This is a genomic window from Pseudomonas sp. MH9.2 (assembly GCF_034353875.1).
GTDB lineage: Bacteria > Pseudomonadota > Gammaproteobacteria > Pseudomonadales > Pseudomonadaceae > Aquipseudomonas.
In genome coordinates, this window is sequence record NZ_CP133784.1 from 1,034,181 (window position 1) to 1,090,198 (window position 56,018).

The 56,018-nt window shown below is 57.3% G+C and carries 56 protein-coding genes and 3 pseudogenes (1 of these 59 only partly in view); 28 read left to right on the top strand and 31 right to left on the bottom strand.

The window, feature by feature from the left end:
• Positions 1-233: 233 nt before the first annotated feature.
• The 7 genes and pseudogenes from RHM55_RS04710 to RHM55_RS04740 form a co-directional block, all read right to left on the bottom strand.
• Entirely contained in the window at positions 234-470 is a 237-nt protein-coding gene (locus RHM55_RS04710; RefSeq protein WP_322179779.1) for a hypothetical protein, read from the bottom strand.
• A gap of 139 nt (positions 471-609) precedes the next feature.
• On the bottom strand, positions 610-2,697 hold the full coding sequence (locus RHM55_RS04715) for an LTA synthase family protein (protein ID WP_322179781.1): 2,088 nt from the start codon (positions 2,695-2,697) through the stop codon (positions 610-612).
• Positions 2,698-3,067: 370 nt separating this feature from the next.
• Positions 3,068-3,928 (bottom strand): polyamine aminopropyltransferase, encoded by an 861-nt coding sequence (gene speE, locus RHM55_RS04720; RefSeq protein ID WP_322179783.1) that lies wholly within the window; start codon positions 3,926-3,928, stop codon positions 3,068-3,070.
• Between the two features lie 211 nt (positions 3,929-4,139).
• Positions 4,140-4,331 (bottom strand): annotated as a pseudogene (locus tag RHM55_RS04725) (PLDc N-terminal domain-containing protein).
• Positions 4,332-4,441: 110 nt separating this feature from the next.
• The gene (locus RHM55_RS04730) at positions 4,442-4,972 is read right to left on the bottom strand and encodes a hypothetical protein (RefSeq protein WP_322179785.1); all 531 of its coding nucleotides are present in this window, start codon (positions 4,970-4,972) and stop codon (positions 4,442-4,444) included.
• A gap of 146 nt (positions 4,973-5,118) precedes the next feature.
• Complete coding sequence (locus tag RHM55_RS04735; RefSeq protein WP_322179787.1) at positions 5,119-5,655, bottom strand: ankyrin repeat domain-containing protein; 537 nt, start codon at positions 5,653-5,655, stop codon at positions 5,119-5,121.
• Positions 5,656-5,755: 100 nt separating this feature from the next.
• A complete protein-coding gene (locus tag RHM55_RS04740) occupies positions 5,756-7,588 on the bottom strand; it encodes a long-chain-acyl-CoA synthetase (RefSeq protein ID WP_322179789.1) in 1,833 nt (610 codons plus the stop codon).
• 434 nt (positions 7,589-8,022) lie between these two features.
• Between RHM55_RS04740 and RHM55_RS04745 the strand changes: the two genes are divergently transcribed.
• Both RHM55_RS04745 and RHM55_RS04750 read left to right on the top strand, forming a co-directional pair.
• The gene (locus RHM55_RS04745) at positions 8,023-8,301 is read left to right on the top strand and encodes a DUF3509 domain-containing protein (RefSeq protein WP_322179791.1); all 279 of its coding nucleotides are present in this window, start codon (positions 8,023-8,025) and stop codon (positions 8,299-8,301) included.
• 384 nt (positions 8,302-8,685) lie between these two features.
• Positions 8,686-9,618: a hypothetical protein gene (locus RHM55_RS04750; RefSeq protein ID WP_322179793.1), complete on the top strand. Its 933-nt coding sequence runs from the start codon at positions 8,686-8,688 to the stop codon at positions 9,616-9,618.
• A 1-nt stretch (position 9,619) separates the two neighbouring features.
• Here RHM55_RS04750 and RHM55_RS04755 read toward each other — a convergent pair whose 3' ends face one another.
• The 6 genes from RHM55_RS04755 to aroC form a co-directional block, all read right to left on the bottom strand.
• Positions 9,620-10,342 carry a helix-turn-helix transcriptional regulator gene (locus RHM55_RS04755; protein WP_322179795.1) on the bottom strand — a complete coding sequence of 241 codons (723 nt, stop codon included), beginning with the start codon at positions 10,340-10,342 and terminating at the stop codon, positions 9,620-9,622.
• A gap of 275 nt (positions 10,343-10,617) precedes the next feature.
• Complete coding sequence (mtnC, locus tag RHM55_RS04760; RefSeq protein WP_322179797.1) at positions 10,618-11,301, bottom strand: acireductone synthase; 684 nt, start codon at positions 11,299-11,301, stop codon at positions 10,618-10,620.
• A gap of 15 nt (positions 11,302-11,316) precedes the next feature.
• Positions 11,317-11,862 carry an acireductone dioxygenase gene (locus RHM55_RS04765; RefSeq protein WP_322179799.1) on the bottom strand — a complete coding sequence of 182 codons (546 nt, stop codon included), beginning with the start codon at positions 11,860-11,862 and terminating at the stop codon, positions 11,317-11,319.
• Positions 11,863-11,874: 12 nt separating this feature from the next.
• Complete coding sequence (locus tag RHM55_RS04770) at positions 11,875-12,489, bottom strand: methylthioribulose 1-phosphate dehydratase (RefSeq protein WP_322179801.1); 615 nt, start codon at positions 12,487-12,489, stop codon at positions 11,875-11,877.
• Entirely contained in the window at positions 12,486-13,625 is a 1,140-nt protein-coding gene (locus tag RHM55_RS04775; protein ID WP_322182742.1) for an MFS transporter, read from the bottom strand. Before RHM55_RS04775 ends, RHM55_RS04770 begins: the two co-directional genes overlap by 4 nt.
• 61 nt (positions 13,626-13,686) lie before the next feature.
• Positions 13,687-14,778, bottom strand: coding sequence for a chorismate synthase (gene aroC, locus RHM55_RS04780; protein WP_322179803.1), 1,092 nt, complete (start codon positions 14,776-14,778; stop codon positions 13,687-13,689).
• Between the two features lie 174 nt (positions 14,779-14,952).
• Between aroC and RHM55_RS04785 the strand changes: the two genes are divergently transcribed.
• The 4 genes from RHM55_RS04785 to RHM55_RS04800 all read left to right on the top strand — a co-directional run bounded on the left by RHM55_RS04785 (position 14,953) and on the right by RHM55_RS04800 (position 17,874).
• On the top strand, positions 14,953-15,930 hold the full coding sequence (locus tag RHM55_RS04785) for an alpha/beta hydrolase (RefSeq protein ID WP_416152002.1): 978 nt from the start codon (positions 14,953-14,955) through the stop codon (positions 15,928-15,930).
• A 116-nt stretch (positions 15,931-16,046) separates the two neighbouring features.
• Positions 16,047-16,850: a hypothetical protein gene (locus tag RHM55_RS04790; RefSeq protein WP_322179805.1), complete on the top strand. Its 804-nt coding sequence runs from the start codon at positions 16,047-16,049 to the stop codon at positions 16,848-16,850.
• A gap of 402 nt (positions 16,851-17,252) precedes the next feature.
• Entirely contained in the window at positions 17,253-17,594 is a 342-nt protein-coding gene (locus RHM55_RS04795) for a hypothetical protein (protein ID WP_322179807.1), read from the top strand.
• A gap of 157 nt (positions 17,595-17,751) precedes the next feature.
• On the top strand, positions 17,752-17,874 hold the full coding sequence (locus RHM55_RS04800) for a hypothetical protein (RefSeq protein ID WP_322179809.1): 123 nt from the start codon (positions 17,752-17,754) through the stop codon (positions 17,872-17,874).
• Between the two features lie 40 nt (positions 17,875-17,914).
• Here RHM55_RS04800 and RHM55_RS04805 read toward each other — a convergent pair whose 3' ends face one another.
• A complete protein-coding gene (locus RHM55_RS04805) occupies positions 17,915-18,526 on the bottom strand; it encodes a hypothetical protein (protein WP_322179811.1) in 612 nt (203 codons plus the stop codon).
• 1,030 nt (positions 18,527-19,556) lie between these two features.
• Positions 19,557-20,465: a 50S ribosomal protein L3 N(5)-glutamine methyltransferase gene (gene prmB, locus RHM55_RS04810; RefSeq protein ID WP_322179813.1), complete on the bottom strand. Its 909-nt coding sequence runs from the start codon at positions 20,463-20,465 to the stop codon at positions 19,557-19,559.
• 261 nt (positions 20,466-20,726) lie between these two features.
• Between prmB and RHM55_RS04815 the strand changes: the two genes are divergently transcribed.
• The 3 genes from RHM55_RS04815 (at position 20,727) to RHM55_RS04825 (ending at position 22,518) form a co-directional block, all read left to right on the top strand.
• Positions 20,727-21,317, top strand: a complete 591-nt coding sequence (locus tag RHM55_RS04815) for a cysteine hydrolase family protein (protein WP_322179815.1) — start codon at positions 20,727-20,729, stop codon at positions 21,315-21,317.
• Between the two features lie 203 nt (positions 21,318-21,520).
• Positions 21,521-21,841: a hypothetical protein gene (locus tag RHM55_RS04820; protein ID WP_322179817.1), complete on the top strand. Its 321-nt coding sequence runs from the start codon at positions 21,521-21,523 to the stop codon at positions 21,839-21,841.
• Positions 21,842-21,960: 119 nt separating this feature from the next.
• Positions 21,961-22,518 carry a Smr/MutS family protein gene (locus tag RHM55_RS04825; protein ID WP_322179819.1) on the top strand — a complete coding sequence of 186 codons (558 nt, stop codon included), beginning with the start codon at positions 21,961-21,963 and terminating at the stop codon, positions 22,516-22,518.
• Between the two features lie 327 nt (positions 22,519-22,845).
• Here RHM55_RS04825 and RHM55_RS04830 read toward each other — a convergent pair whose 3' ends face one another.
• Together RHM55_RS04830 and RHM55_RS04835 are read right to left on the bottom strand one after the other, a co-directional pair.
• The gene (locus RHM55_RS04830; RefSeq protein ID WP_322179821.1) at positions 22,846-23,079 is read right to left on the bottom strand and encodes a hypothetical protein; all 234 of its coding nucleotides are present in this window, start codon (positions 23,077-23,079) and stop codon (positions 22,846-22,848) included.
• A gap of 64 nt (positions 23,080-23,143) precedes the next feature.
• A complete protein-coding gene (locus tag RHM55_RS04835) occupies positions 23,144-23,791 on the bottom strand; it encodes a BON domain-containing protein (protein WP_322179823.1) in 648 nt (215 codons plus the stop codon).
• A gap of 248 nt (positions 23,792-24,039) precedes the next feature.
• Between RHM55_RS04835 and RHM55_RS04840 the strand changes: the two genes are divergently transcribed.
• The 4 genes and pseudogenes from RHM55_RS04840 (at position 24,040) to RHM55_RS04855 (ending at position 25,793) form a co-directional block, all read left to right on the top strand.
• Positions 24,040-24,426: a hypothetical protein gene (locus RHM55_RS04840; protein ID WP_322179825.1), complete on the top strand. Its 387-nt coding sequence runs from the start codon at positions 24,040-24,042 to the stop codon at positions 24,424-24,426.
• A gap of 112 nt (positions 24,427-24,538) precedes the next feature.
• Positions 24,539-24,764: pseudogene (locus RHM55_RS04845) on the top strand (site-specific integrase); the annotation flags it as partial.
• Between the two features lie 23 nt (positions 24,765-24,787).
• Positions 24,788-25,333 carry a GTP cyclohydrolase I FolE gene (folE, locus tag RHM55_RS04850; RefSeq protein WP_322179827.1) on the top strand — a complete coding sequence of 182 codons (546 nt, stop codon included), beginning with the start codon at positions 24,788-24,790 and terminating at the stop codon, positions 25,331-25,333.
• An 88-nt stretch (positions 25,334-25,421) separates the two neighbouring features.
• Entirely contained in the window at positions 25,422-25,793 is a 372-nt protein-coding gene (locus RHM55_RS04855) for a glutathione S-transferase N-terminal domain-containing protein (protein ID WP_322179829.1), read from the top strand.
• A gap of 33 nt (positions 25,794-25,826) precedes the next feature.
• On the opposite strand, the gene RHM55_RS04860 is transcribed toward RHM55_RS04855, so the two are convergent.
• Together RHM55_RS04860 and RHM55_RS04865 are read right to left on the bottom strand one after the other, a co-directional pair.
• On the bottom strand, positions 25,827-26,216 hold the full coding sequence (locus RHM55_RS04860) for a lysozyme inhibitor LprI family protein (protein WP_322179831.1): 390 nt from the start codon (positions 26,214-26,216) through the stop codon (positions 25,827-25,829).
• A 153-nt stretch (positions 26,217-26,369) separates the two neighbouring features.
• Complete coding sequence (locus RHM55_RS04865) at positions 26,370-27,557, bottom strand: MFS transporter (protein WP_322179833.1); 1,188 nt, start codon at positions 27,555-27,557, stop codon at positions 26,370-26,372.
• A 73-nt stretch (positions 27,558-27,630) separates the two neighbouring features.
• Between RHM55_RS04865 and RHM55_RS04870 the strand changes: the two genes are divergently transcribed.
• Entirely contained in the window at positions 27,631-28,206 is a 576-nt protein-coding gene (locus RHM55_RS04870; RefSeq protein WP_322179835.1) for a CGNR zinc finger domain-containing protein, read from the top strand.
• 174 nt (positions 28,207-28,380) lie between these two features.
• On the opposite strand, the gene RHM55_RS04875 is transcribed toward RHM55_RS04870, so the two are convergent.
• Both RHM55_RS04875 and RHM55_RS04880 read right to left on the bottom strand, forming a co-directional pair.
• Positions 28,381-28,983, bottom strand: a complete 603-nt coding sequence (locus RHM55_RS04875) for a glutathione S-transferase family protein (RefSeq protein ID WP_322179836.1) — start codon at positions 28,981-28,983, stop codon at positions 28,381-28,383.
• Positions 28,984-29,017: 34 nt separating this feature from the next.
• Positions 29,018-30,184, bottom strand: coding sequence for a PLP-dependent aminotransferase family protein (locus tag RHM55_RS04880; RefSeq protein ID WP_322179838.1), 1,167 nt, complete (start codon positions 30,182-30,184; stop codon positions 29,018-29,020).
• A gap of 82 nt (positions 30,185-30,266) precedes the next feature.
• On the opposite strand from RHM55_RS04880, the gene RHM55_RS04885 reads away from it, so the two are divergent.
• Together RHM55_RS04885 and RHM55_RS04890 are read left to right on the top strand one after the other, a co-directional pair.
• Positions 30,267-30,743 (top strand): MarR family winged helix-turn-helix transcriptional regulator, encoded by a 477-nt coding sequence (locus RHM55_RS04885; protein ID WP_322179841.1) that lies wholly within the window; start codon positions 30,267-30,269, stop codon positions 30,741-30,743.
• A 129-nt stretch (positions 30,744-30,872) separates the two neighbouring features.
• Positions 30,873-32,066: a benzoate/H(+) symporter BenE family transporter gene (locus RHM55_RS04890; RefSeq protein ID WP_322179843.1), complete on the top strand. Its 1,194-nt coding sequence runs from the start codon at positions 30,873-30,875 to the stop codon at positions 32,064-32,066.
• A 40-nt stretch (positions 32,067-32,106) separates the two neighbouring features.
• Here the strand turns inward: RHM55_RS04890 and RHM55_RS25840 are convergent, their stop codons facing one another.
• The 3 genes and pseudogenes from RHM55_RS25840 to RHM55_RS04900 form a co-directional block, all read right to left on the bottom strand.
• A complete protein-coding gene (locus RHM55_RS25840; protein ID WP_416152012.1) occupies positions 32,107-32,988 on the bottom strand; it encodes a methyl-accepting chemotaxis protein in 882 nt (293 codons plus the stop codon).
• A 27-nt stretch (positions 32,989-33,015) separates the two neighbouring features.
• Positions 33,016-34,077 (bottom strand): annotated as a pseudogene (locus RHM55_RS25845) (HAMP domain-containing protein); the annotation flags it as partial.
• A gap of 250 nt (positions 34,078-34,327) precedes the next feature.
• Positions 34,328-35,278 (bottom strand): LD-carboxypeptidase, encoded by a 951-nt coding sequence (locus RHM55_RS04900; protein ID WP_322179847.1) that lies wholly within the window; start codon positions 35,276-35,278, stop codon positions 34,328-34,330.
• 181 nt (positions 35,279-35,459) lie between these two features.
• On the opposite strand from RHM55_RS04900, the gene RHM55_RS04905 reads away from it, so the two are divergent.
• Positions 35,460-36,674, top strand: a complete 1,215-nt coding sequence (locus tag RHM55_RS04905) for an alanine--glyoxylate aminotransferase family protein (protein WP_322179849.1) — start codon at positions 35,460-35,462, stop codon at positions 36,672-36,674.
• Positions 36,675-36,759: 85 nt separating this feature from the next.
• Here the strand turns inward: RHM55_RS04905 and RHM55_RS04910 are convergent, their stop codons facing one another.
• Both RHM55_RS04910 and RHM55_RS04915 read right to left on the bottom strand, forming a co-directional pair.
• Complete coding sequence (locus RHM55_RS04910; protein WP_322179851.1) at positions 36,760-38,235, bottom strand: mechanosensitive ion channel family protein; 1,476 nt, start codon at positions 38,233-38,235, stop codon at positions 36,760-36,762.
• 92 nt (positions 38,236-38,327) lie between these two features.
• Entirely contained in the window at positions 38,328-39,089 is a 762-nt protein-coding gene (locus tag RHM55_RS04915) for an SDR family oxidoreductase (RefSeq protein ID WP_322179853.1), read from the bottom strand.
• A 237-nt stretch (positions 39,090-39,326) separates the two neighbouring features.
• Here RHM55_RS04915 and RHM55_RS04920 point away from each other — a divergent pair, with 237 nt between their 5' ends.
• The gene (locus RHM55_RS04920) at positions 39,327-40,331 is read left to right on the top strand and encodes an NADP-dependent oxidoreductase (RefSeq protein ID WP_322179854.1); all 1,005 of its coding nucleotides are present in this window, start codon (positions 39,327-39,329) and stop codon (positions 40,329-40,331) included.
• A gap of 36 nt (positions 40,332-40,367) precedes the next feature.
• Here RHM55_RS04920 and pyrF read toward each other — a convergent pair whose 3' ends face one another.
• Entirely contained in the window at positions 40,368-41,066 is a 699-nt protein-coding gene (gene pyrF / locus RHM55_RS04925) for an orotidine-5'-phosphate decarboxylase (RefSeq protein WP_322179855.1), read from the bottom strand.
• A gap of 205 nt (positions 41,067-41,271) precedes the next feature.
• On the opposite strand from pyrF, the gene RHM55_RS04930 reads away from it, so the two are divergent.
• The gene (locus RHM55_RS04930; RefSeq protein ID WP_219060556.1) at positions 41,272-41,439 is read left to right on the top strand and encodes a DUF2897 family protein; all 168 of its coding nucleotides are present in this window, start codon (positions 41,272-41,274) and stop codon (positions 41,437-41,439) included.
• A 63-nt stretch (positions 41,440-41,502) separates the two neighbouring features.
• Here the strand turns inward: RHM55_RS04930 and RHM55_RS04935 are convergent, their stop codons facing one another.
• Together RHM55_RS04935 and RHM55_RS04940 are read right to left on the bottom strand one after the other, a co-directional pair.
• The gene (locus RHM55_RS04935) at positions 41,503-42,324 is read right to left on the bottom strand and encodes a substrate-binding periplasmic protein (RefSeq protein ID WP_322179856.1); all 822 of its coding nucleotides are present in this window, start codon (positions 42,322-42,324) and stop codon (positions 41,503-41,505) included.
• Positions 42,325-42,430: 106 nt separating this feature from the next.
• The gene (locus tag RHM55_RS04940) at positions 42,431-43,048 is read right to left on the bottom strand and encodes a TetR/AcrR family transcriptional regulator (protein ID WP_322179857.1); all 618 of its coding nucleotides are present in this window, start codon (positions 43,046-43,048) and stop codon (positions 42,431-42,433) included.
• A gap of 171 nt (positions 43,049-43,219) precedes the next feature.
• Between RHM55_RS04940 and RHM55_RS04945 the strand changes: the two genes are divergently transcribed.
• From RHM55_RS04945 to RHM55_RS04980, 8 genes are all read left to right on the top strand, one after another.
• On the top strand, positions 43,220-45,025 hold the full coding sequence (locus tag RHM55_RS04945) for an acyclic terpene utilization AtuA family protein (RefSeq protein WP_322179859.1): 1,806 nt from the start codon (positions 43,220-43,222) through the stop codon (positions 45,023-45,025).
• 34 nt (positions 45,026-45,059) lie between these two features.
• Positions 45,060-45,929: an SDR family oxidoreductase gene (locus RHM55_RS04950; protein ID WP_322179860.1), complete on the top strand. Its 870-nt coding sequence runs from the start codon at positions 45,060-45,062 to the stop codon at positions 45,927-45,929.
• Positions 45,930-45,932: 3 nt separating this feature from the next.
• The gene (gene atuC / locus RHM55_RS04955) at positions 45,933-47,549 is read left to right on the top strand and encodes a geranyl-CoA carboxylase subunit beta (protein ID WP_322179861.1); all 1,617 of its coding nucleotides are present in this window, start codon (positions 45,933-45,935) and stop codon (positions 47,547-47,549) included.
• 40 nt (positions 47,550-47,589) lie between these two features.
• On the top strand, positions 47,590-48,747 hold the full coding sequence (gene atuD / locus RHM55_RS04960; protein ID WP_322179862.1) for a citronellyl-CoA dehydrogenase: 1,158 nt from the start codon (positions 47,590-47,592) through the stop codon (positions 48,745-48,747).
• Positions 48,744-49,550 carry an enoyl-CoA hydratase/isomerase family protein gene (locus tag RHM55_RS04965; RefSeq protein ID WP_322179863.1) on the top strand — a complete coding sequence of 269 codons (807 nt, stop codon included), beginning with the start codon at positions 48,744-48,746 and terminating at the stop codon, positions 49,548-49,550. Before atuD ends, RHM55_RS04965 begins: the two co-directional genes overlap by 4 nt.
• Positions 49,551-49,574: 24 nt before the next feature.
• The gene (locus RHM55_RS04970; RefSeq protein WP_322179864.1) at positions 49,575-51,551 is read left to right on the top strand and encodes an acetyl/propionyl/methylcrotonyl-CoA carboxylase subunit alpha; all 1,977 of its coding nucleotides are present in this window, start codon (positions 49,575-49,577) and stop codon (positions 51,549-51,551) included.
• 48 nt (positions 51,552-51,599) lie between these two features.
• Positions 51,600-52,142, top strand: coding sequence for an exonuclease domain-containing protein (locus tag RHM55_RS04975; RefSeq protein WP_219060547.1), 543 nt, complete (start codon positions 51,600-51,602; stop codon positions 52,140-52,142).
• Positions 52,143-52,247: 105 nt separating this feature from the next.
• Positions 52,248-52,529 carry a pyrimidine/purine nucleoside phosphorylase gene (locus RHM55_RS04980; protein ID WP_219060546.1) on the top strand — a complete coding sequence of 94 codons (282 nt, stop codon included), beginning with the start codon at positions 52,248-52,250 and terminating at the stop codon, positions 52,527-52,529.
• 36 nt (positions 52,530-52,565) lie between these two features.
• Here the strand turns inward: RHM55_RS04980 and RHM55_RS04985 are convergent, their stop codons facing one another.
• Positions 52,566-54,344: an ABC transporter transmembrane domain-containing protein gene (locus RHM55_RS04985; RefSeq protein ID WP_322179865.1), complete on the bottom strand. Its 1,779-nt coding sequence runs from the start codon at positions 54,342-54,344 to the stop codon at positions 52,566-52,568.
• 292 nt (positions 54,345-54,636) lie between these two features.
• Here RHM55_RS04985 and RHM55_RS04990 point away from each other — a divergent pair, with 292 nt between their 5' ends.
• Positions 54,637-54,813: a PA1571 family protein gene (locus RHM55_RS04990; RefSeq protein WP_219060544.1), complete on the top strand. Its 177-nt coding sequence runs from the start codon at positions 54,637-54,639 to the stop codon at positions 54,811-54,813.
• An 81-nt stretch (positions 54,814-54,894) separates the two neighbouring features.
• Here RHM55_RS04990 and pdxB read toward each other — a convergent pair whose 3' ends face one another.
• Positions 54,895-56,018, bottom strand: the 3' portion of a protein-coding gene (gene pdxB / locus RHM55_RS04995; RefSeq protein ID WP_322179866.1) for a 4-phosphoerythronate dehydrogenase PdxB. 19 nt of this gene lie beyond the right edge of the window; 1,124 of the gene's 1,143 nt are visible here — the last part of the coding sequence; its start codon lies beyond the right edge, outside the window — the gene reads right to left on this strand; its stop codon occupies positions 54,895-54,897.

Consider the following 56,018-nt stretch of genomic DNA (forward strand, 5'->3'; position numbering starts at 1 on the left):
AACGATAGATAGAGTTTCAACACTCCCAACGCGACCCGCCGATTGGTGGTCGCTCAGCAACAGATAGTCTGTCGCCAGGAGCCAAGCATGTAGCTGACAAGGCCAGATCTATCAGGTAGACCGGGCATCGACATGGAGGAAGCCAAAGCAAGCCAGCTTCGGCCTCATTTGCAGAGTAACCCTATCGGCCGTCCGTGCCAAATGGCAGATCAAGCAATGGCCAAAGGTATGATTCAAGGAGTTTCAGTGACCGAAATAATTTGCACACTGTGCAGTGCCTTCAGGGATTTTACCGTCGGCTCGGGTGCCCGGCCGTCAAGGTCGTTCAGATCAAGTTTATCAACCACAGGGTACAAAACCTCGCGTAGATAGTCTGCCGCTGTCTCCATATCAGGACGCTGCTCGCTGCCAAACTCTAGGCTTTGTCGGACGCCATCTTTATCAAGATAAGTAATGATCCACTGTTTCATCTATGTCTCCTCAGCGAAGCCGAAGAAAGCGGCTTACTTAATCTGGACCCTGAAAATCCAGTATTCGTTCCACTGTTTTGGCTGCCGGGCGGACAAAAAAAGAGACCGGTAAAGGTCTCTTTTTTAGTACGCCGCTCGCTTAGCGCGGCTTGCTGTCGACCACGCCCGCGGTATTCTCCATCAGGCTCTTGGTTGCGGTTTGCAGGAAGCTTTCCAGTTTCAGCCTTAGCTGTGGTAAATCAGCTTGTTGAGGCATCAGTTCGGCGTGGGGCTTGGCGCCCAGCTCATATTGGTACACGCGAGGTTCCATATCCTTGGGCTCGATCAGAATACGATCGCCAGTCACCAGGGCGACGGTCAACTCGCCCCCCGATGGTTTGATCACGCCAAAACCTTTATCGCCTTCAGGCAGGTTCAGCAAGTCACGACCCCAGCATTGGTTACGCGATTCGCCACCCAAACGCCCCATGATGGTCGGAACGATATCAATCTGGGTGCCGACAACACTGCTGCGCTGACCGAATTTCTCCTGGACGCCTGGGCCGATCATCAGCATGGGTACGTTAAAGCGACCAAGGTCCATTTCGGAGACTTGCTGATCGTTACCGAAACCGTGATCCCCGACGACGATGAACAGGGTTTCTTTGAAGTAAGGCTCTTTGCGCGCCTTCTCGAAGAATTGCCCCAACGCCCAGTCGGCATAACGCATGGCCGTCAAATGCTCATCCAGCGTGCCATGCCCGGTAACCCGCTCGACGGGCAGGTTTTCCGGCAACGCATACGGCGTATGGTTGGACAGGCTTTGCAGCAACGCATAGAAAGGCTTGCCACCTTCGCGTGCTTTCAGCTCCTGAGCGCCTCTGTCGAACATATCCTGATCGGACACACCCCACGTTGGATCGGAGAACACGGGATCGACAAAATCATTACGGCCAATGAAGTTGGTCATGCCCTGGTTGCTGAAGAAGCCTGATTGGTTGTCCCACGCAAAATCGCCGTTGTAGACATAGACATCGTCGTATTTGCGGGCACTTAGCAACTGCGGCAGGCCGGACAGTTTGTGGCTGCCTTCCGGGGTTTGCATCAGGTATTCAAAACCTGGCAGGTTTGGAAAGCAGGCCATGGTGGCGAACATGCCCTGGTGGGTATGCGTGCCATTGGAGAAGAAGCGGTCGAACAGCAGGCCTTCCTTGGACAGCTTGTCGAAGTAAGGCGTGATGTTGGCATCGCTGCCCAAAGCACCCACCGAATGACCGGCGAAACTTTCCATCAGGATCACCACCACGTTGCGGATCGGCAGTGTTTTTTCCACGGGTGGCAAGGAATCGCGGCGCACGGCAGCGGTGTCGGAATCAACCAGCTTGTCACTGGCGGTCAGCAACATGTCACGCACGGTTTGTTCCGCCAACGGTTGAGGCAGCGTGGCCTTCCAGATATTGGCGCGCTGGTCGGACGTCAGGGCTTCGGCAGCAGAGATCAACGATAAGGTGCCATTGAGGCCCAACTGGTTGGCGAAGTTCGAATCAGTGGTGTACGCATCCCCCCAACGTAATGGCGGGCCCTGACGCAGGGTGCCACGAGCGGCGACGACGGCAACCATCAGGCAGGCCACGAACACGCCGATACGCAGATACCACGGTGCGACCGAGCGGTTGCTGCTCGAACTGACATTAAGCCGCCGACGGGTTCGAGTCAGACGGTCGATGCCCTTGAAGAGCAGACTCAGTACCCAGGTAACCGCCGCCCAGGCCAGCAGATAGCGTCCCACCGGGAAGCCGTTCCAGAGCATGCTCAGCACGGTTTTCGGGTCTTCCTTGACGTACTGGAACACCAGCCCGTTCAAGCGTTGATGGAACTCGCGGTAAAAGTCCAACTCCATCAGGCCGAGGAACAGCGTGATGCTGGCGCCAATCGTCAACCAAAACCGGAACATCCCACGCCCAGTCATTGCCCGGGCGCTGAACAACGCCAGCACCAGAGGAATGAGCAGGTAAATTGTCAGGCGCAAGTCGAAACGCAGGCCATTGACCATCGCCTCGAAAAAGGTCGACGCAGGGATGCTACCAATCATTTCGCGGTTATAGACCAGCAGCGCGACTCGCAGCAGGGTATACATCACCATCAAGACCAAGCCGCTCAGCAGCGTGTAAGCCAGATGCGATTTGACGGTGGGTTGCAGCAAGCGCGACGAGGCGTGCTGATGACTCAGGGCGTCCTGTGTGGCCATGGTGTTCTAGGATCCGTTGGATTCAGGGTAAATGAAGTTCAAATGCATGTGCGCCCTACGCTGTTCGAGACGGCGAGGTTGGCGCGGCGGGCAATTTATTCATGATCGTGTGTGGAGTTTACCAATGATGCGCGCCAAATCGCCAACGACAGCGCATCTAAAAAAAGGTTCCCGTGGCTCTAAAGCAAGGGTCTTGGCCGCCACAGGGCGAAATAACCGCGCATGATTTTCTGGAATGGGCTGTGAAAATTTCGTCTCGCGCAGCGACTTAAATGTAAGGTTGTGTGTCGGGGAGTTTGCATACGACGGTCTAAATCGCTATTCCACGTAACAAAAAGCCGCCAATGATGGCGACTTTCCACATCAAAAATCAGTCGTTACTTGGCTTGTTGACTGCCTGCAAAACATACTGCGGCAACGCAAAGGCACCGATATGGATTTCAGGATTGTAATAGCGCGTCACGATACCGCTGCCGGCGAAACGCTGACGTAACGTGTCCAAAGGCAGTTTGCGGTAGTCAGTATTGGTTGCGCCCCACGCGAAGGTCATGGCGCCACCGATGTAAGTCGGGATCGCGGCCTGGTAAAAGTGCCAGTCCGGGAACAGGCTGCGCAGGCGACCGGCAGTGGTCTGCACTTCGGCCAACTGCATGAAAGGTGTGCCGTTCTGGGTGACCAGAATACCGCCTTCGTTCAGGCAGCGGCGGCAGGCCTCATAGAAGTTTTCGGAGAACAACACTTCGCCCGGGCCAATCGGATCGGTGGAGTCGGAAATGATGATGTCGAATTTTTCTTCGGTGGTCGCCACGAAGCGCATGCCGTCATCGATCACCAGATTCAGGCGTGAATCTTCAAAAGCGCCTTTCGAGTGGTTCGGCAAGAACTGCTTGCACATCTCGACCACGGTGCCATCGATTTCAACCATGGTGATGTGTTCGATGCTGCGATGTTTGGCAACTTCGCGCAGCATACCGCCATCGCCGCCACCGATAATCAGCACGCGCTTGGCTGCGCCGTGGGCGAGGATCGGTACGTGGGTGAGCATCTCGTGGTAGATGAATTCGTCGGCTTCAGTGGTCTGGATAACGCCGTCGAGCGCCATGACCCGGCCCATGCGCGGGTTCTCGAAGATCACCAGATGTTGATGCTCGGTGCGCACTTCGTGCAGCAGTTTTTCCATACGGAAGCGCTGGCCGTAACCTTCATACAACGTCTCTTGATAATCGCTCATGGGTAAACCCCTGGTGGATGCTGATAGCAACGGACAGTGAGCCGCTTTTAGTAAAAGCGCTGCCCCTGAGAAAGTCGGGCATTCTACGTCGCGGACGATGACAGGTCGAACCTCTATTGATCAGCCCATGCTGCCCGGACCTGAAAAACAAAAAGCGCCTGACTGCAGCAGTCAGGCGCTTGAGGGGTACGTCAGCGTCAGGTCAAACGTGTCAGAAGCGCACGTTACCGCGCGGTCCGGCAATCGCCCAGATGATCAAGCCCAAAACCGGTAGCAGCACAATCAGCAATACCCACAGGATCTTCATCCCTGTTTCGGCGCCGCTTTTCAATACATTGAGGATTGCCTAGATATCCAGGGCAAGGATGATCAGACCGACCAGACCATTAAACGTAGAACCCATGGTGTTGCTCCTAATTGAATACTTCTCTGATTAGGATAGTTGCACGCAGTGAGGGTTCCATTTCGCCAGCATCTTATTTTTCGTGCCCGCTGACCAAGGTCGTGCGCCGATCAAACATGCAAGGCAATGCGCAGGGCTTCCAGTGAAGGCGCTGCCGTGATACCCACTGCCGCCGCCAACTCGATCACCCGATCCTGATCCTGACCATAGATCAGCACCGCTTGCAGTTCATCGTCCAATGGCTGACTGAGGTTCATCAGTACGTAACCGCCCTTCTCCCGGTTCATGCTGCTCAGTTGAATCTGAATACGGTTGAGAGCGATCAATGCTTCGGTTTTGGCCAATTGCTTGGGTTTGATGTTGAAGGTCACGTCCTGACCGAAGGATTCAACGATCTGTGCAAACAGGTCCATGTAACTGTCGGCCTGAAACAACACGGTCTCCGGCAAGCTGCCAACCACGACCCATTCGCCCAACGGGATGGGGAAACTGTCGTCGTAGTTGATGTCAGGATTGGTCGCGAGAAACGCCTGGGGATCGGCGTAAGCTTGGGCGGCCTCAGCCGCGATGTGCGCGATTTCTTCCTCGCCCATGCAACCCGAACTGATTTTACTGATTAATTCTATGAGTTGGTTCTTCATGGGCTGTCCTGACAATAGGCGAATAGGGGGCGCGAAAACAAGGCGCGAAGGATAACTTGAAATCCATCAGGGCTCTATTGGTAAGGCCTTGATTAACGCTACCCCTGAGCGACCGCCCCAGCGCGATCACAAGGAAGTCGGAACGATCAGCCGTTGAGCTTGCTCAATTGCTCGGCGGTGTCCGCCGCGCCCATGGTTTGCGCAGCGGCCAATGGGGTGACGCCGTTGGCATCCTGCGCATGAGGGTTGGCGCCTTTAGAGAGCAGGTAATCGACGATTGCGGTGCGGTTGAACATGGCCGCCATCATGAGCGCAGTACGCCCGTCCGCAGAGGCGCCTTCGACGTCGGCGCCGTTTTCAACCAGCAGTTTGACCACAGGCAGGTCACCCTTGAACGCCGCACCGGCAATAGGGCTCTGACCGTTGTCGTTACGTATTTCAGGATCAGCTTTAAAGTCCAATAACACGCGGACGCTGTCCAGATGTCCATGGTAGCTGGCAAGCATCAACAACGTGTCGCCCTTGTGATTGCGCAAATTGGGGGTAAGACCTTTTTCCAGTAGACGCCCAAGCATCAATGCGTCGCCTTTGCGTGCAACATCAAATACCTGCTCGGCAAACTCCAGGGCCTCGTCATCGGTCATTAATGTGGCATCGGCAGCCGATTTGGAATGATCTGACATGGTGTACTCCTTGAACGGCGCAGGCAGTTGGAATCAGCGTATGTCCGCCAGTTTCCAGAGCTGCCCGCCCAGGGTCAAGGTATGTGGTCCATAGCCAAATTCAATAGCGAAACTTGCCAGCATGGATATCCCGCAGCACATCGGGCGTTACCGGCACATAGGTGTCTGAACCCGGTAGCCAGGCGTAAACCGGATCACCCCCGGTTTTGCCGGGGTCAAAGGCCTCGTTCTTCAGTCGGGTCTTCTGGTACTTGAACGTACCCGTGGTTTCCATCTTGACCTTCACGCGCAGGAACACTGGCACTGCGTAGGACGGCATCTGACTTTTCGCGAACTGCAGCAACTCCTGGAAGTCCAGGGTCGCCAGCGACTCTGCCGGGGTAATCGCCGCCATCCCGGCACGACCGTTGGTGTTCATGATCTCGACACCGTACGCCACGACTTCAGAGATTTTAGGGTATTGAAGCATGATGTTCTCGACCTCGGTGGTCGATACGTTTTCGCCCTTCCAGCGATAGGTATCGCCCAACCGGTCGACAAATTGCACATGGCCAAAACCGATATCGCGCAGCAGATCCCCTGTGTCGAAGTACCGATCACCCTTTTCAAACACATCGCAAAGGATCACTTTCTGGTTTTTCTCAGGCTCGGTGTAGCCATCCAGCGGTGCTTTCTCATCGATCTTCGCCAGCAGCAATCCCTGTCCTCCCTTCCCGATCCTCTGCATGAAGCCATCAGCGTTACGGATCGGCGAGCCACTTTCATGGGCGTATTCCACCAACGTCCAGGCCTGAAGGGAAAAGCCAACGGTATTGTCGAAGTTGAGGACATTGGTGAAGCCGATATTGCCGTCGCTGGCAGCGTACAGTTCGCAGACATGGTCGACAGCGAAGCGTTTTTTGAACGCGGCCCAGACCCCGGGACGCAGACCATTGCCGATCATCTTGCGCACCGGATTGTCCGCGTCGTTATGCTGCTCCGGGTGATCCATCAGATAGCGGCACAGTTCGCCGACATAACCAATCGTGGTCGCCTTGAACGTGCGCGTATCACTCCAGAATTGACTGGCACTGAACTTGCGTCGGATCGCAAAGCCCGAAGCACCGCATATCGCAGAGCCCCAGCACACGTTCAGCCCTGTACCGTGATACAGCGGCAGCGTGCAATAAACAATATCGTCAGGCCGCATGTCGAGCGCGATCATGCCGAAACCACCATGGGTTTTCATCCAGCGACCGTGCTTGAAAATACCCGCCTTGGGCAAACCAGTGGTGCCCGACGTGTAGATATAAAAGCACGCATCATTGAAGTAGATGCGCTGGGTGGTTATTGGGTTTGCCGGGGATTCTTCAGCGCTGACCCGCGCCAGATTGATGTAACCCTCCGGGGCCTGCCCTGCATCCCTGCTGGTGTCCTGATCGGCTACGAAGAAGGTTTTGCCTGCGTCGATGGCGACCTCGGTGCGCACGGCATTGTAAACCGCCACCAATTCCTCGCCGACGATAATCGCCAGCGGCTTCACCAGATTCAGGCTGTGTACCAACACACCCTGAGTTTGCGAGGTGTTGAGCATTGCGCACACGCCGCCGATTTTTGCCACGGCCAGCACATGCACCAATAGCTCAGGACGATTCTCGATGAAAATCCCGACCACATCCCCCTTGCGGAGGCCTTGACCGATCAGGTGATGGGCGATGCGATTGGCCCACTGATTGACCTGCTCGTAAGTGAATACGCAGTCTTTATAAAGGAGTGCCGGGCCCTGCGGGTTGCGCAACACCGCGTTTTCAAAAGTCCAGCCCAAGCCGCACGGCTGATCGGCCTTGGTGACATTGGACATTTTCATGCCCTTGATCACCCGTGGCAGCGCCCTGGCGATAGAAGGAAGCTTACGGGCCATCATGGCCCACGTGATCATGTCGCTATGACTCATGGTTGCCCCTTCGTAGCCGCGTGATTCTATTTTTTGTTTTGGGCGCGAGCGGTGCGGTGACGTCCCTGCCGCAACCACAAAGAAAGTACGTCAGCCGTTCAAAGGGTGTACACGATGGATTTGAAAAATTTTGTATCTCCCACCTAAAGAGCATTGGCGTAAGGATGGGATTAACCCACCTGACCGCTGTCCTAGCTTCAGCACGCCTCATAAAACCGCTGATCGTTAGAGCCTCTGCCAAACTCCATCGCCCCTGTATTCCCGGCAAAATGCAGGATGCTCGACAGCCATTCATGCACTTTGCACGATTCAAGAAAAACACGATATTTTTAAGCTGTTGATTTTATTACGTATTATACAAAGTCCGAGACTGGCACAAACACTGCACTAATCACTCCACGCTTGTTATCCCGTGAGCAATGGAGCCGCTAGATATGACTTTCATTCAAGAAAAATTTGCATCCGTATTTTCCGAGTTCGAAGTCACCACCCAAGCCCGTCCCGATGGTGGAGTGTTGTTGAGTTTGCGCAACAGCGAAGGCAAGCAGATCCGTCGTTCGGTGTCCTACGCTCAGCTGCACACTGCCGTGCAACTGCAGTGGGTGATCAGCGCGATTCGCCGAGACCTGGCCGCACAAGCCAGTGAACTGCCAGCACTCTCCATGCTGCAGAGTCAGCACCGCTTCGATCTGCCGACCTACTACACACGCTGAGTTCATCCAACGTGGCATAAGCATTAGCGAACAAGGCCGTAGGCGCACATTCAGCGTCCACGGCCTTGTTACATGTGCACCCCCATAGAAGCCCACCGCAACAGTTAATACCCTTCCTGAACACTGCGCACCTGCCCGACCGGATAGTTTTATTCGTGCCGCGTTCATCATAAGGTTTCCCTGCCAGGTACATGACGTACCTGATTTCAACTAACAGGTGAACCGGATGAACACGCAAACACTCAAGCGCATCAAACCCACTCAACAGAACACCTTCGGCTTTTACCCGCTGACCAAGTGGTGATGTGTATAACCGCTTAACGTGGTCAGGCACACCATGACGTTATCGTCATGGTGTGTTTCTTAACTGCCGAGTACCCAACAATGAATAACTTAAAACACCTCGACCATTTTTTTGGCTCACGCGATATCAGTTTACTGACAGACTCCAGCGCACTGATTGCCCACGCACAACATCAATCAATCAATGCCCTGTTGATCAACGAACTGAGCTGTTTGCCTGCCAACAGTGTGTGCATCACGTTCAGCAGAGAAGCAACCGAATCGCTGCAACAGCTGGCGGCCCACTGCCAGTCAGGGCAAACGCTGTATACCCAGGCTCACGCATTCGACCCATCGCTGAAAAGCGGGATCTACACCCTCGACCTGATCTGTTCCTGCGACTATCGTCTGGCCATGCGCAAGCAGGAGCAACTGCTGTCGCTGCTCGATGAGCATCACGTGTTGCGCCTTTCCGGGGACAACACACTCGGTACATTGCGCATCGTCAATGAGGCTGCGCCCTACGCGATGATCGAGGAAGACATTCAGGCGTCCAAGGGCTTTTATATATTCCCGCTGGCTGAGTTGCTGGAAGTCCATTACACCCATATGGACCCGGATGAACCCCGGACCTTCACCCTTGATGGCGAATTTAACGTCTCCGGCATCCTCTACGCCCGCGGCTATCCTGATCCGTCTATTGCGCCCCGATTGATCGAATCGTTGGCCAGCCTGGCCCAGGCTGTCGCTGCCCATGGCGCCACGGCGATCATCGTCGACAGTCAGGTCAGGTCCTTTACCGTCAACGCTCGCGACTACTGTACATTGCTGACCGGAGCCACCGGCCCCCGGGGGCTGCACTTGACCGAGTGTGCATTCGGGGTCAATGCCAGCATTGCCGACAAGATCGACTACCGCATCAATTCCCAACTCAACGAAGGTATCGAAGGCCTGCACATCGCTGTGGGGGACGGCCGTCAGGGCTATCACATCGACATGCTGATGCCGGGTGTGGTCGCCACGCCCTTGGGCTGAGTCATTTAATAATGCCTTGGCAAAGCGCCTCCCCCACCGCCTGCGCTCGATTGGAAACGCCTAACTTGGAATAAATACTTTTGAAGTGGTACTTCACCGTGGCTTCGGAAATAGCACGGATAACGCTGATCTCCCACGCTGTCTTGCCTGCGCGAGCCCACTTGAGCACTTCCAGTTCTTTTTCGGTGAGCGCCTTGGCATGCAGTTTTCGGCCTTTGCCGGCCATATGCAGAATAGGGACAAGATTGCTCAACAGGTACTTGTCTCTATCGTTGAGCGTACGGCTCATCGCATTGAGTGAACACACGGTAACAACACCTTGCTGGACGCTAGCCTCGTTGGAATAGCCGTAGGAGGCGCCGGGCATCAGTCGGTAATCCTGAACCACCTCTTTGTAGGTCGGCGTCGGTGGATGACGTTCGAACGCTTTGTCCCAGTCCATGAACCCCAAGTGCTCGCGATAACTGCGGATCACTGGATCATCCATCATCAATCGACCATGACGGTAGAGGTCGCTCCAGACACCGTCCACATTAGAGGTAATGCAAGTCAGCAATACGGTCCCTTTGAACTGATACAGCATGGCCCGCTCACAACAGCATTGGCATCTTAACCACCCCAAGGCATTTTCGATGGCCTTGTCGCCATTGAGTTCTGTAATGCTGACCACCATCTGTTGAATGAGCTGGGTCAAATCGGCGTTGACTGATACTGCACTTCCCATGACCACCTCCCTTTACCCCCGACATAAAGTATTCAGGAATCGACCGACAGAGAGTTGCACAGTAAAAGGCATTTAAAAATAAAGGAAATTATAAACAGGGTTTACTTACTTACCAACAAGCCACTTCCTACAAAGCAATAAGAAAAACCTTACAGACATTTCGCACGATCATAATGGAAGTCATGGCCTATCGTCGGCCGCAATCACCCTCTATCAAGGGTAATTGCAGTTAGAGGGCTTACAACGAAGTCCCTGCAGACGAAAAGCAAAACGTTTTAGAACGCCGACAGGTCAATCACCGCAAAACTGGCGACATTAGCGTGTCCAACCAACTCGCCGCCATTGCGAACCAGGCCACAAGTTGGCATGCCCGCTTGTTGCGCAGCGTCGAGTTCTTCGACGATATCGGACAAAAACAGAATCTCCTCTGCCGGACGACCTATTGCTGCGGCAATGCTGCGATACGACTGCGGCTCGCGCTTGGGCCCGGACGCCGTATCGAAATAGCCGCTGAACAGCGCAGACAGATCGCCTGCATCAGAGCAGCCAAAAATCAGCTTCTGAGCCTGAATCGAGCCAGACGAGTAGACATACAGCTCATAACCTTCCTGATGCCAGCGCTTGAGCGCCTCGACCGCATCCGGGTAAACATGGCCTTTCAACTGGCCAGCTCGATAGCCCTGCTCCCAGACCATGCCCTGCAGCGCCTTGAGCGGCGTGGCCTTACGGTCTTCGGCAATCCACTCCAGCAAAATTTCGATCACACGCTCGACATCAGCCTGGGGTTCGTCGATTTCGTGGCGCACCGCTTGCAACTGCAAGGCCACCGCAGGCTGAGTGGCCTCTTGACGAATAAAGTCCGGCAAATGCCTGGCGGCGTAAGGGAACAACACCTCAAACACGAAACTCACCGCGCTGGTGGTGCCTTCGATGTCGGTAAGGACAGCTTTAATAGGCATGCAAACTCCGGGTCTTTAGTCTTCAAGCCGTGGAAAATGGTTGGCTATCTGTTCGCCGGTGAACGTTGCCACCCAGCCTTCCGGGTTGTTGAACAACCTGATCGCCACGAAATGCGGGTGTTCCCCCATGTCGAACCAATGACGAGTGCCCGCCGGGACGGAGATCAGATCATTCTTCTCGCACAGCACGGCATATACATAGTCGTCGATGTGCAGCGTGAACAAACCACGTCCGGCCACGAAGAACCGTACCTCGTCTTCGGCATGTTGGTGTTCATCAAGAAACTTGGCGCGCAGTTCGGCTTTCTGCGGATGGTCGCGGTCGAGGCTGATCACATCCACCGTGACGTAACCGCGCTCGGTCATCAATTTATCGATCTGTACCTGATACGCGGTAATCACTTTTTCCTGGGAAGCACCCGGCGTGACGGGTGCCGTCGCTTGCCAGCGATCGAAGCCAACGCCATGTTCGGCCAGGGTTGAGGCGATGTCTTCCAGATGGGTCAATACTTTGTTCGGCAAATCAGGCGTAGAGACGTGATAAACGGACAAGCTACTCATGACGGCATTTCCTTAACGGTTCAATAGAGCGCGAGTCTTGAGCTCGCACTCGAACAAAAATTCAAACGCTTCGATCTGACGCAATGCATCGCTCATTCGCGCGCCCCAGGTGTAAAGACCGTGGCCACGAATCAGGTAGCCGGGGCAATCAGGGTGGGCGTCGAGCCAAGGTTGGACCTTTGCCGCCAATCGGGCAATGTCCTGATCATTTTCAAAAATCGGCACGATAACCTTTGATTCATGGGTCGCCACGCCCGCAAATGCTTTCTGCAGTTCATAATTTTCGAACACCACCCTATCCCCCGCCGTCAGGCGCGACAACACGGTCGCATTGACAGAATGGGTGTGCAGCACTGCGCCTACCTGTGGCTTACAGCGGTATAACTGGGTGTGCAGCAAGGTTTCGGCAGAAGGCTTTTTGCCCGGCTCCAGGCTGTTGCCGGAAAGGTCGGTGACCAGCACGTCATCCTGGCCCAACTGACCTTTATGCTTGCCTGACACTGTCAGTAACGCGGTGGTCGCCGACAACCGTGTCGAATAATTACTGCTGGTGGCTGGCGACCAGCCACGGCCATACAAAAAGCACCCGGCGTCGATGATTTCCTGAGCGAGTTGTTCGCGGGTCATGCCCTGTCCTCTTTCATTCGTGTCGCAATCATGACGGCTGCGGCGAGCGCCGCAAGACTGGCAATGCTGAAGGTCCAGCTCGGCCCCAATACATTCCAGCTATAACCAGAATACAACGCCCCCAAGGCACCTCCAGTGCCGGCGAGCGCGGCATACAGCGCCTGCCCTTGACCCTGCTGCCCGGGGCCGAAACTGCGCTGCACAAAATGGATAGCCGCCGCGTGAAAACTGCCGAACGTCGCGGCGTGCAGGATCTGGGCAAACAACAACACAGGCAAATGTTCGGCGAAATTGCCCAGCAGCAACCAACGTAACGCAGCCAGTAAAAAACTCGCCATGAGCACATGGCGAAGGGTAAACCGCGTCAGAATCCGGCTCATCGACAAAAACATCAACACTTCGGCCACGACTCCCAAAGCCCAGAGTAGACCGATGAGGCCGCGACTGTAGCCCAAATGCTCCAGATGCAGGGTCAGGAAGGTGTAATAAGGGCCGTGGCTCAACTGCATCAATGCAACGCTGGCGTAAAAAGCCAGAACACCGGGACTGGCAAGCTGTTTAAGAAAGCCGCCACTGGCCAACCTGTGCGTCGACGGTGCGGGTTGCGCATTGGGCACCCACCAACTGCTGGCGACAATACCGGCCATGATCAACAGTAGCGCCTGCGGGTACACGTCCAGGCTGAACCACTCGAACAGCCGACCCAACGCCACCACCGTGAGGATGAAACCAATAGAACCCCACAGCCGGACCTGGCTGTAGCGGGCGGTCTGCCCCTGCAAATGGGCCAAGGTGATGACTTCGAACTGCGGCAATACGGCATGCCAAAAGAACGCATGCAACGCCATGACCATTGCCAGCCAGGCGTAGCTCTTGTCGAACAGGATCAAGGAAAACGTCAGCAGCGTACAGATCGCCCCAAAGCGCACAATCGCCAGGCGGCGCCCGGTGTAATCTCCCAGCCAACCCCAGATATTGGGGGCGATGCAGCGCATCAGCATGGGGATGGCTACCAGTTCACCGATGCGTGCGCTGGAAAACCCCAGGTGATCAAAGTACAGCGCCAGAAACGGCGCTGTCGAACCCAGCAAAGCGAAGTAGAACAGATAGAAACTGGACAATCGCCAGTAAGGGATCTGACCTTCGGGAAGTGAAACCACGGCTAAACCGCCGTGGCTGCATCACCGTCATCGAGCATTACAGTTGCCCCAGAACAGGCGTCGACACCTGCACATCGGCGTTCTGCCCGCGATTGCGCAGGAAATGATCCATCAACACGATGGCCATCATGGCCTCAGCGATAGGCGTGGCGCGGATACCGACGCAGGGGTCGTGACGACCTTTGGTAATGACGTCGACCGGGTTGCCATGGGCATCAATCGAAAGTCCTGGCGTGGTAATGCTTGAGGTCGGTTTAAGCGCCAGATGGACGACGATTGGCTGCCCCGACGAAATCCCACCCAGAATGCCGCCAGAGTTGTTCGACAGGAAACCCTGCGGCGTCATTTCGTCGCGATGCTCGGTGCCGCGCTGGGCGACGCTGGCGAAACCGGCGCCAATCTCCACGCCCTTGACCGCATTGATACTCATCATCGCGTGGGCCAGTTCCGCGTCCAAACGGTCGAAAATCGGCTCGCCCAACCCAGGCTTAACGCCTTCGGCAACCACAGTAATTTTGGCGCCGACCGAATCCTGATCCCGACGCAACTGGTCCATGTAGGTCTCAAGCTCCGGCACTTTGTCCGGGTCCGGGCAGAAAAATGCGTTCTGATCCACCGACTCCCAGGTCTTGAACGGAATTTCAATCGGGCCCAACTGGCTCATGTAGCCGCGAATCCGAATGCCCTGGCTGGCCAGGTATTTCTTGGCGATGGCACCCGCCGCCACGCGCATCGCCGTTTCACGGGCCGAGCTGCGACCACCGCCGCGGTAATCGCGCACGCCGTACTTGTGGTGGTAGGTGTAATCGGCGTGCGCCGGGCGAAACAGGTCCTGAATTGCCGAGTAGTCCTTGGACTTCTGATCCGTATTGCGGATCAACAGGCCGATAGGGCAACCCGTGGTCTTTCCTTCGAACACACCAGAGAGGATTTCGACTTCATCGGCCTCCTGGCGCTGCGTGGTGTGGCGGCTCGTGCCGGGCTTGCGGCGATCCAGATCGAACTGCAAGTCTTCCAGCGAGAGCTCAAGCCCTGGCGGGCAGCCGTCAACGATAGCGACCAGTGCCGGGCCGTGGCTTTCGCCAGCAGTGGTAACAGTGAACAGCTTGCCGTAGGTATTGCCGGACATGCAGGACGCTCCGCGAAAATAAGCTAAAACAATCAAACGGTCTGTTTATCAATCAAAAACCGCAAGCACGCCAGTATACGCAGGCTGCCTGAGTAGTTCATCCTTCAAGCGTATTGCCGAACCTTATCCGCGTTGACGCGTCCAATCGGCACTTGAACAGATGATGGCCTACCGATGTTACGAGTCACCACTTTAATTCGTGCTATTACCGTAACCCTGCCCCTGCTGACAGGCCTTGCCCACGCAGCCACACCCAGCGTATTGCAACGTCCCATCAGCCTCGATACGGGAACCGGCGAGCTGTTTGGCACCTTATTGCTGCCCAGATCCGACGCCCCTGTCCCCGTGGTATTAATCATCGCTGGATCCGGCCCCACCGACCGTGATGGCAACAACACCGACGGCGGTCGTAACGACAGCATGAAGCTTCTGGCGAGAGTCCTCGCCAAACACAATATCGCCAGCGTGCGCTACGACAAGCGGGGCGTGGCCGCGAGCAAAGCGGCCACGCCCGATGAGCGCAACCTGAGCATCGAAGCCTATGTCGCCGACGCAGCGGCCTGGGGAAAAATGCTCAAGACTGACCCACGCCTGGGACGCTTGATTCTCCTGGGGCATAGCGAAGGCGCCCTGGTCGCCGCCCTCGCCGCAGAGCAAGCTGGAGCTGCGGCAGTGATTTCCGTCGCAGGCACCGGGCGCCTGGTGGATCAAGTGTTGCGCGAACAATTGCAATACCGATTGCCCCCACCCTTGCTGCAACGTAGCGAACAGCTGATCGACTCGCTTAAGGCAGGCCACACCGATGACAACGTGCCACCCGCTCTCGATGTGGTATTCCGCCCGAGCGTGCAGCCGTATTTGATTTCGCTGCTCCGCCAGGACCCGGCCGCCGCCTTCGGAAAACTGCAGGTTCCGGCGCTGATCATTCAAGGTCGTAACGACATTCAGGTGGGGGTGGGTGATGCCGAGCTTCTCCATGCGGCCAAACCCGACGCGGAGCTGGCTCTGATCGACGGCATGAACCATGTCTTGCGTATTGTCCCCAATGACATTGGACGCCAGCTAGCGTCCTACAAAGACCCGCAGTTACCGCTCGCCAGTGAGCTTTCAACGCGAATCCTGCGTTTTATTGGCGCATTGCCCGCCGCGTAATGCGCGCTGGCCTGTCCACAAACCGGCCAATGGCCTTCAGTCCTGAAAAAAACGGCCGATAGCGGATGGCTGGCACTGAGTTTGCTGCTTGGTGCCTGGGCCACAGGACTGCTGATATGACCGACACTCAAGCCACACCCGACGCTGAAGTTGAAGCCGAAAACGCAGCCGTTGCGCCGGATCCTGCGAGCTTGCCGTGGGCGGACGTTCAACCGGAACATTTTAAAATGCTGCGCCTGGCGCCACTGCCGACCGACCGGGCCACCGGCGGCCGCCCATTGCGCTTCGTGCAGTTCGGCCGCGCCGAGCGCAACGATAAAGAACACAGCCTGTTACGCATGGATATCCAATTGCCTGCGCAACGTGTGCGCAAAGAGCAGAACCACCTGGACGTATGGGTCGATCACGCCACTCATCGGGTGCGCTTCAGCCCCGAAGCCGGGTTACAGATAGAACCGTGGAATCGTGGTCTCGGTCGCTTTCTGATGGCTCAGGGCATTCACTGGGCGCAAAAAAGATGGTCGCATTACCAGATCGACGAAAATGTGCTCGCCAGTAAAGACGCCCTTAACGAAGACACGCGCCTGCGCCGGGATAATTTTCTACGCACTCAGGGCTTCGAGATTACGTACGCCGACGCCCAGCACATGAAGGGCAGCGTCAAAGCGGTAAACGTCAGCGAACTGCTTAACACCTGGAACAGCGAAAAGGTCCAGATGGTCGAGATTCTCGACGCGGGCAATATGCTCCAGCAAGCAGAACAGAACTTGCAGGAGCAAGACGTCAAGCTGCGCAAACAGGAGGAGTCCGTCACCCGATTCAAACGCGAAGACAGCAGCTTGCGCTTCACCATCGCTTGCCTGGTGGCGTTCGCGGTATTCCAGGCTGGGCTACTGATCTGGATCGCTACGCACCGTTAGGTTTCCCTTGCGTTAGGAGGCCCCACCGAGTCTTCGCCGCCGCGCTGTCACACAGAAAACCAGGTTGTGATTTGTGTGTTGTTATCGGTGGTGGTGCACCAGATTGCGTAATTGCATGGACTTGACCACCCATTTGCATTGCCACTGATCAGTCAATTGCATTCGTGCTGACCCACCGTTTGCATTCGACTTGACCAGCAGGCGACGTAGTGACGACTGGCAGAGAACGGCCATTTTCTGCCGGTTGCGAAGGCAGAAATCGGCCAATTGCCGTTACTCGGAGTCGACATTCCACCTGAATAGAGCGTTGACCACGAACCTGAAGATCCCCACTCCTACGCGGCTTTCGTGCGGTTCCCTCGTTGGTGATAAAGTCTCGCCAAATCTTAACGAGGGAACGACATGAAATTGTTCGTAGGAGCTTTGGCGGTGCTGATGTTGGCGGGATGTGCTGACTCTGGCCCAATAAAAGTTGGCCCAGACACCTACACGATTTCAACGCGCGTTCCTTTCGGTGGTCCTGCCTCCGCGAAAGGGCAAGCTTTGAAGGAGGCAAACGCGTTTTGTGTGTCCCAGGGAAGGGAAATCCTCCTCGACCATATGCAGGCGAGCGAATGCGCGCTACACGGAGGCTGTGGGGAAGCAGAGATATTTTTCTTTTGCCTAGCCTCGGGTGATCCGCAGCTGAAACGTCAAAAATACAGCCCCGACCCGACTCAGAAGATCGAAATTGATCAGCGGTAGACAGCTCCTGTAGTAGGCTCGGTTGAGAGCCGCGGCAACCTAGTGTCTCGGAAATCCTGACACGAAAAAGCCCAGACTAGTGCTGGGCTTCGTTGTTTCTGGGGTTATGCGGCCAGGGTCGTCATCTCTTGCGCGATGCTTCCAGGTAGCGTGACGAATGACATCTTTCGATTACTGCCTGTCGCCACCCGCAGCAATGGGTCGCCTGCGGCCTCCCACGACGGCCAGAAGCGGCCTGTCGCAACAGATCGACAACCTGACTGACAATCTGTTGCAGTGATGGTCACGGGGAACGGGTCAAACCTTCGCCCCGCCCGTCGCTACTCGCTTGGATATTCGACATAAGCGATGACCTTACCAAAGGGCGCACTGGCCATACCGATAGGCATGCTCAACGTTGGGTGCCCTGGTACCTGAGTATTGATCACCGAAACTTGCTCTCCTGGGGCGGAGTTGTCGGCGGCAACCATCAACAAGTAGGCACCATCAGCCGGCGCAACGCCGGTCCAAACGATCGCCAGGGCGTTGGTACCGGTCAGGTTGTCAGCCACGACATTACCTTGCATATCGAGCACCAGCGCCTTGGGTTTCAGTGCGCTCTTTGCCAACCCCATGCACATGTTGTTGCACATCGAGATGACATTGATCTTGTAGCGTTGGCCCTTGCGTAACGAGAACTCGAACAGTCGATAGTTACTTTTTTCTGCACCTGAAGCGATACGGGGATCCGTTGCGCTGATTTCCCAGCGGGTGGGAAACAGACCACGATTGACCGGCAACGGCACCGCCTGTGAGAGGCGGACCGCCTCCTGGAAAGAGTGAGCAATGGGGGTACCGCTCGCCTGGACCTGGTCGGTGTACTGCTGCCCAGAATTGTTCGAACAGCCGACCAGCAGTAGAGCTGCCACCAAGGGAAGTGTGTATTTAAGCATCGCGAATCGTCCACGGAGTTCTGTTGAATTTGAATTCCGCGCTTTTATGTGAAATCTGCGAGAATTTGGTCAGCCAAACAATTTTGGTAAATAGACCTCATTGCTTTCCCTGCTCGTCATCTTAGCTGAAGTGGCGCAGGCTAGCCTTCAAGCCTGGGCAATAGGCCATCATAATGGTTATTTTAGGCTTTTTCCAATGAATGGAGTCTGGCCTTGATCGAGAGAAGAGTACGGATGTTCTCTAGGGCTGGGGCTGTCATCGAGTAGCGATCAGGTGTAATTGGTGAGGAGCGCCTTGTATTTCCCGCTATAGATTACGCCATCCAGCGATGGCCTGGTCGGTCAGAACTGAATCGCCCCGGTTTCGTAGACACCCGAAGGCCGCTTGGGGTCGTTTTCAGCCGGTCACGACAGGCAGAAAACGACCCACTCCGGCCAGTCATGACAGGCAGAAGTCGGCCGATTCTGTTGAAAAAGTCGGCCTTAGTTTCCATTGAAAAAAGTAAGCGCCTGAGATTGAAATCCAGAATTTTCGCGGAAGCATTCGGACTGAGATTTCACGTAGCAGCGTGCTAGAAGGAGCTTTCACCGATCAATTTTTCGGCAGTTTGAAAAAACCGACTTTTTCAACAGAATCGGCCGGTTGCAGTCCTTCAGTCCTTGACTGAAGCACTCCCCCTGAGTGGCACCCGCTGACACCCATCAACTGCAAAAACTGGTCAGCGCGAATGCAAACGACTGGTCAGTGGCGATGCAATTAGGTGGTCAAGTGGGATGCAATTACGCATCAGATAAACCGCCTTCGCGAACAAGTTCGCTGCCTGGATTTTGTCTGAATTGACTGCCGAATTACGGCAAGGCCCCTTCTCCCGAAGGCTGGAGCAAGGGAAGTCCGAACCTAAGCGAGGATCCGTATAGGAGGGGCAAAGCGTTAATGAGATGGTCAGCCCAGCACGAGCCCCCGGTAAACCTAAACTTACCGGGGTTCTCACTTTCTCGAAGGCGCCGTATCACGCCCCCCTCATTACGATCAAACCCGAGAAGCGAACAGCGCTTGATGTTCGCGGCATTGCTCGGCCGATAACATGAACACGCCATGCCCTCCCCGCTCAAACTCCAGCCAGGCGAAGTCGACTTCCGGGTACAGCGCCTCGACATGGATCTGGCTGTTGCCGACTTCGACGATCAGCAAGCCCTTCTCGGTCAAATGTTCCGCAGCCTGACTGAGCATGCGCCGCACTAGGTTCAGACCGTCATCGCCACAGGCCAGCGCCAACTCCGGCTCATGTTGATATTCATCCGGCATGTCGGCGAAATCTTCGGCATCGACATAAGGCGGGTTGGAGACGATCAGGTCGAATCGCTGCCCCGGCAAACCGTCGAAACCATCACCCTGCACGGTGTAGACGCGCTCATCCACGCCGTGACGCTCGATGTTCTGATTCGCCACTTCCAGCGCTTCGAAAGAAAGGTCGGCCAACACCACTTCAGCGTTGGGGAACTCGAACGCACAGGCAATGCCGATACAACCGGAGCCCGTGCACAGGTCGAGAATGCGTGCTGGGTCTACTGGCAACCACGGCTCAAAACGTTTTTCGATCAGCTCGCCAATCGGTGAACGAGGGATCAGAACCCTTTCGTCCACGATGAACGACAGGCTACAGAACCACGCCTCCCCCAGCAGGTAAGCGGTTGGGATGCGCTCGTCAATGCGGCGTTTGAGCAAGCGTTGCAGATTAACCAGCTCGTCGTCTTCCAGACGGCAATCCAGGTAGCTGTCGGCAATTTCCCACGGCAGATGCACCGCGCCCAGCACCAACTGACGGGCTTCGTCCCAGGCATTGTCGGTGCCGTGACCAAAAAACAGATCTTCCCCATGGAAACGGCTGACGGCCCAACGGATATGGTCGCGCAGGGTGCGCAGGCGGGAAGTGATCACGGGGGCATGCTCCTTGAAAAAACGACGGACGATTCTATCAGCCATGGTCTGAACAAACGATGCCCAAAAGATGATTGATCACCCCCTCGACAGCAGACAACCTGCGATGACTTCGTAGCCACGAAGCAGGCAAAATGACATGAATCGCAAACAGTCCGATGGCTTGCAGCCCAGTAACCACGCCACTTCCAATCGTTGCCATTCACAGAACCGCTCAGCCAGAGGACAATGTGACAAAAGCGCCACCGACAGGAGCCCCAGATGTCCGACCCAAAAACGATGTTTCAACTCAGTGGCCGTGGTTACGCACCGGCTAATCTGAGCAATGCCAGCCTGATCATTATCGATGCGCAGAAGGAGTACGTCAGTGGTCCGCTGGCGCTGACAGGCATTGATGAGGCCGTGGCCAATATCTGCCAATTGGTGGACGCTGCCCGGGCAGCGGGTCGACCTATCGTGCATGTGCGCCATCTTGGCACCGTGGGCGGTTTATTCGATCCGCAAGGTGAGCGCGGCAAGTTCCTTCCCCAGCTATTGCCTCAAGGCGAAGAGCCGGTCATCGAGAAGCTCCTGCCAAACGCATTCCACGGCACTGGCCTGCACGATCTGTTGCAACGCTTGGGGCCTCTGGACCTGATCGTGTGTGGCTTCATGAGCCATTCAAGCATCAGCACCACCGTACGCGCAGCCAAAGACTACGGTTATCGCTGCACGTTGGTGGACGACGCCTGCGCAACCCGAGACTTGCCCAGCAAGCAGGGCGTGATCAGCGCCAAGATAGTTCATCAGACCGAGATGGCGATCATGGCGGACAACTTCGCAACGCTTGCACTGACCCGGGATTTGATCTGAGTCAGGCTTGATCCATCAGGATGCTGACCCGGCCTCATCGCTTTGGCAGCTCCTGAAAAACGGCTGGGTTACCTCTGCCAAAGAGACGAATTGGATGTAACCGCCCATCCATTAATCATCCCCACAGCCCTTGATTTCCGCCAAAACGGGAACCACCAGGTTATATCCTGGTCAGAGCGCCGATACCCTGAGAGGAAATCGGAATGAAGATATCCGATGGTTTCGATGCTCGTCGCTTGCGCCCAAAAGGCCCAAGCAACTGGCGGATGCGCTTCGGCGCCGCATTTGCAGCACTGTTGGCCACCTGTGGCGTTTTACTGGTGATGGCCGGTATTGCCAGCTTGATCGGTCACCCGCCAGCACTGGGCGAGCTCAATGCCAGCGCGGGCGGAGCGAGTCTCGTGGTGGCGATCGGGTTGTTCCTGCTGTATCTCGGTGTCTCGATATGGCGTCGCTGCCGTCGTCGTCTGCGCCGGCCCAGCGAGCTGAACATGGCACCGCATCTGATGAAAAAGCACGACTGAGGCTGACAAACCCTCTTCGTATCGCTCACTGGAAACACAACCGGGCACAGCGATAACGTTTTAGTCACGCCTGGCAAGGCGTGACGCAGGTAAACTAGCCGTCCTGCGCGGAGGCTTAAATGCAAGACGACGATTTTTCCCTGTTTAAAAACGAGATCCGCGGCGTAAAGCCGATCAAGCACGATCACGCAGACGTCGGCAAACCCAAAGCCGACCGTAAGCACCTGGCCAAACTGCGTCAGGCTGCTACTGTGCGCACTGACTCGGTGATCGTTGATGGCCTGTCCGACCAATTCGTCATCGACGTTGGCCCGGAGGACGTATTGAGCTGGGCTCGTGATGGCGTCCAGGAAGGCCAGATGCGCAAGCTTAAACTCGGGCAGATCAGCTTCGAGGGGGGCTTGGACCTGCACGGCATGAGCGTCGAAGTAGCGCGGGAAACACTCTGGGAGTTTTTGGCCGAAGCGACCAAGCTGGAAGTTCGTTGCGTGCGCGTGACCCATGGCAAGGCGGTGCGCCTGGATGGCAAACGCCCGATGATCAAAAGCCACGTCAACACATGGCTGCGCCAGCATTCACAAGTGCTGGGCTTTGCCTCTTGCCTGGCAAAACACGGCGGCGCGGGCGCCGTTTACGTCATGCTCAAACGAACAATGATGGAAGGCCGCGACGAGTAACTCCTTAAGTCGCAGCCTTAATGATTGCGGACCGTCAGGCTGCTTGGGTGTCACAGCCTGACTGGATCAGATCCGATTCGATCAACGCCGGCCACCCTCATAGTAACGGTGACCATGCCCATAACCGTCATGCCAAGGTCCAAAGAAACAGCCCGACATGGACGACAATACCACCACCACAATCGCCATTTTCACTACTCGACTCACCATACATTCGCTCTCTTCACGACAGGTATTTATTACCTGATACTTCAGACATCAACGGCTTTCGTATCGCCAACCGATGACTGTAAAGGTTAGGTAAATGCCTGGTGATTGATCGCGATTTTAAACTTCCCCCGTGGCCTCGGCCAGTGTCGCCAAGACTTCCTCCATATGATTGATGGAGTCGCGTAAATCTTCAAAAGCGCGCTCAAGCGCATGATGGCTATTGGCAGGATTGTTGCCCGGCAAAAGTTTGGAGCTGACGTCTTCTTCCGCCTTTAGCTGATGAATGCTCGCGCGTAGCGTCTCTAACTCCAGTGCAATACGACGAAGATGCTCTCGCCTTATCTCGCTCATGAACGTGCTCCTTTCAACAGCGTGGGGCCAGGCGAACGAGAAGAGCATCGCCTGGCCCCGAGCATCAACCAATCGTTAGCTTATCTTCAACTTTGTAAACACCGGGGACAGACCATGCCGCCCGCTCAGCTGCCTGACGTTCGAGCCAGAGGTGAACCTTACCTTCGAGTTTCACGGTGCCACCAGTGACTTTGACATGAATACCGTGAGCCTCAAGGGCAGCATTGCGCTTCAGCGCATCTTCGATCCTGCGTTGAACGTCTGCAGCATTCACCCGTGGTTTAAGCGTGAGCAGGTTAGTGACGCCCTTGACACCGGACAGTTTGCGCACTGCACGTTCAGTGGCTTCTTTCTGGAATTGCCAGTCCACTTCGCCTTCCAGCGTTACCCAGCCAGCCTGAACCCTGACCTTGATTCGATCATCCGGAACTTCAGTGTTCCAACTGATGACATCCAGTGTCCTGGAGGCAATGGTGTCGTCCGCGACGACGAAGTCACTCGGAAAGCGCACTTCGATTTCCTCGGCAATGGCTCGAACACCCTTGACGCTCTTCACGGCACGCTCCGCCGCGATTTTTTGCGCATAGTTAGTGACATGACCTGTCAGTGTGACGACGCCCTTATCTACAGCTACACCGATGTGGACCGCATCAATGTTCGGCTGGAATTCAAGCTCATCCAAAATATCCTGGCGTAGACTTAAATCGTTCATGGCGGATCCTCGCGTTCTTTATGGACTCATTGATTTCTCGCATCTGACAGCGAGCTTCCCACTGCTATTATGGTTTTACCCCCCGAGGCTGGAGCGGTATTGAGTTTTATCAACAATCCATCCTGTGCCTGACAGACCGACGCGCAAGGGCGCCAGCCGTCCGTGTCCAAAGCAGACTGACGGCACTGTCTTCCATCCCGCCAGGATTGACTGAATATTTTTGCAGTGACACTGAAGGAGGATTCCACATGGCCAAAATCAAAGCGCTGGCGGGTGATTTTCTTCAAGGTGATGGCGAGTACAGTTCCGGTTCAATTACGCTCACGACACCCCTTTACCCCTGGCCCGGCATCAAGATTTCGGTTTCTACGATAAAAAATCTGGAGGTAGCCAGCGAAGCGTCAACTAAAAAAACCGCAGACGCTATCGGCTTTGGATTGACCGGCGGGTTGGTGTTGGGGCCTGTAGGCGCCGCAGCAGGTTTCATGCTGGCCAGTGAGGAAAAGGAAGTGACGTTTTTGGCAACGTTAAAAGATGGCAGAAAGCTTCTGGCGGCAACCGACGACTGCACCTACCGGCAAATAGCGCAGGATGTCGGCAAGCCGCGTTTCTTCACAGCCACGACCAGGCAGTGACACTGTCGAGACGTTGTTATGACGCTCCATCCAGATCGTTAGCCACCCAGCAAGACTGATTACCCTAACAACCGAGCCCGGCCCGACGCCGGGCTCTTTGCCGTCGGCGTTCAGATCGCGTCGACCGTGCAACTGCTGTCACACCTACGCTACCATGTGCCTCATTGGCGGGCATGGACCCTGCATTCATCGCCAATCAGCTCGGCCATAGCGTGCAAATGTTACTATCCACGTACGCCCGATGGATAAACGCCAGCACCGACTGGCGCCAACTCGAAAAGCTCGAAACAAGCCTGATTGGCACACATCTGGTACAGACAGAAAATGTACCGCCCTGAAACCCGTACGGAAAAATAGCCCTGTGACACTGGAACAGAATTACACCGCGATACTGGGTCAGCTCGGCGAGGACGTGTCCCGCGAAGGTTTGATCGACACACCAAAACGTGCTGCAAAAGCCATGCAGTATCTATGTCGAGGCTACGAACAAAGTCTCGAAGAAGTCACCAACGGTGCCCTCTTCAGCTCCGACAACAGTGAGATGGTCATGGTAAAGGACATCGAGTTGTACTCGTTGTGCGAACACCACTTGCTGCCATTTATCGGCAGGGCTCATGTCGCTTACATCCCGAACGGTAAAGTGCTCGGTCTGTCGAAAGTCGCGCGAATCGTCGACATGTATGCCCGCCGCCTGCAAATCCAGGAAAACCTCAGCCGCCAGATCGCCGATGCGATTCAGCAAGTGACCGGTGCTTTGGGTGTCGCAGTCGTCATTGAAGCCAAGCACATGTGCATGATGATGCGCGGCGTCGAGAAACAGAACTCATCGATGATCACCTCGGTGATGCTCGGTGAATTTCGCGAAAACGCGGCGACCCGCAGTGAATTTCTCAGCTTGATCAAGTGATTCGCTGTGCAGGGGCCGTCCAGATTTCTTGTCTGCGGCTCCTGAGTAATCTCACCTTCGTTTCATCCCCCTACTGCGAGGCGTCACCGTGTTCATCAAGGCATTAAGGGTTGGTTTGGGCCAACTCATCATTTTTATCGATTTCCTGACCCGTCCGGGCAAGAAAAAGCGCACGCCTGCAGCTCAAGTCGCTGTCGATCTGTCGGCGCAGGACCTGACCTTGTATCAGTTCAACGCCTGTCCGTTCTGCGTAAAGACCCGTCGCACCTTGCGCCGCCTGAACGTTCCCGTGGCCTTGCGTGATGCGAAAAACAACGAAGTCGATCGTCAGACCCTGCTCACCGAAGGCGGCAAGATCAAAGTACCGTGCCTGCGCATCGTAGAAGGTGGCAAGACCGTATGGATGTATGAATCCAAGGTCATCATCGACTACTTGCAGCAGCGCTTCGCGGCGGTCTGAAGCTGGAGCCTTCGCAGACAAGCCTGCGGAGGCTTATTTCGGGCAACCTTCAGCCCGACAGGCCACGTAGGCTTTCAACTGCTCCACTCGCAACTGGGTATGCGCTGCCAGACACTGCGACTGAAGCAACGGCCAGATCGAACCAGAGTCCTCTCGCTTGCCCACTTGGTACACACAATCGGCATCACGAAACGCAACCCACTTACGCTGCGCGTCCTTGAACGCCTGCTTTTGCGTCGGCATGTTCAAGTAAGCCATTTGCGCCTGGTATTGGGTGTTCAAGTCCGCATCAAGCCTGGACAGGTCATTGCCAGCACACGCGTTCATGGCTGCCTGATTCGCATTGCAGTCGTCAGCCAAAGCGACTTGCACACTTGTCCATCCAAGCCCCATCACTATGGCGGCCGCTATCAAATAACGCATAGTCAATACTCCTTTTTCCAGAAATAACGTTCAGCCCGAGCCATGAGTAATTGCATTCACTTGACCAGTCATTTGCATTCGACCTGACCTCTTTGGGTTGAGCAGATTGGCCCTATCCCTCGCAATGTCATTTTTTACTGCTCTTCCAGCAATCTAGCTCAGCGATGGTTTGCCTTTAGGTATACGAAGGAGCAGCGCCGAAACCAGAAACCCGAGCATTCCTACGCTGCCCAGCGTCAACCAGGTTTCGACGGGGGTTCGATTCAATATGAGCCAACTCCCCGCGAAATAACCGGCAGCACCTCCGAGTGCACCCACCGCGCTCAACACACCGAAAAATGTGCCTTGACTACCTTCTGTTGCCAACGATGCGGTCATGGTTTCAAGTGTGGGTAACAGAATTGTTTCGATTAGCGTATAGGCCACGATAAACAACAAGAACCATTCGATGCCACGCAACATTGCTACGCTGGCAAACGCGACCCCTGCGGCCAGATAGGCCCCGGTTGTCAGCGATGCAGGATCCATCCTCACCAACCATCGCCTTATAGCCACGATAAAGGTCAATCCGACCACGCCGTTAACCACGTAGACCGCAGAAGCTGCATATGGCCCTGCTATCTGGCCCGCATACATCGGGAACGCCACGTAAAGCTGCGGAAACAGAAAAAACCATGGCAGCGATATGGCGATCAGCCGCCATAACCCGCGGTGTGTGGCTGCTACCTTCAGGCTCATTAGGGCGGGCTGCCTTTTGAAGATAGTTGATGACCCAAACTTTTCCCGAAATGCAACCGTGCTGAGGCTAATGAACAATATCGCGCTTACTGCAAAGGCAGCACGGACATCGGCTAGACCCGCAAGACCTCCAATAATTGGCCCAACGGCCGCTCCGGTATTTAGCATCTGGTTATTGGCCGCGAACAGGGCAGATAGGCATGTCTTTGGTTGACGACCAAACACTCCGTAAACGCCACCCTCGTAGCAAGCGACGCCAGTACCAGCGATCATCGCAAAGCATACCCAAGCCATCACACCGTCACAAAATCCAAATCCGAGAAATCCCACCCCCCTCAAAAAAAGCCCTAGGGTGATGATCATGTGCGAGCCAAAACGATCGGCTATGGCGCCGGCAACTAGCGGCAACGCCTGCGCGGAGAGCAAATTGGCCGACATAACAGAAGCCAGTGCTGCCGCACCGAAATGGAGGTTGGCTGACATGTACAACGCCAATAGCGGAACCGTCATAAAATGCGAGGCATTCATTAAGCCCTGCATCCAGAGCAATCTCCGGATCTCGCGGGACCAAACCGGTCGTGCACAATCGTCTTCCCTGATCATGTTGCGCCACCGTAACCAGCAATGATATTTTGATGGTTACCCATATCAGTAGCTTTTGCAACCAGAGGGTGCGATGCAAACTCACAATCAAGCTGCGCCAGGCGACCTCGAAAGCGTACGGCGTTTTATTAATACCTGGTCGATCCCTAACCAGACGCGCATCGAGGCGGATATCCTGCCGCTGCTGGCAAGCGATTCTGATGCATGGCAGAGCGATCTCTCGCTCTATCCACGTCAACCTAGCGATAGCCTGGACAAACTGCTCGTATTGCGCTCGGATCTGCGGAAGTCGTGCGAAAGTCCAGACGCCAACACCGAGCAGTTGAACGCGTGGTTCAATCGTGTCGCCCTGTCGGTGCATGTCGAGTCGGTGGGAGGAGTGACGACGCTGAGCGTGATATCTGCAGAAGCAACTTATGTCGGCCATATTCTTGCGGCCGTGGCGAATGCGATTGCATCAGGTGCATGGTCGCGGCTGAAAACGTGTGGAGATTGCCAGTGGGCTTTCTACGATCACACCCGCAATGGCAGCAAACGCTGGTGCGGCATGACTAAGGGCGGGCCGAATGGCCGGGCTTGCGGGACTATTGCAAAGGTGAGCGCCTTCCGGTCACGCGCAGCGGCCAAAGCAAATGTGGATGTGTCTTGAGACTGTGGCTCTCTTCTACTCTTTATGCCCGGCATCTGGCTCGCTCATGATGATGGCCTCCGAAAACAAAACACCCTGCGAAAGCGTAGCCCTCGCAGGGTGTTGGGGGTGACCATCTCTTTAAACCGGTCGCTCGTTGCAGACCGGTTTATTTGTCTTCAACCTGGGTTCAGGTTAATCCAGCATCCCTATATAGCCCGGTTGCTCGGCCACTCGGCCCAGCCATTGCTGGATTGCCGGGTACGGGGCAAGGTCAAATCCGCCCTGGTAAGCGACGTGGGTGTAGGCGTAAAGCGCGATGTCGGCGATGGAGAAGGTTTCTCCTACCAGGAACGGCGTGCGCTTGAGTTGCTGCTCCATGACTGCGAGCGCTCGGTAGCCAGCTTTTTGCATGGCGTGATATTCCGCGAGGCGCTCTTCCGGTAGCCCGAGGTAAAACTGGATGAAGCGAGCCACCGCGATGCAAGGCTCATGGCTGTACTGTTCAAAAAACTGCCACTGCAAGACTTGCGTGCGCAAGCGCGGCTCGCTGGGCAGATAGGCGCTGCCGTCGGCCAGGAAGTTGAGAATCGCGTTGGATTCCCACAGGCAAGTGCCATCCTCAAGCTCCAGGACCGGGACCTTGCCGTTGGGATTCTTCGCCAAAAACTCGGGGGTCTGGGTTTCACCGTTAAGGATGTCCACTGCCACCCATTGGTACTTGATGCCCAACAGGTTGAGCATCAATTTGATCTTGTAACAATTGCCTGAATTGTAGTCGCCGTAAACTGTGTACATCACCCTTCTCCCTTGCTGCGTATTCATGAATGCATCACGCCGCTTCAGCGACCTGTGCCTGGCGAACCACTGCGGCCAGCCGCTTGAGACCCTCACCCAGACGCTGGGGGTCGATATGACTGAAGTTCAATCGCAGATAACCGGGGTTGGCGTCCGGATCGGCGAAAAACGGCTCACCCGGCATAAACGCCACATCTAGGGCCAGCGCTGGTTTGAGCAGGGAACGGGTGTCCAAAGGCGTTTTAAGGGTCAACCAGAAAAACAAGCCGCCCTGCGGGTTATTCCAATCGGCCAGATCGCTGAAGTGCTCTTGCAGGGCGGCCTCGAAAGCGTCACGACGCACACGATAGAAGTCGCGTAATTCCGCCAAATGGTTGCGGTAATGCTCGGTACCCATCCATTGCAGAGCCTGCCACTGCCCCATCCGGTTGGTGTGCAGATCGGCCGATTGTTTCAGGCGCAGCAAGTGCGGAAAAAGGTCCGGCGTCGCGATCAGGTAACCCACGCGCAGCCCAGGCAGCAGGGTTTTGGACATCGTGCCGGTGTAGATCCAACTGGCCTTTTTCAAGCGGCTGACGATAGGGGTCGCGCTGCCACCGTCGAAATTCAATTCGCGATAAGGTTCGTCTTCGATCAGGGTGACATCGAATTCATCAAGCAGGGCCGCCACGGCATCGCGATGGGATTCACTGTAGCGTACCGCTGACGGGTTCTGGAAGGTCGGAATCAGGTAAGCGAACGCAGGCTTGTGCTGCTCAAGACGCTGGCGCATAGCGATCAGGTCCGGGCCATCGGCCTGCAAGGGCACGGTGATGCAATCGGCACCGAACAGCTGAAAAATCTGCAGCGCGGCCAGGTAGGTTGGTGCTTCGAGGAGGATCTCGGTGCCCTTGTCGATATACAGCTTGGCCGCCAGGTCGAGGGTCTGCTGCGAGCCGCTGACAATCAGCACCTGGCTGGCTTCACACGGCACGCCCAAGGCGCGGGCTTCAGCGGCCAGCGCTTCGCGTAAAGCAGGCTCGCCCTCGCTCATGCCGTACTGCCCCATGGCCAGTGGCATGTCAGCCCATTCAACGCGTGGCAGCATTGCTTCTGCGGGTAGCCCGCCAGCGAACGACATCACTTCCGGACGCTGGGCTGCGGCCAGAATTTCACGAATCAAAGAACTTTTAAGGCGTGAGACTCGTTCGGAGAAAGCCATGGAGGTCACCCGTAGCGAAGTTAAATAGAAATACGTCAAACTGCTTGACCGAAATTACGATACCGGGCCTAGATACGTCAATATGATTGACCTTAAAAATAAAATAACTCAGCAGTCGGCGATGGAAGCCTTTTTTTTCGGCTACCAGGCGTTCACCGCCAAAGCCGACGAAATGCTCGCGCAACGCGGCCTCAGTCGCGTGCACCAACGCATCGTGTTTTTTATCGCCCGCTATCCAGGTTTGAGCGTGAAAGAGTTGCTGACGGTGCTCGGTGTCAGCAAGCAGGCACTCAATACGCCCTTGCGCCAATTGATCGACATGAACCTGGTGCACAGCGTCGCGCCTGACGTCGACAAGCGCAAACGCTTGCTGGGCCTGACGGAAGAAGGCATTGCATTCGAGCAGGCCCTGCGTCACGAACAAGTGGATCTGCTGCAACGGGTGTTTGCCGAAGCGGGCGAAGCGGCGGTTGATGGTTGGCTGGCCGTGAACAAAGCACTGGGGCAAGCCCGCCAGACAGGGGTGATAATCCCTGCCGAGTCTCTAGCATCCGAGTGATACAGCTGACGCATTCGACGCTATCAATTGCGACTGTACGGCTAATTGTGACGATTGCTGTATTGCAACAGCGGGTGGCGACTGCGTTTAGGCTTGTGGCTTGACTGGACACCGTTAAGGAAAACCCACATGACCGACGCCATCACTCCTACCCGCCTTCGGCCATTGGCCGACAGCTCGCCTGCTGCCGTGGTCGCGGGCTTTATTGCGATGATGACTGGCTGCACCAGTTCATTGGTCCTGATGTTCCAGGCAGGGCAAGCCGCTGGGTTGACCAGCGCACAGATTTCTTCCTGGATCTGGGCCCTGTTCATCGGCATGGCGATTTGCAGCATTGGCCTGTCTCTGCGCTACCGCGCCCCCATCACCGTTGCTTGGTCGACGCCAGGTGCAGCGCTGCTGGTGACCAGCCTGGGCGGTGTGTCGTACGGCGAAGCCATCGGGGCCTTCATCACCTGCGCCATACTGGTCACCCTGTGCGGCGTTACCGGCAGTTTCGAGCGACTGGTCAAGCGTATACCTGCGTCACTCGCAGCGGCGTTGCTGGCGGGGATTTTGTTCAAGATCGGCAGTGAAATATTCGTCGCCGCGCAACACCGTACCGGCTTGGTGCTGTGCATGTTTTTCAGTTATCTGCTGATCAAGCGCATATCACCGCGCTACGCAGTCCTCGCAGCGCTGATTGCCGGCACGGTGATATCAGGCCTACTGGGATTGCTTGATTTCAGTGGCTTTACGCTGGAAGTGGCAACACCGGTGTGGACCACTCCCTCGTTCTCGCTGGCCGCGACCATCAGCATCGGGATTCCGCTGTTCGTGGTGGCGATGACCTCGCAGAACATGCCCGGCATCGCTGTTCTACGCGCCGATGGCTACACCGTACCGGCCTCCCCGTTGATCTCGGTCACCGGCATTGCATCGTTGCTACTGGCGCCGTTTGGCTCGCATGGCATCAACCTGGCCGCGATCAGCGCTGCCATCTGCACCGGCCCGCATGCCCATGAAAACCGTGACAAGCGCTACACCGCAGCGGTCTGGTGCGGAGTTTTTTATGCCATCGCGGGCATCTTTGGCGCGACCGTGGCCGCGTTGTTTGCGGCCTTGCCTAAAGAGTTGGTGTTATCGATTGCCGCGCTGGCCCTGTTTGGTTCGATCATGAATGGCCTGACCGTCGCCATGAACGAACCCAAGGAGCGTGAGGCAGCGCTGATCACCTTTATGGTCACCGCGTCAGGCCTGACACTGTTCTCCATCGGTTCGGCATTCTGGGGGATTGTGGCCGGGGTGCTGACGTTGATGATCTTGAATAGCCGTAAGGGCTGATGCGGGAAGTCAGCTGTTCCGTATCAAGCCCTTCGCTTATTTAAAGCCGGAAGTGCCCGACCATCCCCTTGAGCTCAGTCCCCAATTGCGCCAGCTCGATACTCGACGCAGCATTCCCCCGCATCGCGAGGGCTGATTGATCGGCGCTGGCACGGATGCTGGTGACGCTGCGATTGATCTCTTCAGCGACCGAGCTTTGCTGCTCGGCAGCGGCGGCGATCTGCTGGTTCATTTGCTGGATCAGGGACACCGCTACGGCGATGCTGCCCAGCGCGCTTTCGGTCTGCAATGCATCGCTGACGGCCATTTTCACCAATTCGCCGCTGTTTTTAATCTGCGCCACGGACGACTGCGCCCCGCTCTGCAGGCTGCCTACCAGTCGTTCGATTTCTTCAGTTGATTGCTGAGTCCGTTTGGCCAGCGCGCGCACCTCATCGGCGACCACCGCAAAACCCCGTCCCTGCTCCCCGGCCCGCGCGGCCTCGATGGCGGCGTTCAGCGCAAGCAGGTTGGTTTGCTCGGCGACGCTCTTGATCACCCCCAGGACTTTGCCAATGTTCTGGATCTCGGCACTGAGGTTCTCGATACTCTGGCTGGCGGAGGTGGCGGAACTGGCAAGCGCTTCGATTCGTTGCATGCTCTGGCGAACGACCTGCTGACCGCTTTCGACTTTGTCGTCGGCAGTCTGTGCGGCCTGTGCGGCCTCCTCAGCATTGCGTGCCACGTCATGCACCGTCGCCGTCATCTGATTCATGGCCGTGGCGACCTGCTCGGTTTCTTCCCGCTGGCTACTGACTTCCAGGTTAGTCTGTTCGGTGACCGCCGACAGCGAATGAGCCGACGTCGCCAATTGCTCGATACCGGCTTGCAGGCCGCTGACAATGCTGCTCAGTCCCGCGCCCATCTGCTGCATGGCCAGCATCAACTGGCCGATTTCATCGCGGCGTTTGACCTCGACCGTGGCGCTCAAATCGCCGGACGCTATCTGCTGGGCGACGCGGATCACGCTACGCAACGGTGCCACGATCAGGCGAGTAATGCCCCAGGCGGCGATCAGACCGACCAATAACGCCAGCATCGAGGAACCGATAATCAGCAGCGAGCTGGCTTTGAGCTCAGCCTGCATCGCCTGGTCTTCGGCGCTATAAGCCTCATTGACCCGCTGCACGACCTGTTTGGCATTGTCGGCAAGTTGCTGAGAAACCTGCGCTTCGTTGGCAAGCAAACCGGTGTATTCGGCGAGTTTCTCGGTGAAGTTGCCAATGTGGGTGCTGACTTCGCCCAGCACGGTCAGGTAACCCGAGTCCTTGACCACGCCTTTGAGCTGCTCGGCCAACGCAAGTGCCTGGTCAGCCTGTTCGATCTTGCCTTCTTTGCGGGGCTCACCCGAGCCTGTTTTACGGCTCTGGTCCAGACGCACCCGCGCTTCATCCATCGCCTGCAACATCAACCGTGACACCTGGCTGACCTGATTGGCTTGCGCAATGAACTCAGCACCTTGCTGACCCTGGGAGTCCTTCAGCGCGTAGGTGCCATCATCGGCCAGCCCGGCTTGCAATACATCCAGATTATTAGCAACGCTGGACACCGACCAACTGGCCATCTCCAGAGAAAGGTCCTTGCTCTGGCTGATCTCGACAAATTGATCGAAGGATTTGCGGTAAGCCGTGAGCGCGGTTTGCACCTGGCTCATCATGGTCTGGTTGGCGTCCGACTCGCCCTTGAGCTGCTCCGCCAGGGCCTGCAACGCGTCCACGCCCGCGCGCAAATCATCCGCCACTTTCGGGTCGCTGTGCAGGGCGTAATCCTGCTCCTGCAAGCGCACCTTGAGCAGGCCGCTATTGAGGGTCGACATTTGCTTGAGGCCATTGAAGCGCAGGCTGATGCTCTGCAGCGACCAAACGCCAATGGCAGCGACCAAGGCGGTCAGCAGCAGTACGAGGATGAAACCCACCCCCAGTTTTTTCGCCATCCCGAGGTTGGCAAAGCGTGCTTGCACGGCCGAAATCATAGCGCTCAATCCCCGTTCGAATACCAGAAGGCGTTCAGGCTATTCATTAAGCCGTCCTGGAATCATGCAGATTCGCAACGGACCCGATTCAGCACAAGCCTTTGGCGCCTGGATAATGGCAAAAAGCTACGTGCAAGTCGTTTTCAGAACGCTTAGTGTCGGCTGGCACGTGAACTTTATCGGCTGATCGTCACCCTTCGGTAAAGTACTCACCCAACGGCAACGATTTTCGACTTCACACCGCGCCTTTTTAACGGCAGGCAGCTGCCACCAGCAAGGTGCCAGCATCAGCGTCGAGGATGGCCTGCGTGCCCAACGGCACCGCAATGTTGGGGTCACCGTGACCGATGGGCAGCCCACCCAGCAGCGGAATGCCGAGATCGCCCAGACGTTCGTTGAGCACGTCCGCCAGACTGATCTGCCCTGCCGCGCCTGCGGGCTCGCTGAACTGCCCCACCGCCACGCCCGCCAAGCGCTGCAGGATGCCGCAATTGCGCAGGTGCGTGAGCATTCGATCGACACGGTACGCGGCTTCGGCCACGTCCTCGATCAGCAGGATCGCGCCGTTCAGGTCGGGCATAAATGGCGTGCCAATGGAGGTACTGAGCATGCTCAGGTTTCCGCCCAACAGAATCCCTTGGGCAACACCCGTGCTGCGCACACTCACCGTCGCTTCTGCGGGGTCGGCCCTGATCAGCACCGGTTCGGCGCTCATCAACGCGTGTTTTACGCTGCTATTCGTCAGGCCGCCCCGCTCAAGCTGCGCGGCCACCGGACCGTGGATACTGGCCAACCGTGCGTTGCGCCAGAGCGCTGCATGCAAGGCCGTGATATCGGAAAATCCCAGCACCAGCTTGGGGTCTCGCCTTACTGCATCAAAGTCCAGGTGTTCAATAATGCGCTGCACACCATAACCACCGCGGTTGCAGATGACCGCACGGATCTCGGGATCGGCCAACGCGTCGTTCAGGTCCGCAGCACGATGCTCATCCCTGCCCGCATGAAACGAGTTTTTATCCAGCGCATGGGGATAGATACGTGGTCGCAGCCCCCAATCGCTGAGCACCTTGACCGCGACCTCGACGCGCGCCTGAGCCACGGGCCCGGCAGGCGACACCAGCGCGACCGCATCTCCTACTCGAAGCCGTTGCGGGTGCAGTGTCGGTAAACCGCTGTGTTCTTGAGTGTGATAAAAATCCATCGTTACTCGCCGCCCCCTGGTTTTGATAAAACAGTTAACCACAAATCGAACCGCCGTTTCTTGTCACCCAAAACCCAAGGCATGAACTCACTGCCCTCGTTGAGGTATGCTCAGCGGCGTCCGATACAGCGCTAGGTTGCTTAGGTAGCGCTCCTATTTCATCGACCCATAAAGAACGTTCATGAACATTAAAATCCCGGCTTCCATCATCGCGCTTGATCAAATTCTGCCTCAGGAACCGTTGCTGATGATGGGCGCGGGCCCCGTACCGCTGCCGCACAAAGTGGCCTATGCGAACTCCATCGTCATCAATCACCTGGGCGATGTGATGAACCAGGTGATCGACCAGGTCAAGGACATGGGCGCCTACGTCTTTCAGACCGCATCCAAGCATGTATTGGGTGTAGCCGGTCCCGGTTCAGCGGCGATGGAAATGGCGATCTGCAACCTGGTGACCCCAGACAGCAAGGTCCTGTCGATCTGCAACGGTTACTTCAGTCGTCGTATGGCCGAGATGGCGTCGCGTGTCGGCGGTGCAGTCACCATTATGGAGGTCCCGGACAATCAGGCGGCCGACCCCGATATCGTTGAGCACTACTTGAAACAGGGTAATTTCCGCACCCTGACTATTGTTCAGGGCGAGACCTCGAATACCGTTTATAACCGCCATCTGGAAACGATTTCGCGACTGGCGCATTCCTATGACTGCGCAGTGATTGTCGATGCGGTTTGCACCTTGAGCACCATGCCGTTCGACATGGATGAGTGGCAAGTCGACGCGGTCATCACCGGCGGACAAAAAGGCTTATCGTCCATTCCCGGCGTTTCGCTGCTGGCCTTTTCCGATTACGCATGGGCACGAATCGAGGCGCGCAAACAACCTATCGCCCACTGGTGCCTGGACGCACTGTTGGCAGACAAGTTCTGGAACCAGCGCTCCTATCACTACACCGCACCGGTCTCCGGCATTCTGGCGCTGCATGAAGCGTTGCACTTGGTGTGCGAAGAAACCCTGCCGCGTCGATTCCACCGGCATGAGCTGTGCTCAAAAGCCCTGCAAAGAGGGATGGAAGCCATGGGCCTGGAACTTCTGGTCCCGGAAGAAGTGCGCCTCAACTCGGTGATCGGCATCAACGTTCCCAAAGGTGTATCCGCTGACCTGGTCAGAAGCCATATGACAGCCGTACACAGGGTCGAAATCTCCGGTTCGTTCGGCCTCAATATCGTGCGTATCGGTCAGATGGGTGAGCAAAGCCGCGTGCACAACCTGTTCCGCACCTTGCACGCTCTGGGGTCGAGCATGCGCCATGCCGGCGCTTCTCTGGACCTGCCAACCGGAATCTCCGAACTGGAACGGTATGTGTCTCGTGATACAGCCTCGGCCGCTGCCAGCTAAAGTCCCATCAAAGGCGCATGCGACACCAGCCGCTTGGTGTCGCATGCGCCCGTGGTGAAAACGTTTGTGTTCGTGCTGTGGCGACTCAACTGAGTTTGTCCGTCGGCCCGCGTTCGTTACCCGGCTGAAAGCGAGTGACGCTTTTGCGCAACCATTGCAGGAAACCGTTCTGGCCCACATCCAAGGGCTTATGCTGAATCATCGTCGCCCGAGCCTGCGCGCGGAAGCGTACCAACCCTGCCAGAGCCCCACGCAATTCACCGTGTTCTTCCAGCCAAGGCTCAAGGTCTTTGCTTTCGATGCGATAGACCATGCAGTCGGTCATCGCACTGAAACGAGCGAGGCTGGCCGACTGGTCGACAATACCGGTTTCGCCAATCAGTTCGCCCGGCCCCATGCGCCCGACCTCAAGCCAGCCATCAGGCCGTTCAACAGCCGCCGTCACCACCCCAGACTCAATGATCAACAGCGCATCGGGAACGACACCTTGAGCGAGAATCACCGCGCCAACAGGGTACGAGCGCAAGTGCATGTGACGCTCGAGTTCGGCACGGTCTTCATCGCTGAGCATGCGCAGCACCCCTACCGTGTTGAGTACTGCTGACTGCCGCGTCGCAGGCTTGATCTGATCCTGACGCAGGGTTTCGGACGCCGCCAGCTGGCGATAGATCAAGTCATAGAGCTGGTTACTCACCGCGCTACAACGGTCCCTGGATTTGATGTAGCCGGTGATCTCATACTGCACGGAGCGTAAACCGGAGGCTTTGACCACGGCCCCGGCTTTGGGTTTTGCCAGCAGCTCACGGCAGCCCTGCAAGGCTTTCTCCAGCGAGTCCAGCACCAGGCTGGGACGCAAGCGTACTGGCAGCTCGACGGTCAGGGTCACGGAATGAAAGTGATCGGGGCGGCTGAAATTGACGATCCGGGTCTTGGCCGCCATCGCGTTGGGAATCACCGCCATGCTGCCTTCGGACGTCAGCAGATGGGTTGAGCGCCAATCAATTTCGATCACCTTACCTTCTATGTCGTCGACGCGAATCCAGTCATCGACCCTAAAGGGCTTGGTTGCGTTGAGCACGATCCCTGAAAATACGTCGCCCAGCGTGCTCTGCACTGCCAGACCTAGGATGATCGCCACCGCGCCCGACGTCGCCAGCAAGCCTTTGACTGGCAAATCGAGGATGTACGCGGCGGCAGCGACGACGGCGACCAGAAAGATGATCGCGCCCATCAGGTCTTGGAGCAAATGCCCCTTGCCACCGATCCGCGGTTCCAGAATCACCACCGCCAATACGGTCAGGGTTCGTGCGCCGTACAACCACCAGACAATAGCCAGTACGGTCGCCAGCGTGTGGCGCGGTGGCAGGACCGCATCGGGCACCGGAAACAGAGGGCTCAACCCGGCATCCAGCAATGCCATGCTGAACAACAGAAACAGGCCCAGCCGCACCGCCATCTTCCAGCGCACATGCCGTGGATCAACCCACTGCCAAAGGGTCAGGTCGATAATGATCAGCACCAAGGCACTGACCAGTGGGTAGGCAAACCACATGAAATCCATCGACTCACTCCTGACACATAGACCACTACAGGAGGCGAGCTTAGCCGATCGGTGTGTGCAGGGTAAGCACGTACTGCAGGCGCTGGCGGGCCTTAAATCGCGGTCACCCCGCCGTCCACCGCCAGCGCGTGGCCGGTGGTGAAGCTGGCGCCATCGCTGCACAGATAAAGCACGGCGCTGGCGATTTCTTCGACGGTGCCGACACGACCGACTGGGTGCATGACGGCCACGTATTCGGCTTTTTTCGGGTCGGTTTCATAGGCGCGACGGTACATGTCGGTGTCGATCACTGCAGGACAGACGGCGTTGACGCGAATTTTCTTCTTCGCATATTCAATCGCGGCTGATTTGGTCAGACCGATCACGGCATGCTTCGACGCACTGTAGATACTCATCTTTGGTGCAGCGCCAAGGCCAGCCACTGATGCGGTGTTGACGATGGCCCCACCGCCTTGGGCGAGCATCAGCGGCAATTGGTACTTCATGCACAACCAGACGCCTTTGACGTTGACGCCCATGATTGCATCGAACTCGGCTTCGCTGCCCTCGGCCAAGCGACCCTTTTCGATCTCGATGCCAGCATTATTGAAGGCATAGTCGACGCGGCCATACGTGCTCACTGCCTGCTCCATCAACTGGCGCACTTCAGCTTCCTTCGTGACGTTGCAGCGCACAAACACTGCATCGCCGCCCGCTGCACGAATCAATTCAACTGTGCCTTCCCCGCCTTCACTGTCCAGGTCTGCCACCACCACTTTCAGGCCCTGCTCAGCGAAGGCCAATGCGGTCGCGCGACCAATACCCGCAGCAGCGCCCGTGACCAAAGCCACCTGACCGGAAAAAGTCATGCTCATGTAATTGTCCCCTGACGGTTGAATAGTGATGCAGTCTAGCCATCCCCCACAGGCGTACGTCAGCACTATCAGAGACCCGGTTATGCACGTATGCGCCAGAGTGATTAAGCCCGTGGGGGCTCATCACCCAACTGGATCAGCCTGCATTCGCCAGACGGACAAACCTTGCCGGAACGGCGGCCAACGACTATCACGTAGGCTTGTTCTCCCTCCTTCCTGTCTAAAAGAGTGCCTGCCATGACTGCCCAGACCAACCGTCAATTCCTGCTCGCCAAGCGCCCTTCAGGGGCCGCGAGCCGCGACGACTTTACCTTCCAGCAAGTGCCTGTCGGCGAAGTGGCGGCAGGTCAGGTTATGGTCGAGAACGAATACCTGTCGCTGGACCCGGCCATGCGCGGCTGGATGAACGAAGGCAAGTCCTACATTGCGCCCGTCAATCTGGGTGACGTGATGCGCGCGTTGGGTGTAGGCAAAGTCATCGCCTCACAGGTCCCTGAATTTGCCGTTGGTGATTACGTGCAGGGCGCACTGGGGGTGCAGGACTATTTTCTCGGTGAGCCCAAGGGCTTCTACAAAGTCGACCCGAAACTGGCACCACTGCCGCGTTATCTGTCCGCACTGGGCATGACCGGCATGACCGCTTATTTTGCCCTGCTGGACGTCGGCGCGCCGAAAGCCGGTGAGACTGTGGTGATTTCCGGGGCCGCAGGTGCAGTGGGCAGCGTTGCCGGGCAGATCGCCAAAATCAAAGGCTGCCGCGTAATCGGCATCGCCGGGGGCAAAGAAAAATGCCAGTCGCTGATTGATGAACTGGGTTTCGACGGCGCCATCGACTACAAGAATGAAGACGTCCACGCGGGCCTCAAACGTGAATGTCCGAAAGGCGTTGACGTGTATTTCGACAACGTCGGTGGCGATATCCTCGACGCCGTTCTTTCCCGCCTGGCGCCCAAAGCACGGGTGATCATCTGTGGCGCCATCAGCCAGTACAACAACAAGGAAGCGGTCAAAGGCCCGACCAACTACCTGTCATTGTTGGTGAACCGTGCGCGCATGGAAGGCTTCGTGGTCATGGACTACGCCCCCAAATTCGCCGCAGCCGGTCAGGAAATCGCCAGCTGGCTCGCTTCAGGCAAACTCAAAAGCAAGGAAGACATCGTCGAGGGTCTGGAGACTTTCCCCGAAACCCTGATGAAGCTGTTCAAGGGTGAAAACTTCGGGAAACTGGTGTTAAAGGTGTGATCGGAGGCGCCTGAACCGACGCCTCGCGAATAGCTTTTACGCCAACTCAGCCACGACCGCTGCCAGCGCTTTTGCCGGGTCGGCGGCCTGGCTGATGGGACGGCCGATGACCAGATAGTCGGAGCCGGCGTCCAGCGCCTGACGCGGTGTCAGGATGCGGCGTTGATCGTCCTGGGCGCTGCCTGCCGGACGAATGCCAGGGGTGACCAGTTTCAACGACGGATGGGCGGTCTTCAGGGCACGGGCTTCGAGTGCCGAGCACACCAGACCGTCCATACCGGCTTTTTCCGCCAACGCAGCCAGGCGCAGCACCTGCACCTGCGGTTCGACGTCCAGACCAATAGCCGCCAGATCTTCACGTTCCATGCTGGTCAGCACAGTGACCCCTATGAGCAACGGTTTTGGCCCGCTACGCTGATCAAGCACTTCACGGCAGGCTGCCATCATGCGCAAACCGCCGGAGCAATGGACATTGACCATCCACACGCCCATTTCCGCAGCGGCCTTTACCGCCATCGCCGTGGTGTTGGGGATGTCGTGGAATTTCAGGTCAAGAAACACCTCGAAGCCCTTGTTGCGCAGGGTTTCGACGATGTCCGACGCACAGCTGGTAAACAATTCCTTACCGACTTTGACCCGGCACAGCTTCGGGTCCAACTGATCGGCCAGTTTCAACGCGGCGTCGCGGTTAGGGAAATCCAGGGCGACGATGATAGGAGTCTGGCAGGCGGACATGAGTAGGCTCTCAGGCAAGTCGAAATCGGCGCGTATTGTAGCCGAACCGACCCATTTTCGGGACCCAGTGATCGATAATTGATCCAGATCGCGCGCCCAGCCCTGAACAAACAGCATGCCGCTAACAAACCGGGCACAGGGCGCCTAGAATTGAACCACTGGCAATATAGATTGCTCAAAGTGATATCACTTCAAGGAGAGCCCTATGCCCTGGTATGCCTGGTTAATTCTGATAGTTGCAATTGGCTCGATCGTTGGCGGTCTGTTGATGTTGCGCGATACCGCTACAAAGGTTGATTTGACCGATGAGCAACTCAAGCGCGTTCATGAACGCAACGCCGAGATGGATGCCAAAGACGCGAAGGACCGTTGACCCACGTGATTGTTTTCGCGGGTTTGCCTGCGAAAACAATGCGTCTCCTGTCTGATAGCGGGATTAGTGCGTTCCATACGCAGTCATCGAGTGATTGTTCTGTAGCGATGTGACCGCGATTCGATACGGCTGAAAAATCCTGAACATCTGCCCGTTATCACGAAGTTGCTGCAATAACTGGCTGAACTGCTCCCCCGTAATAGGTGCCTGCGGACGCAGCAAGGCGTAATGCCGATAAATCTGATCGACCCGCTCGGACACCAAAAACTGGCGGGCTTCATCATGATTACGCGCCATGAAATCGCTCAGGTACGAGCGCGTCACCAGAGCAATGTCAGCCCGTTCGCGCAGCACCATCAGCAAGTTGCTGTCATGGGAATACGTCAGCGTTGCGTTGTAGTGTTCGGCCAGGAATTTGGGTTCGGCATTGAAGTGGGCAAACGCATAGTGATAGCCACTGAACAAGGCCAGACGCTTGCCCTGCAAGTCATCGAAGTAGTTTTGTGTGCGCCCTTCTTCGCGCTTGGCGACGAAGATTTCAGCGTCTTCAAGGCCCATGTCGACATTGACGTGGGCAATATTCTTCCAGCCCCAATCCGGATTTTCGAAGATAGCCATGTCGAACCGGCCGTCCTGAAAATCACGAAAGCGACGTGGAATGGAGGTCGGCACGAGCAAAAACTGAAAGTCGCTTTGCGCCGCATTCAAGGCAATGACCAACTGCGGCAACAAACCGGTGTCTTCGCCTTTTTCGGGGTGAACAGTGTAAGGCGGAAAATGCGCCGCACCGATACGCACCAGCTGCACGGCACATGCCTCACTAGCCCATAACGTACTGATAGCCAAGAACAAAATTCGGTAAGCCGTCCGCAAAGGCAAAGACATCGACACAGCACACCTCAGGTAACCGGATGTGGATAAGCTATGCGTTTTCGGCCTGTTAGACAATATCAAAGTGATGTCAGTTCGAACGTGCCGGCAGGCTTCAACGTTATTTTAAAACCATGATCAGTGCTTCATCCGCCAACTGATCGAGGGTCATGCTGCCTTCAGCGCGAAACCAGGTCGTGGTCCACGACAAGGCGCCCGTTAGAAAACGCCGCGTGATAAATACATCGCCCTTGATATAGCCGGCCTCTTTTGCCTCTCCCAATACTTGCAGCCAGAGCTGCTCGTAGAGGTCGCGCAAGGCCAGTACGTGAACCTGTCCTTCTTCCGACAACGATCTCCATTCGTAGACCAGTACTGCCATGGCCTCGCCACTGCCACCCATAATCGATTGCAGCTCACAGCGAATCAGCGCTAGCACCCGCTCGCGCACAGTGTCCGCGTCGGCGAGCGCCGCGTGCATCAAAGCGGTGTTATAGCGGATGGTCTCTTCCATCACTGAGCGCAGGATTTCGTCCTTGCTTTTGAAGTGATGAAAGATACTTCCGGACTGAATGCCCACCGCGCCAGCCAAGTCCCGCACGGTGGTGCGTTCGTAGCCTTTGTTGCGAAACAGGTGAGCGGCCACCTGCAGTAGTTTGCCGCGAGCGCTGTCGGGATCGGTGATCTGCCCACCGTCCACCAACTCGCGCATCACCTTCAAAGCTTTTTGCTCGTCCACGGTGAGGTTCCTTTTGGAAGTTGGCATATGGCGCGCGCAATTTATGCCTGTGCGGCACACCAAGCAAGCGCTCGGGCGCCACGCAAAGCAATTATTTTAAACGAGGGCTTTCAAAACCAAGCGCTTGCTTGGTAGTCTCTGATGCACAGTCAATCGCCTACGAGGTCTGTCATGTCCAAAACCGTGCGCATCGGTTGCGCCAGCGCATTCTGGGGGGATACCTGCACGGCGGCCGCGCAACTGGTGGACGGCGGCGGACTGGACTATCTGGTGTTCGACTACCTGGCCGAGATCACCATGTCGCTGCTGGCCGGGGCCAGGATGAAAAATCCGGACGCGGGTTTCGCCACCGACTTCGTTGAAGTGCTCGCTCCACTGCTGCCAAAAATCGCTGAGCAGAAGATCAGGATCATCAGCAACGCGGGCGGGGTCAATCCCCTCGCCTGTGCCGCGGCCTTGCAAGCGGCCTGTCTGCACGCGGGGGTCAACCTGAAGATCGCTGTCCTGCTCGGCGATAATTTGCAGCCGCAGTTCAAGCACTTGAGCAGCGCGGGCGTTCACGAAATGTTCACTGGCGCGCCCCTGCCGCCGATGTGCGTGTCCATCAATGCGTATCTCGGTGCACCCGGCATTGTCGAAGCGCTGCGACTGGGCGCTGATATCGTCATCACCGGCAGAGTGGTCGACAGCGCAGTGGTCAGTGCAGCGCTGGTTCACGAGTTCGGCTGGTCCTGGCAAGATCACGACAAACTGGCCCAAGCCGCCCTCGCCGGCCACATCATCGAGTGCGGCGCACAGTGCACCGGCGGCAACTTCACTGATTGGCAGGACGTGCCAGACTACGAACATATCGGCTTTCCGATCATTGAAGTCAGGGCTGACAGCCACTTCATTGTCAGTAAACCTGCCGGCTCCGGGGGGTTGATCTCACCGTTGAGCGTCGGCGAACAGTTGCTCTACGAAATCGGCGACCCCCGGGCCTACCTGTTGCCTGATGTGGTATGCGACTTCACCCACGTCCGACTCAAGCAAGTAGGCGACAACCAGGTCAGCGTCGAGGGTGCTCGCGGCTTCGCGCCCAGCGGCCAATACAAGGTCAGCGCAACGTACCCGGACGGTTTCCGCTGCACTGCCAGTTGCCTGATCGCCGGAATCGACGCGGTAAAAAAAGCCGAGCGCGTCGGCCAGGCGATTATCAACAAAACCAAAGAGTTGTTCAGCCAGCGCGGCTGGCCACCCTACAGCGAAGTGAACATCGAACTGCTGGGCAGCGAAGCCACCTACGGCCCCCACGGCCAACGGCACGACACTCGCGAAGTGGTGATCAAACTGGCGGTGCGTCACCCCGAAAAACAAGCGTTGATCCTGTTCTCCCGCGAGATCGCACAGGCCGCCACAGGCATGGCGCCGGGGCTCACAGGCATCGTTGGCGGTCGGCCCACGGTCTATCCGGTCATTCGCCTGTTCTCATTCCTGATCGACAAGTCCGCCTGCCGCCTGGAAATCGACATCGACGGCCAGCGCAGTCTTTTCGAGCTGCCGCCCCAGCAGAGGTTCGACCCAAGCGCACTGCCCCTGGACCTGCAACCACCACAACCTCATGGGCGTGCCGATGCCAGTGTTCCCTTGGTGAAACTGGCGGTGGCGCGCTCCGGTGACAAAGGCAACCACAGTAATATCGGGGTCATGGCGCGACGCCCGGAGTTCCTGCCGTGGATCGCCGAAACCCTGAGCAGCGCAGTGGTCGTGGACTGGATGAGCCATGTCCTCGACCCGATTCATGGTCGGGTCGAGCGCTGGTATCTCCCCGGCAGCCACAGCCTGAATTTCCTCCTGGAAAACGCCCTCGGCGGTGGCGGAGTCGCCAGCCTGCGTATCGACCCACAGGGCAAAGCGTTCGCTCAGCAACTGCTGGAAATCCAGATCCCGGTGCCGCAAAGCATTGCCGATCAGGTCAATGGCCAGCAACGCCCGTAAACCGATCCGAACTCAAAATAAGAAGGGGTGATACATGGCATACGATTCGGTCTTCAGACCCGACTTGTTCCGCGGGCAGACTCATATCGTCACCGGTGGTGGCAGCGGTATCGGCCGTTGCGCCGCCCATGAGTTGGCAGCCCTTGGCGCCCATGTGGTGTTGGTCGGGCGCAAGCAGGCGAAACTCGAGCAGGTGAGCGCCGAGATCACCGAAGACGGAGGCCAGGTCAGTTGGCAGGTGTGCGACATCCGCGAAGAAGATCGGGTCAAGGCGCTGATCACTCAGGTGGTTGCCGAGCACGGGCCGATTCATGGGCTGGTCAACAACGCCGGCGGCCAATACCCCGCCCCACTGGCCTCGATCAATCAGAAGGGTTTCGAAACCGTGATGCGCACCAATCTGGTCGGTGGTTTCCTGATGGCGCGCGAGGTATTCAATCAATCCATGAGCCGGCACGGTGGCGCCATCGTCAACATGCTCGCCGACATGTGGGGCGGAATGCCCGGCATGGGCCATTCCGGTGCCGCCCGTTCAGGCATGGAAAACCTCACCAAAACCGCTGCGGTTGAATGGGCTTATGCAGGAGTCCGCGTCAACGCCGTGGCCCCAGGGTGGATAGCATCCAGCGGCATGGATACGTATGAAGGTGCGTTCAAGGCAGTAATTCCCACCTTGCGCGAGCATGTACCGCTCAAGCGCATTGGCACCGAATCCGAGGTCAGCGCGGCGATTGTTTTTTTGCTCAGCCCCGGGGCGGCGTTCATCAGCGGCAGCACCCTGCGCATTGATGGTGCCGCCAGCCTTGGCAGTCGCGCCTGGCCATTGCACAAGGCGCAGAACAGCGAGTCGTATAACGGCTTTCATCGCGCCTATCTGCCCGATGTCTTGAAGGACAAGGAGTAGCGCATGCCGATGATTGAATCGCAGCTCGATTGCCACAGCACGAGCTTTGCTCAGAACCGCGAGGCCATGCTGGCGAGTATCGCGCAGGTGCGACAACTTGAACGGGTGCTGTTGGACAAAGCCCTTGAAGCCAAGCCCAAGTTCGACAAGCGAGGCCAGCTGTTGCCCCGCGAACGCCTGAACCTGTTGCTTGATCCCGGCGCGCCGTTTCTCGAACTGGCTTCACTCGCTGGCTACAAACTGCATGACGACAAGGACGGCAGTCAGGCCGGTGGCGGGCTGATTGCCGGCATCGGCTATGTGTCCGGGGTGCGTGTGCTGGTGGTCGCCAATAACAGCGCTATCCGGGGGGGCACTATTTCCCCCAGCGGCCTGAAAAAATCCCTGCGCCTGCAACAGATCGCCATGGAAAACAAACTGCCGGTGGTGACCCTGGCCGAAAGCGGCGGCGCCAATCTCAACTATGCGGCGGAGATTTTCGTCGAGGGTGCGCGAGGGTTTGCCAATCAGGCGCGGATGTCGGCCATGGGCTTGCCGCAAATCACCGTGGTGCACGGCTCCTCCACGGCTGGCGGCGCTTATCAGCCAGGACTGTCGGATTACGTGGTGGTGGTGCGCGGCAAGGCCAAACTGTTTCTCGCCGGTCCGCCGTTGCTCAAGGCGGCGACCGGAGAAATTGCGACTGATGAAGAGCTGGGCGGTGCAGAGATGCACGCGCAAATTGCCGGCACCGCAGAGTACTTGGCGGAAAACGACGCCGATGGCCTGCGCATCGTGCGCGAAATCATCGCCCTGCTGCCGTGGAATGCCCAGTTGCCGATGCGTGCGCGTCCGGCTTATCAAGCACCGCGCTACCCCATTGACGAGCTGCTTGGGCTGATCCCCCACGACCCGAAAAAGCCCTATGACGTGCGTGAAATCATTGCCCGCCTGGCCGATGGTTCGGTATTCCTCGAATTCAAAGGCGAATACGACCAGCAAACCGTCTGCGGTCATTTGCAGATTGAAGGCCAGCCCTGCGGGTTTATCGGCAACAACGGGCCGATCACGCCCAAAGGCGCGAGCAAGGCCGCACAATTCATTCAGCTGTGCGACCAAAGCCAGACGCCGCTACTGTTCTTCCACAACACCACCGGTTTCATGGTTGGTACCGAGTCCGAACAACACGGCGTGATCAAGCATGGGGCGAAGATGATTCAGGCGGTGGCCAATGCCAGGGTGCCGAAACTGACCATCGTGGTCGGTGGTTCCTACGGCGCGGGCAACTACGCCATGTGCGGCCGAGGACTGGACCCGCGCTTCATCTTTGCCTGGCCCAACAGCCGAACCGCAGTGATGGGTGGCGCCCAGGCCGGCAAGGTGTTGCGCATCGTCACCGAGGCCAAACACATCAAAGCCGGACTCGACCCGGACCCGAAGATGCTCGACATGCTGGAACAGGTGACCGCACAGAAGCTCGACAGTCAGTCCGGGGCGCTGTACGGCACGGCCAGCCTGTGGGATGACGGCCTGATCGACCCTCGCGATACCCGAACCTTGCTCGGTTATCTGCTGGATATTTGTCAGGAAGCGGCGGTGAGACCGCTGCAACCGAATAGCTTCGGCGTGGCGCGATTTTGATGTTGAACCCGTAGGCGATTTCCAAAGGAGAACAATAAAAATGATCTTCACCCAGGAACACGAAGCACTGCGGCGCACCGTGCGTAATTTTGTCGACAAGGAGATCAATCCGCACGTCGATGAATGGGAAAAAGCGGGCCGTTTCCCGATCCATGAGCTGTTCAAGAAAGCCGGCGAACTGGGTCTATTGGGCATTTCCAAACCCGAACAGTTTGGTGGTATGGGCCTGGATTACAGCTACTCCATCGTCGCCGCCGAAGAGTTTGGCACCATCCACTGCGGCGGCATCCCGATGTCCATCGGCGTGCAGACCGACATGTGCACCCCTGCGCTGGCGCGCTTTGGCTCCGATGAGTTGCGCGAAGAATTCCTGCGCCCGGCCATCTCCGGCGAACAGGTCGGCTGTATTGGCGTATCCGAAGTCGGCGCTGGCTCCGATGTCGCAGGGCTCAAGACCAGCGCGAAGAAAGACGGCACCGACTACGTGATCAATGGGAGCAAAATGTGGATCACCAACGCTCCGAGCGCGGACTTCATTTGCTTGCTGGCCAACACTTCGGACGACAAAGCCCATGTAAACAAGTCACTGATCATGGTGCCTATGAACAGCCCCGGCATCAGCCTCAGCCCACACCTGGACAAGCTCGGCATGCGCAGCTCGGAAACCGCCCAGGTGTTTTTCGATAACGTACGCGTCCCCCAACGCAACCGCATCGGTCACGAAGGTGCAGGGTTCATGATGCAAATGCTGCAGTTCCAGGAAGAGCGTCTATTCGGTGCCGCCAACATGATCAAGGGCCTGGAATACTGCGTCGACAGCACCATCGAGTACTGTCGCGAGCGCAAAACGTTCGGCAACGCGCTGATCGACAATCAGGTGATCCACTTCCGCCTGGCCGAACTGCAAACCGAAATCGAATGCCTGCGAGCCCTGGTCTATCAGGCGACCGAGCAGTACGTGAAGGGCCGCGACGTGACCAAACTGGCATCGATGGCCAAACTCAAGGCCGGACGACTGGGCCGCGAAGTCAGCGACAGTTGCCTGCAATATTGGGGCGGCATGGGTTTCATGTGGGACAACCCTGTTTCTCGCGCTTATCGCGATGTGCGCCTGGTGTCGATTGGCGGCGGCGCCGACGAAATCATGCTCGGGATTATCTGCAAACTGATGAACATCCTGCCCGGTAAAAAAGCATGAGCCTGTTACCCGCGTGCCACACGCTGCTGCTGAACAGCCACGGTGGCGTGCTGCACATCACCCTTAATCGGCCCGAGAGCCGCAACGCCATGAGCCTGCAAATGGTCGGTGAACTGCGCGCCGTGCTGGCCGGGGTGCGTGAAGACCCGCAAGTGCGGGCGCTGGTGCTGTGCGGTGCCGGCGGGCATTTCTGCGCCGGTGGCGACATCAGGGACATGGCCAACGCCCGAGGCCAAGGCGCCGAGGCTTACAAGGCATTGAGTCGCGCATTTGGCGCGCTGCTGGAAGAAGCGGAAAAAGCCCCGCAGGTGGTGGTCGCGGTGCTGGAAGGCGCGGTGCTGGGTGGCGGCTTTGGCCTGGCCTGCGTCAGCGACGTCGCCATTGCCCATCATCAGGCGCAATTCGGTCTGCCAGAAACCAGCCTCGGCCTGATCCCGGCGCAAATCGCCCCGTTCGTGGTCAAGCGCATCGGCCTGACTCAGACCCGGCGCCTGGCGCTGACCGCCGCACGCTTTGATGGCGAAGAAGCCGGACGCCTGGGGCTGGTGCACTTTGTCGAGCGCGACGCGCACGCCATGGCCGAACGCTTGAGCGATGTGTTGGAGCAGGTCTTGCGCTGTGCACCCGGCGCGAATGCCACGACCAAAGCCTTGTTGCTGGCCACCGCGGATGTGCCGCTCGGCGCCCTGCTGGATCAGGCGGCCGAAGCGTTCAGCACTGCAATCGTCGGCACCGAAGGTGTAGAAGGCACGCTGGCTTTCGTGCAAAAACGCGAACCCGTATGGGCGAAAAGCAGCTTTTAGCCCCCAGAACAAAGGATGCCACGAATGCCAGCCTTCAACAAAATCCTCATCGCCAACCGCGGCGAAATTGCCTGCCGTGTTTTGCACACGGCACACCGTCTGGGCTATCGCACCGTGGCCGTGTTCAGCGAAGCGGATGCGCACGCACGCCACGTGCAGCTGGCGGACGAAGCAGTGTGCATCGGCCCGGCACAGGTGCAGCAGTCGTACCTGAACATCGAAGCGATCATCGACGCAGCCAGACGCACGGGCGCCGATGCAATTCATCCCGGTTATGGTTTTTTGTCAGAGAACGCTGATTTTGCCCTGGCCTGCGCAGCGGCGAGTCTGGTCTTCATCGGTCCCAGCGCGGAAGCGATCGAGCTGATGGGCAGCAAGCGCCTGTCCAAACTGGCGATGATCGAGGCCGGAGTGCCGTGTATCGCTGGCTATCAAGGCGCTGAGCAGGATGATGCCAGCCTCGGCCGCGAAGCTGAACGGATTGGCTACCCACTGATGATCAAAGCCAGCGCCGGTGGCGGTGGCCGGGGCATGCGCCTGGTGGAAAAGGCCCAACACCTGCTCGAACACCTGCGCACCGCACGGTCGGAAGCGCAAAACGCTTTCGGCTCCAGCGAACTGATTCTCGAGCAGGCGCTGATCAGACCGCGTCACGTGGAAATGCAGATCTTCGGCGACAGCCACGGCAATCTGGTTTACCTCGGCGAACGTGACTGCTCGGTGCAACGTCGGCATCAGAAGATCATCGAAGAAGCACCCTGCCCGATCATGACCCCGGAGCTGCGCGCCGCCATGGGCGCCGCAGCGTTACAGGCCGCCAGCGCAGTACATTACGTCGGCGCGGGCACCGTCGAGTTTCTGCTTGATCAGCGTGGGCGGTTCTACTTTCTGGAAATGAACACGCGCTTGCAGGTCGAACACCCGGTGACCGAAATGATCACCGGCCAAGATCTGGTCGCCTGGCAGATTCAAGTGGCGGCAGGCGATCCCTTACCGCTGCGTCAGGAGCAGATCCAACCCCTGGGTCACGCGATGGAAGTGCGGCTTTACGCCGAGGACCCGGCGCAGGGTTTCATGCCGCAGACCGGCCAGATCGTGCACTGGCAACCCGCGCTGTGTGACGGTGTACGTGTCGATCATGGGGTACTGGAAGGTCAGCACGTCAGCCCGTTCTATGACCCGATGCTGGGCAAAATCATCGCCCACGGCGCCACACGTGAAGAGGCCCGACGCAAGCTGTTGCGAGCCGTGGAAGATTGCGTACTGTTGGGCATCAACAGCAACCAGCAATTGCTGGCCTCTCTGCTGAAACACCCGCAGTTCGTCGCGGGCGCTGTCAGCACCGGTTTTATCGGCGATCACTTCACCGACGCTCCTTGCCTGCACCCTCATTCGCCCACCGCCATTGAACTGGCGATGGCTGCGGCCTTGTTTTATCTCGCCTCGGCCAAGACACATCCCGCCCAGCGTACAGGCTGGGGCAATAGCGCCACAGGCCCGTCACACTATCGATTGGGACATGGCGAACACACATTCGCCGTGGAGCTGAGTCCGAACGCTGAGCGCCTGGACGTGCTGGTGGCGGAAACGCTGATCAGCCTGCACGTGCTTGATACCGACGGCCGCCGGGCGAATGTCGAGGTCGAGGGTGTGTGTCGTCGGTATGCCTATCATCTGGACGCCGACGTGCTCTGGCTGCACAGCAACTCAGGCAATCTACACGTACTCGACCTGACCCACGCCCTTGTCAAAGGCCAGATCAACGTTCACTCAGGCACCCTGAAAGCGCCTATGGATGGCGCGATTGTCGATGTACTGGTCAGCGAAGGGGCGACCGTCAGCCGTGGCCAATTGTTGCTGGTGCTCGAAGCCATGAAGATGGAACACCCGCTCAAGGCCGGAATCGACGGGGTCATTCGTCGTCTGCACGTGATTCAAGGTGATCAGGTAAAAAACCGCCAGGTGTTGCTGGAGGTCGCGCCATTGGACGTAGCAGGCTGATTGTGTCTACGCTCAACTCACCTTAGCGCTGTTTGATCGGAGTTTGATATGCCGCACTGGCTGGTGATTGATCTGGAAGCCACAACAGAGGACGGCGGCTGGCCATTGGCCGAGATGGAGATCATTGAGATCGGCGTGAGCCTGGTCAATCAGGACGGCCGGGAGCTGGATCACTTCGAGCGCTTCGTGCGGCCTTTGCGCCGTCCGCAACTGACCCGCTTTTGCCGGGAGCTGACGCACATCAGCCAGGTCAATATCGACAATGCTGCGCCGTTGACCAGCGTCTGGCCGCAGTTCGAACGCTGGCTCAGCCATCACCTGCCACGCCTGGAAGGGTGGGCCAGTTGGGGTGAGTATGATCGCCGGCAACTGGAGCAGGAATGGCAGCAGCAACAACTGACCAGCGCCTTGAGCACCCTGCCCCACATCAACCTCAAACAACGTTTTATCGAGGCCCGCAAACTGCAACGTCCACTGGGCCTGAACGGCGCGTTACAACTGGCGGGCATGCAGTTCAACGGGCAACAGCACCGGGCGCTGGTCGACGCACGCAATACAGCGCGACTCCTGCCACTGATACTTCCGACGTGATGAGTAGCCTGCCAACATGACGCCTTTTTTAAAGCGGATGACGGCCTTTTATACGTTCGGCATACTGAGCGATCTTTTGTAACCCTTATCTTCGAGGAATCGCCCATGTTTAAAGTCAACGAATACTTCGACGGCACCGTAAAATCGATTGCGTTCCGTCAGGCGGAAGGCGATGCCACGATCGGCGTCATGGCGGCGGGCAAATACGAATTCGGTACCAGCAAGCGTGAAATCATGCACGTCATCTCCGGCGCCTTGAAAGTCAAACTGCCGGACAGCGACGTGTGGGAAACCTTCACGTCCGGCAGCCAGTTCAATGTACCGGCCAACAGCAAATTCAATCTGGAAGTGCTGGAAGACAGCGCTTATCTGTGTGAATACCGCTGAGTCACGCGTGATCGAGTGATGCTCCGCGTCACCTTTTCAAACCACCGCCTCCTGATGTGCATTGAACTGCAACGCTGCTAGCCGTGCATACAGCGGGCTGCTCGCGATCAGTTGGTGGTGGGTGCCGACCGCAATCAAACGCCCCTGATCGATCACCGCAATACGGTCGGCGTTTTGTACCGTGGCCAGGCGGTGGGCAATCACCAGCGTCGTGCGGCCTTTCATCAAACTCGGCAGGGCTTGCTGAATCAGGTGCTCGCTCTGAGCATCCAGCGCGCTGGTCGCCTCATCTAACAACAGAATCGGCGCATCGACCAACAACGCTCGGGCAATGGCCAGACGTTGACGCTGGCCGCCAGACAGCCCAAGCCCGCCATCGCCCAGATGGGTCTGATAGCCTTCGGGCATCTGCAAAATGAATTCATGAGCATGGGCGATCCTCGCGGCGGCCTGAACTTGCTCGTCAGTTGCGTCGGGATTGCCGTAGCGGATGTTCTCTTCGACACTGCCAAAAAACAGCGCGGGTGTTTGCGAAACCATGGCAAAACAGCGTCGCAAGTCCAGTGGATCAAGCTGGGTAATCGGCAACCCTTCGACCAGAATACGCCCCGTTTGCGGGTCGTAAAAACGCAGCAGCAGATCGAACAATGTCGACTTTCCCGCACCTGAAGGCCCCACCAGTGCCAGGGTTTCGCCCGGTTCGATGCTCAAGCTAAAACCATCGATAGCGTTACGCTCTGGCCGTGACGGGTACGCAAAACTTACGTCTTCGAGGGTCAGGCGCCCACTGACCCGCTCCGGCAGATGCAGCAGATCACTGACCGGCGGCTCGATCTCACTGGGCGCCTGCAGCAGCTCGGCAATCCGCTCAGCCGCACCCGCCGCGCGCTGCAACTCGCCAATGACTTCACTCAGGGTGCCAAAGGCGCTGCCAACGATCAGGCTATAGAAAACGAACGCTGCCAGCTCTCCCCCTGAAATACGCCCGGCAATCACGTCCATACCGCCCACCCACAGCATCACCCCCACGGCGCCCAATACCAGAACGATAACCAGGGTGATCAGCCATGAACGCTGCAAAATGCGTTTGCGGGCGGTGTCGAACGCCTCTTCCGCGGTCACCGCGAAACGTTGTTTGTCCTGCTGCTGATGGTTGTAGGCCTGCACGGTTTTGATCTGGCCCAACGCTTCTGCGACATAACTGCCGACATCGGCAATCCGGTCCTGGCTCAAGCGCGACAGGCTGCGCACCCGACGGCCGAAAATCAGAATCGGGGCAACCACCAGCGGCAGGGCCACGACCACGATGCTGGTGAGCTTGGGGTTGGTGAAAAACAACAAAACAATGCCGCCGATGACCATCAGCAGGTTGCGCAGGAACATCGATAACGACGAACCAATCACTGACTGCAATAACGTGGTGTCGGCGGTCAACCGCGACTGAATTTCCGAGCTACGGTTGTTTTCATAAAAACCTGGATGCAGGTTGATCAGGTGATTGAACACCTGCTTGCGGATATCGGCCACCACCCGTTCGCCAATCCATGACACCAGGTAAAACCGGGCAAAAGTGCCAACCGCGAGCCCCACCACCAGCAGCAGAAAGAACTCGATCGAACGGTTGAGCAACTGCGGCGACTGGGTCATGAACCCCTGATCCACCAACAGACGAATGCCTTGGCCCATGGACAAGGTGATGCCAGCAGTCACGATCAAGGCCAGCAAAGCGCCCAGTGACTGCCAGCTATACGGCGCGATAAAACGCACGGCCAGACGAATGGCATTGCGCTGGCGACTGGAAAACACTGAAACCATGGAGGTGACCTGCCTGCCGAAAAGACTTGAGTCAAAGAGCCTACACCTGCGGCGCGGGCGAATCCCTCGATAACGTTGCCTGCGCTGAAATGAACCAGGGCAGTGACGCCGGGTCAGCGTTGATATGTCGTCGTTCTATAAGGGTTAGACAGTTTTGATCTAACGCCATGCTGGCAGTTTTTAATCATTTCTGCTGGACTTGGGCTGCCGTTTGAATGCGCTGAAGGAATGTCACGGCGCGGTCATCAAGCGGGTTTACTTTGAAGCGCACAACCTGATGAGGAGACAGGCCATGAGCTTGCAAAACAGCACCAATCACGTACCGGTCGTTCGAGCTACCCCAACCTTGCCTGTCGGGGGCGCGATTCTTGATAAGGATGGACGCGAGATCCTGATCACCGAAGAGATGGTTCAGGTCGCGTGTCAAGAATGCGACAAACATTGGGTCAAACCCGTAAAACAAGATTGATGCTGCACAGTTTTTTTAAACCCGGCCTTGGTGCCGGGTTTTTTCTGCCTGCGATATCGATGTTTCCACAGGGTTTGTGATTTAAACCAATACCGCACCCAATGCCGTCACGACCCGCTGCAATTGCGGCGACTCACCCAGGATATTCACGGCCAGCCCTTCGATTTCACGACGAGCAGGGTAGTGTTTGCGTAACGCATCAAACGCCAGACGACGACTGTTTGTATCGCCAATCAGGCTGCGGCGAAAGTCTGCGTCGTCGCGGCGCAGGTCATAGACCCCACGGCACAGCATAGCCAGTGCCCAGGCTGGATCACTGTTGGCATTCAGGCTGACCTGCGCCAGCCAAGGTTTTGGCAACAAGCTGTCCAGGCTGATACGCGGTGTTTGCCCCAGGTATGCGCAAAACGCCTGATAGATCTGCGCCGTTCCGCGCTGCCTGCCATCAAGGCTGTAACCGGCGATGTGCGGCGTGGCCAGGACACACAAGTCAGCCAGCGCGACATCCACCTGCGGCTCGCCTTCCCAGACATCAAGCACCGCTTGCAGGTCTTCGCGCTCAAGCAACACCTCACGCAAGGCCGCGTTATCGACGACCGCACCCCGGCTGGCGTTGATCAACCAACTGCCGGGCTTGAGCTGCTGCAAACGCGAATGATCGAACAGATGCCAGGTCGGTTGATCACCCGCCTTGCTCAGCGGCGTGTGCAGGCTGATCACATCGCAGTGCTCGAGCACCTGTTCAAGGCTGACAAAGTCGCCGCCTTCTGCCGCCTGACGGGGCGGATCGCAGACCCGCACATTCCAGCCTAGCCCGCGCAACACCTTGACCAGTCGCCCGCCTACCTCACCGGCACCAACCACGCCATAGGTGCGCTGAGTCAGATCAACGCCTTCGATCTCCGCCAGGGTCAGCAAACTGCCCAGCACGTAGTCGACTACCCCACGCGCGTTGCAACCGGGGGCGCTGGACCATTGAATTCCGGCCTCCTGAAAGTAATCCAGATCCAGGTGATCGGTGCCGATGGTACACGTCCCGACGAAACGCACCGGGCTGCCCTCGAGCAGTGCCCGATCAACCTGGGTCACCGAGCGCACCAGCAATACGTCGGCATCCGCAACGGCGGCGCGGTCGAGCGAGCGTCCTGGCAGACGGCGGATGTCACCGTACTGGGCAAAAAAGGCATCGAGCAGCGGTATATTTT

Excerpts from the sequence above, each read along its gene's own strand:
- RHM55_RS04990 (WP_219060544.1), top strand. The coding sequence starts at position 54,637 with ATGAGCTTGCAAAACAGCACCAATCACGTACCGGTCGTTCGAGCTACC.
- RHM55_RS04975 (WP_219060547.1), top strand. The coding sequence starts at position 51,600 with ATGCCGCACTGGCTGGTGATTGATCTGGAAGCCACAACAGAGGACGGC.
- RHM55_RS04950 (WP_322179860.1), top strand. The coding sequence starts at position 45,060 with ATGGCATACGATTCGGTCTTCAGACCCGACTTGTTCCGCGGGCAGACT.
- RHM55_RS04715 (WP_322179781.1), bottom strand. The coding sequence starts at position 2,697 with ATGGCCACACAGGACGCCCTGAGTCATCAGCACGCCTCGTCGCGCTTG.
- RHM55_RS04905 (WP_322179849.1), top strand. The coding sequence starts at position 35,460 with ATGAACATTAAAATCCCGGCTTCCATCATCGCGCTTGATCAAATTCTG.
- RHM55_RS04790 (WP_322179805.1), top strand. The coding sequence starts at position 16,047 with ATGACCGACACTCAAGCCACACCCGACGCTGAAGTTGAAGCCGAAAAC.
- RHM55_RS04795 (WP_322179807.1), top strand. The coding sequence starts at position 17,253 with ATGAAATTGTTCGTAGGAGCTTTGGCGGTGCTGATGTTGGCGGGATGT.
- RHM55_RS04875 (WP_322179836.1), bottom strand. The coding sequence starts at position 28,983 with ATGTACACAGTTTACGGCGACTACAATTCAGGCAATTGTTACAAGATC.
- RHM55_RS04750 (WP_322179793.1), top strand. The coding sequence starts at position 8,686 with ATGAATAACTTAAAACACCTCGACCATTTTTTTGGCTCACGCGATATC.
- RHM55_RS04860 (WP_322179831.1), bottom strand. The coding sequence starts at position 26,216 with ATGCGTTATTTGATAGCGGCCGCCATAGTGATGGGGCTTGGATGGACA.
- RHM55_RS04890 (WP_322179843.1), top strand. The coding sequence starts at position 30,873 with ATGACCGACGCCATCACTCCTACCCGCCTTCGGCCATTGGCCGACAGC.
- mtnC (WP_322179797.1), bottom strand. The coding sequence starts at position 11,301 with ATGCCTATTAAAGCTGTCCTTACCGACATCGAAGGCACCACCAGCGCG.
- RHM55_RS04835 (WP_322179823.1), bottom strand. The coding sequence starts at position 23,791 with ATGAACGATTTAAGTCTACGCCAGGATATTTTGGATGAGCTTGAATTC.
- atuC (WP_322179861.1), top strand. The coding sequence starts at position 45,933 with ATGCCGATGATTGAATCGCAGCTCGATTGCCACAGCACGAGCTTTGCT.
- RHM55_RS04735 (WP_322179787.1), bottom strand. The coding sequence starts at position 5,655 with ATGTCAGATCATTCCAAATCGGCTGCCGATGCCACATTAATGACCGAT.
- RHM55_RS04710 (WP_322179779.1), bottom strand. The coding sequence starts at position 470 with ATGAAACAGTGGATCATTACTTATCTTGATAAAGATGGCGTCCGACAA.
- RHM55_RS04885 (WP_322179841.1), top strand. The coding sequence starts at position 30,267 with ATGATTGACCTTAAAAATAAAATAACTCAGCAGTCGGCGATGGAAGCC.
- RHM55_RS04945 (WP_322179859.1), top strand. The coding sequence starts at position 43,220 with ATGTCCAAAACCGTGCGCATCGGTTGCGCCAGCGCATTCTGGGGGGAT.
- RHM55_RS04745 (WP_322179791.1), top strand. The coding sequence starts at position 8,023 with ATGACTTTCATTCAAGAAAAATTTGCATCCGTATTTTCCGAGTTCGAA.
- RHM55_RS04800 (WP_322179809.1), top strand. The coding sequence starts at position 17,752 with ATGACATCTTTCGATTACTGCCTGTCGCCACCCGCAGCAATGGGTCGC.
- RHM55_RS25840 (WP_416152012.1), bottom strand. The coding sequence starts at position 32,988 with ATGCTGGCCATGCAGCAGATGGGCGCGGGACTGAGCAGCATTGTCAGC.
- RHM55_RS04980 (WP_219060546.1), top strand. The coding sequence starts at position 52,248 with ATGTTTAAAGTCAACGAATACTTCGACGGCACCGTAAAATCGATTGCG.
- RHM55_RS04910 (WP_322179851.1), bottom strand. The coding sequence starts at position 38,235 with ATGGATTTCATGTGGTTTGCCTACCCACTGGTCAGTGCCTTGGTGCTG.
- aroC (WP_322179803.1), bottom strand. The coding sequence starts at position 14,778 with ATGTCCGGCAATACCTACGGCAAGCTGTTCACTGTTACCACTGCTGGC.
- RHM55_RS04820 (WP_322179817.1), top strand. The coding sequence starts at position 21,521 with ATGAAGATATCCGATGGTTTCGATGCTCGTCGCTTGCGCCCAAAAGGC.
- RHM55_RS04825 (WP_322179819.1), top strand. The coding sequence starts at position 21,961 with ATGCAAGACGACGATTTTTCCCTGTTTAAAAACGAGATCCGCGGCGTA.
- speE (WP_322179783.1), bottom strand. The coding sequence starts at position 3,928 with ATGAGCGATTATCAAGAGACGTTGTATGAAGGTTACGGCCAGCGCTTC.
- atuD (WP_322179862.1), top strand. The coding sequence starts at position 47,590 with ATGATCTTCACCCAGGAACACGAAGCACTGCGGCGCACCGTGCGTAAT.
- RHM55_RS04970 (WP_322179864.1), top strand. The coding sequence starts at position 49,575 with ATGCCAGCCTTCAACAAAATCCTCATCGCCAACCGCGGCGAAATTGCC.
- RHM55_RS04880 (WP_322179838.1), bottom strand. The coding sequence starts at position 30,184 with ATGGCTTTCTCCGAACGAGTCTCACGCCTTAAAAGTTCTTTGATTCGT.
- pyrF (WP_322179855.1), bottom strand. The coding sequence starts at position 41,066 with ATGTCCGCCTGCCAGACTCCTATCATCGTCGCCCTGGATTTCCCTAAC.
- RHM55_RS04870 (WP_322179835.1), top strand. The coding sequence starts at position 27,631 with ATGCAAACTCACAATCAAGCTGCGCCAGGCGACCTCGAAAGCGTACGG.
- RHM55_RS04815 (WP_322179815.1), top strand. The coding sequence starts at position 20,727 with ATGTCCGACCCAAAAACGATGTTTCAACTCAGTGGCCGTGGTTACGCA.
- RHM55_RS04985 (WP_322179865.1), bottom strand. The coding sequence starts at position 54,344 with ATGGTTTCAGTGTTTTCCAGTCGCCAGCGCAATGCCATTCGTCTGGCC.
- RHM55_RS04730 (WP_322179785.1), bottom strand. The coding sequence starts at position 4,972 with ATGAAGAACCAACTCATAGAATTAATCAGTAAAATCAGTTCGGGTTGC.
- RHM55_RS04920 (WP_322179854.1), top strand. The coding sequence starts at position 39,327 with ATGACTGCCCAGACCAACCGTCAATTCCTGCTCGCCAAGCGCCCTTCA.
- RHM55_RS04785 (WP_416152002.1), top strand. The coding sequence starts at position 14,953 with ATGTTACGAGTCACCACTTTAATTCGTGCTATTACCGTAACCCTGCCC.
- RHM55_RS04830 (WP_322179821.1), bottom strand. The coding sequence starts at position 23,079 with ATGAGCGAGATAAGGCGAGAGCATCTTCGTCGTATTGCACTGGAGTTA.
- RHM55_RS04965 (WP_322179863.1), top strand. The coding sequence starts at position 48,744 with ATGAGCCTGTTACCCGCGTGCCACACGCTGCTGCTGAACAGCCACGGT.
- RHM55_RS04900 (WP_322179847.1), bottom strand. The coding sequence starts at position 35,278 with ATGGATTTTTATCACACTCAAGAACACAGCGGTTTACCGACACTGCAC.
- RHM55_RS04805 (WP_322179811.1), bottom strand. The coding sequence starts at position 18,526 with ATGCTTAAATACACACTTCCCTTGGTGGCAGCTCTACTGCTGGTCGGC.
- RHM55_RS04935 (WP_322179856.1), bottom strand. The coding sequence starts at position 42,324 with ATGTCTTTGCCTTTGCGGACGGCTTACCGAATTTTGTTCTTGGCTATC.
- RHM55_RS04740 (WP_322179789.1), bottom strand. The coding sequence starts at position 7,588 with ATGAGTCATAGCGACATGATCACGTGGGCCATGATGGCCCGTAAGCTT.
- RHM55_RS04765 (WP_322179799.1), bottom strand. The coding sequence starts at position 11,862 with ATGAGTAGCTTGTCCGTTTATCACGTCTCTACGCCTGATTTGCCGAAC.
- RHM55_RS04755 (WP_322179795.1), bottom strand. The coding sequence starts at position 10,342 with ATGGGAAGTGCAGTATCAGTCAACGCCGATTTGACCCAGCTCATTCAA.
- RHM55_RS04865 (WP_322179833.1), bottom strand. The coding sequence starts at position 27,557 with ATGATCAGGGAAGACGATTGTGCACGACCGGTTTGGTCCCGCGAGATC.
- RHM55_RS04915 (WP_322179853.1), bottom strand. The coding sequence starts at position 39,089 with ATGAGCATGACTTTTTCCGGTCAGGTGGCTTTGGTCACGGGCGCTGCT.
- RHM55_RS04770 (WP_322179801.1), bottom strand. The coding sequence starts at position 12,489 with ATGACCCGCGAACAACTCGCTCAGGAAATCATCGACGCCGGGTGCTTT.
- RHM55_RS04930 (WP_219060556.1), top strand. The coding sequence starts at position 41,272 with ATGCCCTGGTATGCCTGGTTAATTCTGATAGTTGCAATTGGCTCGATC.
- RHM55_RS04840 (WP_322179825.1), top strand. The coding sequence starts at position 24,040 with ATGGCCAAAATCAAAGCGCTGGCGGGTGATTTTCTTCAAGGTGATGGC.